At 38.3% G+C, this 57,671-nt stretch carries 48 protein-coding genes and 2 pseudogenes (2 of these 50 cut by a window edge); 38 read left to right on the top strand and 12 right to left on the bottom strand.

The window, feature by feature from the left end:
* Together ACFO6W_RS15575 and ACFO6W_RS15570 are read right to left on the bottom strand one after the other, a co-directional pair.
* Nucleotides 1–1,447, bottom strand: the 5' end (the start) of a protein-coding gene (locus ACFO6W_RS15575) for a polymorphic toxin type 23 domain-containing protein (RefSeq protein ID WP_379998046.1). It extends 4,709 nt beyond the left edge of the window; the window shows 1,447 of its 6,156 coding nt (coding positions 1–1,447); its start codon is at nt 1,445–1,447; its stop codon lies off the left edge, out of view.
* Nucleotides 1,448–1,470: 23 nt separating this feature from the next.
* Nucleotides 1,471–2,346, bottom strand: a complete 876-nt coding sequence (locus tag ACFO6W_RS15570) for a T9SS type A sorting domain-containing protein (protein WP_379998044.1) — start codon at nt 2,344–2,346, stop codon at nt 1,471–1,473.
* A 714-nt stretch (nt 2,347–3,060) separates the two neighbouring features.
* Between ACFO6W_RS15570 and ACFO6W_RS15565 the strand changes: the two genes are divergently transcribed.
* The 9 genes from ACFO6W_RS15565 to ACFO6W_RS15525 all read left to right on the top strand — a co-directional run bounded on the left by ACFO6W_RS15565 (nt 3,061) and on the right by ACFO6W_RS15525 (nt 15,130).
* Nucleotides 3,061–3,483: a hypothetical protein gene (locus ACFO6W_RS15565; protein WP_379998042.1), complete on the top strand. Its 423-nt coding sequence runs from the start codon at nt 3,061–3,063 to the stop codon at nt 3,481–3,483.
* Between the two features lie 230 nt (nt 3,484–3,713).
* Complete coding sequence (locus ACFO6W_RS15560) at nt 3,714–4,454, top strand: ABC transporter ATP-binding protein (RefSeq protein ID WP_379998039.1); 741 nt, start codon at nt 3,714–3,716, stop codon at nt 4,452–4,454.
* Nucleotides 4,455–4,486: 32 nt separating this feature from the next.
* Nucleotides 4,487–5,596 carry an ABC transporter permease gene (locus ACFO6W_RS15555; RefSeq protein ID WP_379998037.1) on the top strand — a complete coding sequence of 370 codons (1,110 nt, stop codon included), beginning with the start codon at nt 4,487–4,489 and terminating at the stop codon, nt 5,594–5,596.
* Nucleotides 5,597–6,172: 576 nt separating this feature from the next.
* Nucleotides 6,173–7,861, top strand: coding sequence for a potassium-transporting ATPase subunit KdpA (gene kdpA / locus ACFO6W_RS15550; RefSeq protein ID WP_379998035.1), 1,689 nt, complete (start codon nt 6,173–6,175; stop codon nt 7,859–7,861).
* Nucleotides 7,862–7,875: 14 nt separating this feature from the next.
* Complete coding sequence (gene kdpB / locus ACFO6W_RS15545) at nt 7,876–9,891, top strand: potassium-transporting ATPase subunit KdpB (RefSeq protein WP_379998033.1); 2,016 nt, start codon at nt 7,876–7,878, stop codon at nt 9,889–9,891.
* Between the two features lie 14 nt (nt 9,892–9,905).
* Nucleotides 9,906–10,463: a K(+)-transporting ATPase subunit C gene (locus ACFO6W_RS15540; RefSeq protein WP_379998031.1), complete on the top strand. Its 558-nt coding sequence runs from the start codon at nt 9,906–9,908 to the stop codon at nt 10,461–10,463.
* A 374-nt stretch (nt 10,464–10,837) separates the two neighbouring features.
* Nucleotides 10,838–11,962, top strand: a complete 1,125-nt coding sequence (locus tag ACFO6W_RS15535; protein WP_379998028.1) for a sensor protein KdpD — start codon at nt 10,838–10,840, stop codon at nt 11,960–11,962.
* Entirely contained in the window at nt 11,959–13,689 is a 1,731-nt protein-coding gene (locus tag ACFO6W_RS15530) for a sensor histidine kinase (protein WP_379998026.1), read from the top strand. The genes ACFO6W_RS15535 and ACFO6W_RS15530 overlap by 4 nt, the downstream gene beginning before the upstream one ends.
* Before the next feature lie 103 nt (nt 13,690–13,792).
* Nucleotides 13,793–15,130 (top strand): sigma-54-dependent transcriptional regulator, encoded by a 1,338-nt coding sequence (locus tag ACFO6W_RS15525; RefSeq protein WP_379998024.1) that lies wholly within the window; start codon nt 13,793–13,795, stop codon nt 15,128–15,130.
* A gap of 31 nt (nt 15,131–15,161) precedes the next feature.
* Here the strand turns inward: ACFO6W_RS15525 and ACFO6W_RS15520 are convergent, their stop codons facing one another.
* Complete coding sequence (locus tag ACFO6W_RS15520) at nt 15,162–15,899, bottom strand: response regulator transcription factor (protein ID WP_379998022.1); 738 nt, start codon at nt 15,897–15,899, stop codon at nt 15,162–15,164.
* 80 nt (nt 15,900–15,979) lie between these two features.
* Here ACFO6W_RS15520 and ACFO6W_RS15515 point away from each other — a divergent pair, with 80 nt between their 5' ends.
* The 7 genes from ACFO6W_RS15515 (at nt 15,980) to ACFO6W_RS15485 (ending at nt 21,025) form a co-directional block, all read left to right on the top strand.
* Entirely contained in the window at nt 15,980–18,310 is a 2,331-nt protein-coding gene (locus ACFO6W_RS15515; protein WP_379998020.1) for a TonB-dependent receptor, read from the top strand.
* A 66-nt stretch (nt 18,311–18,376) separates the two neighbouring features.
* Nucleotides 18,377–18,706: a MarR family winged helix-turn-helix transcriptional regulator gene (locus ACFO6W_RS15510; RefSeq protein ID WP_379998083.1), complete on the top strand. Its 330-nt coding sequence runs from the start codon at nt 18,377–18,379 to the stop codon at nt 18,704–18,706.
* A gap of 498 nt (nt 18,707–19,204) precedes the next feature.
* Entirely contained in the window at nt 19,205–19,408 is a 204-nt protein-coding gene (locus ACFO6W_RS15505) for a DUF6132 family protein (protein WP_379998018.1), read from the top strand.
* A 14-nt stretch (nt 19,409–19,422) separates the two neighbouring features.
* Nucleotides 19,423–19,725, top strand: a complete 303-nt coding sequence (locus ACFO6W_RS15500) for a rhodanese-like domain-containing protein (RefSeq protein ID WP_379998015.1) — start codon at nt 19,423–19,425, stop codon at nt 19,723–19,725.
* 241 nt (nt 19,726–19,966) lie between these two features.
* Entirely contained in the window at nt 19,967–20,425 is a 459-nt protein-coding gene (gene trxA / locus ACFO6W_RS15495; protein ID WP_379998013.1) for a thioredoxin, read from the top strand.
* 24 nt (nt 20,426–20,449) lie between these two features.
* Nucleotides 20,450–20,827, top strand: coding sequence for a MarR family transcriptional regulator (locus ACFO6W_RS15490; RefSeq protein WP_379998011.1), 378 nt, complete (start codon nt 20,450–20,452; stop codon nt 20,825–20,827).
* A 9-nt stretch (nt 20,828–20,836) separates the two neighbouring features.
* A complete protein-coding gene (locus ACFO6W_RS15485; RefSeq protein ID WP_379998009.1) occupies nt 20,837–21,025 on the top strand; it encodes a heavy-metal-associated domain-containing protein in 189 nt (62 codons plus the stop codon).
* A gap of 54 nt (nt 21,026–21,079) precedes the next feature.
* Here ACFO6W_RS15485 and ACFO6W_RS15480 read toward each other — a convergent pair whose 3' ends face one another.
* The 7 genes from ACFO6W_RS15480 to ACFO6W_RS15450 all read right to left on the bottom strand — a co-directional run bounded on the left by ACFO6W_RS15480 (nt 21,080) and on the right by ACFO6W_RS15450 (nt 28,827).
* The gene (locus tag ACFO6W_RS15480) at nt 21,080–21,697 is read right to left on the bottom strand and encodes a class I SAM-dependent methyltransferase (protein WP_379998007.1); all 618 of its coding nucleotides are present in this window, start codon (nt 21,695–21,697) and stop codon (nt 21,080–21,082) included.
* A gap of 16 nt (nt 21,698–21,713) precedes the next feature.
* On the bottom strand, nt 21,714–22,628 hold the full coding sequence (locus tag ACFO6W_RS15475; RefSeq protein ID WP_379998005.1) for a phospholipase A: 915 nt from the start codon (nt 22,626–22,628) through the stop codon (nt 21,714–21,716).
* Between the two features lie 67 nt (nt 22,629–22,695).
* Entirely contained in the window at nt 22,696–22,884 is a 189-nt protein-coding gene (locus tag ACFO6W_RS15470) for a YgaP family membrane protein (protein WP_379998003.1), read from the bottom strand.
* 2 nt (nt 22,885–22,886) lie between these two features.
* On the bottom strand, nt 22,887–23,198 hold the full coding sequence (locus ACFO6W_RS15465) for a hypothetical protein (protein WP_379998001.1): 312 nt from the start codon (nt 23,196–23,198) through the stop codon (nt 22,887–22,889).
* A 2-nt stretch (nt 23,199–23,200) separates the two neighbouring features.
* The gene (locus ACFO6W_RS15460; protein ID WP_379997999.1) at nt 23,201–26,407 is read right to left on the bottom strand and encodes an efflux RND transporter permease subunit; all 3,207 of its coding nucleotides are present in this window, start codon (nt 26,405–26,407) and stop codon (nt 23,201–23,203) included.
* A gap of 4 nt (nt 26,408–26,411) precedes the next feature.
* Nucleotides 26,412–27,494, bottom strand: coding sequence for an efflux RND transporter periplasmic adaptor subunit (locus tag ACFO6W_RS15455; RefSeq protein ID WP_379997997.1), 1,083 nt, complete (start codon nt 27,492–27,494; stop codon nt 26,412–26,414).
* Between the two features lie 22 nt (nt 27,495–27,516).
* The gene (locus tag ACFO6W_RS15450; protein WP_379997995.1) at nt 27,517–28,827 is read right to left on the bottom strand and encodes a TolC family protein; all 1,311 of its coding nucleotides are present in this window, start codon (nt 28,825–28,827) and stop codon (nt 27,517–27,519) included.
* A 192-nt stretch (nt 28,828–29,019) separates the two neighbouring features.
* On the opposite strand from ACFO6W_RS15450, the gene ACFO6W_RS15445 reads away from it, so the two are divergent.
* From ACFO6W_RS15445 to arsM, 14 genes are all read left to right on the top strand, one after another.
* Nucleotides 29,020–29,421, top strand: a complete 402-nt coding sequence (locus ACFO6W_RS15445; RefSeq protein WP_379997993.1) for a DUF134 domain-containing protein — start codon at nt 29,020–29,022, stop codon at nt 29,419–29,421.
* A complete protein-coding gene (locus tag ACFO6W_RS15440; protein ID WP_379997991.1) occupies nt 29,422–29,745 on the top strand; it encodes a NifB/NifX family molybdenum-iron cluster-binding protein in 324 nt (107 codons plus the stop codon).
* Nucleotides 29,742–30,110: a NifB/NifX family molybdenum-iron cluster-binding protein gene (locus tag ACFO6W_RS15435; RefSeq protein ID WP_379997989.1), complete on the top strand. Its 369-nt coding sequence runs from the start codon at nt 29,742–29,744 to the stop codon at nt 30,108–30,110. Before ACFO6W_RS15440 ends, ACFO6W_RS15435 begins: the two co-directional genes overlap by 4 nt.
* Nucleotides 30,111–30,413: 303 nt before the next feature.
* Complete coding sequence (locus tag ACFO6W_RS15430) at nt 30,414–31,079, top strand: response regulator transcription factor (RefSeq protein ID WP_379997987.1); 666 nt, start codon at nt 30,414–30,416, stop codon at nt 31,077–31,079.
* 2 nt (nt 31,080–31,081) lie between these two features.
* Nucleotides 31,082–32,461, top strand: coding sequence for a sensor histidine kinase (locus tag ACFO6W_RS15425; protein WP_379997985.1), 1,380 nt, complete (start codon nt 31,082–31,084; stop codon nt 32,459–32,461).
* Nucleotides 32,462–32,542: 81 nt separating this feature from the next.
* Nucleotides 32,543–35,686, top strand: coding sequence for an efflux RND transporter permease subunit (locus tag ACFO6W_RS15420; protein WP_379997983.1), 3,144 nt, complete (start codon nt 32,543–32,545; stop codon nt 35,684–35,686).
* On the top strand, nt 35,670–36,872 hold the full coding sequence (locus ACFO6W_RS15415) for a TolC family protein (RefSeq protein WP_379997981.1): 1,203 nt from the start codon (nt 35,670–35,672) through the stop codon (nt 36,870–36,872). The genes ACFO6W_RS15420 and ACFO6W_RS15415 overlap by 17 nt, the downstream gene beginning before the upstream one ends.
* Before the next feature lie 3 nt (nt 36,873–36,875).
* Nucleotides 36,876–38,012, top strand: coding sequence for an efflux RND transporter periplasmic adaptor subunit (locus tag ACFO6W_RS15410; RefSeq protein ID WP_379997979.1), 1,137 nt, complete (start codon nt 36,876–36,878; stop codon nt 38,010–38,012).
* 241 nt (nt 38,013–38,253) lie between these two features.
* Nucleotides 38,254–39,075, top strand: a complete 822-nt coding sequence (locus ACFO6W_RS15405) for an alpha/beta fold hydrolase (protein WP_379997977.1) — start codon at nt 38,254–38,256, stop codon at nt 39,073–39,075.
* 174 nt (nt 39,076–39,249) lie between these two features.
* On the top strand, nt 39,250–39,570 hold the full coding sequence (locus ACFO6W_RS15400; RefSeq protein WP_379997975.1) for an ArsR/SmtB family transcription factor: 321 nt from the start codon (nt 39,250–39,252) through the stop codon (nt 39,568–39,570).
* A gap of 1 nt (nt 39,571) precedes the next feature.
* Nucleotides 39,572–40,036: a GNAT family N-acetyltransferase gene (locus ACFO6W_RS15395; protein ID WP_379997973.1), complete on the top strand. Its 465-nt coding sequence runs from the start codon at nt 39,572–39,574 to the stop codon at nt 40,034–40,036.
* 73 nt (nt 40,037–40,109) lie between these two features.
* Nucleotides 40,110–40,535, top strand: a complete 426-nt coding sequence (locus tag ACFO6W_RS15390) for an arsenate reductase ArsC (protein WP_379997971.1) — start codon at nt 40,110–40,112, stop codon at nt 40,533–40,535.
* Nucleotides 40,528–41,562, top strand: coding sequence for an ACR3 family arsenite efflux transporter (gene arsB, locus ACFO6W_RS15385; protein WP_379997969.1), 1,035 nt, complete (start codon nt 40,528–40,530; stop codon nt 41,560–41,562). The genes ACFO6W_RS15390 and arsB overlap by 8 nt, the downstream gene beginning before the upstream one ends.
* A gap of 15 nt (nt 41,563–41,577) precedes the next feature.
* The gene (gene arsM, locus ACFO6W_RS15380) at nt 41,578–42,390 is read left to right on the top strand and encodes an arsenite methyltransferase (RefSeq protein WP_379997967.1); all 813 of its coding nucleotides are present in this window, start codon (nt 41,578–41,580) and stop codon (nt 42,388–42,390) included.
* A 58-nt stretch (nt 42,391–42,448) separates the two neighbouring features.
* Here arsM and map read toward each other — a convergent pair whose 3' ends face one another.
* Nucleotides 42,449–43,204 carry a type I methionyl aminopeptidase gene (map, locus tag ACFO6W_RS15375; protein WP_379997965.1) on the bottom strand — a complete coding sequence of 252 codons (756 nt, stop codon included), beginning with the start codon at nt 43,202–43,204 and terminating at the stop codon, nt 42,449–42,451.
* 87 nt (nt 43,205–43,291) lie between these two features.
* Here map and ACFO6W_RS15370 point away from each other — a divergent pair, with 87 nt between their 5' ends.
* The 4 genes and pseudogenes from ACFO6W_RS15370 (at nt 43,292) to ACFO6W_RS15355 (ending at nt 50,085) form a co-directional block, all read left to right on the top strand.
* The gene (locus ACFO6W_RS15370; RefSeq protein ID WP_379997963.1) at nt 43,292–44,152 is read left to right on the top strand and encodes a helix-turn-helix domain-containing protein; all 861 of its coding nucleotides are present in this window, start codon (nt 43,292–43,294) and stop codon (nt 44,150–44,152) included.
* Between the two features lie 698 nt (nt 44,153–44,850).
* Nucleotides 44,851–45,861 (top strand): LLM class flavin-dependent oxidoreductase, encoded by a 1,011-nt coding sequence (locus ACFO6W_RS15365; protein ID WP_379997961.1) that lies wholly within the window; start codon nt 44,851–44,853, stop codon nt 45,859–45,861.
* Between the two features lie 312 nt (nt 45,862–46,173).
* Nucleotides 46,174–47,169, top strand: a complete 996-nt coding sequence (locus ACFO6W_RS15360) for an acyl-ACP desaturase (RefSeq protein ID WP_379997959.1) — start codon at nt 46,174–46,176, stop codon at nt 47,167–47,169.
* A 738-nt stretch (nt 47,170–47,907) separates the two neighbouring features.
* Nucleotides 47,908–50,085: pseudogene (locus ACFO6W_RS15355) on the top strand (TonB-dependent receptor).
* Between the two features lie 89 nt (nt 50,086–50,174).
* On the opposite strand, the pseudogene ACFO6W_RS26505 reads toward ACFO6W_RS15355, so the two are convergent.
* A pseudogene (locus ACFO6W_RS26505) lies at nt 50,175–50,354 on the bottom strand (IS481 family transposase); the annotation flags it as partial.
* A gap of 191 nt (nt 50,355–50,545) precedes the next feature.
* On the opposite strand from ACFO6W_RS26505, the gene ACFO6W_RS15350 reads away from it, so the two are divergent.
* The 4 genes from ACFO6W_RS15350 to ACFO6W_RS15335 all read left to right on the top strand — a co-directional run.
* Nucleotides 50,546–53,584, top strand: coding sequence for a SusC/RagA family TonB-linked outer membrane protein (locus ACFO6W_RS15350; RefSeq protein ID WP_379997957.1), 3,039 nt, complete (start codon nt 50,546–50,548; stop codon nt 53,582–53,584).
* Nucleotides 53,585–53,607: 23 nt separating this feature from the next.
* On the top strand, nt 53,608–55,137 hold the full coding sequence (locus ACFO6W_RS15345) for a RagB/SusD family nutrient uptake outer membrane protein (RefSeq protein ID WP_379997955.1): 1,530 nt from the start codon (nt 53,608–53,610) through the stop codon (nt 55,135–55,137).
* Nucleotides 55,138–55,258: 121 nt separating this feature from the next.
* Nucleotides 55,259–57,658, top strand: coding sequence for a glycoside hydrolase family 2 TIM barrel-domain containing protein (locus tag ACFO6W_RS15340; RefSeq protein ID WP_379997952.1), 2,400 nt, complete (start codon nt 55,259–55,261; stop codon nt 57,656–57,658).
* Between the two features lie 6 nt (nt 57,659–57,664).
* Nucleotides 57,665–57,671, top strand: the start of a protein-coding gene (locus tag ACFO6W_RS15335; RefSeq protein ID WP_379997950.1) for a glycoside hydrolase family 2 TIM barrel-domain containing protein. Its footprint extends 2,420 nt past the window's final position; 7 of the gene's 2,427 nt are visible here — the first part of the coding sequence; the start codon lies at nt 57,665–57,667; its stop codon lies beyond the right edge, outside the window.

The raw sequence follows: 57,671 nt of genomic DNA, 5'->3' as shown, positions 1-57,671 counted from the left end.
CTGTTGCATTGAGTGGCATTTCAGTGCTATACTTCAGGGTAAAGACAAATCTGCCGGATATAGAACCATAATAAGTAAAAGAGAAATCTGCCCGTGTGCCATCATTCGTTAAATTTGGTATGAATAATTCATTTACGCCATTACCATCGAAGTCGACAGCAGAAAATCCGCCTTTTTGCTGACTCCAGTATCCCATATTAAAACTGCTGCCGATAGAGAAATTCTCACCGGTCATAAACTGTACATTTCCGGAGGAGTTGAGTGAAGCATAATATATATATGCGTGTGTATCATTAGTAAATGGAGTATTAACAGAAGCTATCCCTACTATATCCGTCAGCCCGTCCCCATTGAGATCTCCGGAAGTGAACCGTTGTTCTTCAAAATTAGCCGTGGGATAACTTGAAGCGGCATTTACTGTAGGTTGACTAACTGATCCGGAAAAAGAAGGCAGATATATCCAGTTTAATGTAATAGGTATTAAGGCTTCTCCCACCGCATTTTTTACAGTTACGCCTGTCAGGCGTGAGTATTTGGTTGCCGTGCCATCATTGGTGTTATTATACATTAAATCATAGTTGCGGTAAGTATTACTGCCGGTTTTGGTCGTGATTGTTTTCAACCGGTAGTTCATCTGTCCTTTTATATTGCCTTCAAGGAAAAAAGGAGTAACATCACTACGGGATTCGTAACTGAAAGTAATCGTATTGGATAAGCCTGTGGATGAATTTTTATTCGTCCCGTAAATAATCGTATTAGGGCGCATGAAGTTATCCGTATTGGAATAGGTGTATGACATTGTATTACCCAAAGGGTCTTCCGCATAATCCAAATACCATGAATATATCCGTGGCGAACTACCGGAGGTATAGCTTAGCCTACCGGATGTGGTATTGCCATAATAATATTTCATACCATCGGGTGCCTGTACTTCAAGCCATAGATTAGCTGTGGAGGTATTGTATGTACCATGAACGATCACTTTTGTAAAAGGGTCGGATTCCGGATAAAATACAGTTCCTTCCAATCCGGCCGTTCCGGATGAATAGTAAATCAACCGCTTCCCATCAAGGTAGAATGCATCATCGGTCATATAGGTAAGTGGTTTAGCCATACCGTCGTGATAAATATTTTTCGGCCCGCGGGTAATTACCGACAAACCGGATATATTACATCCCCATCCGGCGATACCATTACCTGACTGGCTGTTATAAACGATAGAGAGGTTTGGCTGCATACCGCCTACTCCCAGCGGAACTTCAATAGGGATTGAAAACGTAGCTCCACCAGTAGGCGATACGCCAAACGTTCCATTGATGCCACCTACAGCCTCGGATTTGTAACTTGATGTATCCGGCACATCGGGATAATTAAATTCATTTGCTTGCCCATACAGTATTGTTAGGCTTGACAAAGTTGACAGTATGACGAGTAATATCTTTTTCATAATAAATTACTATCAAATTTTGCTTAATTTTTAATTATTTTCCACGAGGAAATTTTCCCATCAAGGCTAATTTGCATGATGTATACGCCGTTGGCTTTAGAACTGATATCTATACTTTCCCGGTCAGAACTGATAGCATTCCTTGTTATAACCTGTCCATTTATATTATAGATAGTTATATTTCCTTTCTGTCTATTGGCGGCATCAGGGATTTCTATTGTCAACTGTCCTTTTGTCGGGTTGGGATATATCTTAACTTCGACAATGTCATCCTCCAAAACAGAAGGTTTTATATCCGCTATGCCGGATTTTAAGTTTGCTTGCTGTGTATTAAGGGTGATTGTCCTTGTTATCCTGTTTCCCGCAACATCATAACTATAATAATTTGAATTGGATGCCGGCATATTACCCTGAAGGGAAATAGTCAATTTCCCCGGTACATCCGGCACACAACAGCTACAGTCCAGATAAGTAGGATTTGCAAAAATAGTTGAAAATATATCCTGTCCCAGCATACTGGAATGTACAGGAGCAACACCGATATTGTAATTACCCGGAGGAAGCAACATTTCGTGGGAAGTCCGGACTACTTCTATATATTCTGTCGGTATTATTATAATACCTGCTATAGTGGTTGTGGATGGCCCTTCATAACTGACGTCTATCTTCAACCTCGTAGGGCGAGTCAAAGGTAAGTAATACAAAACAGCACAGCCAAAAGTAGATTTACTCCAAACCCTGGTCTCTTCAAACGTAAAAACCTCGGGGATCGGACTCTGAAAACTAAAAAAGCTGTTTATTGTTCCCTGCCCGGAGGTTATTACTAACCCTGTTTGGGCTGAAATGGAATTGATAATAAGCCAGAATATGACAAAAGATAATATCTTGATGGTTTTCATAATATTGGGGATTTAATTTATCCTATGTATGTATAGATAATGTTTATTTTTGTCGAAAAAAATGTAGAGATATCCTTTCTTTATTATTTATCTTTAGGTCTGATATATCCTACCGGGTTATGCGATTTTAGTTCGGCCCGTCGTTTTATTAACACATCTCCGGAGCGGTGAGTGTTAAGTTTCCCGCAGATAGATATTAGAAAGGATAATGTTCTTGTCTTCATTGGACTGGGCGCTAGTTTTTTTTACATTTAAATGTTAAAATTAATTGTTTTTATATAACCAATATATTATCCGGATATGTTTGACAACATAGAAAACGGAAGAAGAAAATATACAGCCATTGTATCTCTATACTTTTGTAAATTAATTGTTCCCATGGTTCAAAAAAGCTATACCCTTTTGGGCCTTATAACTCTTCACTGTAATATCTAATTCTTTTGGCTTTAAGAAAAGTTCTCCGGTTAAATCATTTAGTTATTAGAAATTTCCTCAATTAGCATAAGGTAATTATTTCCCCCAATGCCTTTCGAAGTTTATATATGATAATTTAAAAATGCAGCTAATTTTTTAGTGTCCCATCAATATAATTTTTCCACTTAAAATGCAGGGAAAAAACTTATTTATTTTAAAACCTAAATCTTTCGGGTAACATCGCTCATTAAACGTCGAATCCTTTTCTATCCTATTCTTTACCGTATAAAACGGTAAAAAATGGCCAGACAACTTATAGCCCGCGGGCAGGTAAATATACAAACCCTGAATGACGCCTACACAATCAACCAGTCGGTAAGCAGTTGCGTGTTCGCAGCGGCAAGCAAAGGTACGGTATTAAATGCGGTAAGCATCATGTCGACAATCAAAGTAATGAAGGGGGATACGGACTTCACAGCATTTACTATCGGCTCAATAAGCAAGCCTGTGGGATTCTCCGCAGTTACCGTAAACAATGCAGACAAGACTATAACCTATACGGTTGCGGCCTATACAGCCAACCTTCCTGATAACGGTACCATTACCATACCCCTTACCAATATGTCTGTTCAGGATTTACACCTGATTCCCTTTTCATCACTTTTCCTTCATTATGGAATTGTGGCACCAAAATCCGGATACAAAGGTATTAACATTTTTTAATATCAATACTCATAATTTTATTTTTACATTAAATAGCATATAAGTAATTTTTATTCCGTAAGTATGAATCACGATCTTCTCAGTCCCTGCTGCTTTTTAACCGTAATATCCCTATTGAAAAATTTTATAATTAAACACACATTGACAGATACCAAAACTTTGTAGTAATAAAATTCGTTATTACTTTTACCACCCAATAATAAAAATAGTTAGGGGAAAATAAATATATCATGTTTCAGATAGAAGTAAAAGACGTATATAAGTCATTCAAAGATGTACATGCCGTAAAAGGTATTTCTTTTGCAATACATCCCGGAGAATTTGTTGCTTTACTTGGGCCTAACGGAGCCGGAAAAACAACAATGGTTGAAATGATGGAAGGATTAAAAAAACCGGATTCGGGAGAAATTTTGCTGCAGGGTAAAAATTGGCAAAAAAATGAAAAAGAACTTCGGTCAATTATTGGTCTGTCATTACAAGAAACACGTTTTTCCGATAAGCTGACTGTCTTTGAAACCTTACGCCTGTTTGCCAGTTTTTTCCGGCTTGGCGAAGAACGAGCGAATGAGATTATCGAATTGACCGGACTGGATAGTAAACGAAAGTCGATGGTAGGAACACTTTCAGGAGGACAACGGCAACGGCTTGCTTTGGGTGTAGCATTATTAAATACTCCACAAATTCTTTTTCTGGATGAACCTACTACCGGACTCGATCCCAATTCACGGCTCGACCTTTGGAATATTCTGAAGGAATTAAAAGACAGCAGGGAAACCACTCTCATCCTGACAACCCATTATATGGAAGAAGCGGAATCGCTTTGCGACCATATCATAATTATTGATGAAGGGGAAATATTAAAGGAAGGGAAACTGGAAGAATTGCTAGACGAGAATTCCCGAAATCTCGACGAATTATTTATCAGTCTCACAGGGAAAGCTCTTCGTGAGAATGGAAATGTCATGCTGTAATAAATACTTGTACACTTTCAATTATTTCAATAATGGAACCAATCAAAAACAATCAATTATATCAACTCTTCAAGACCCAATTCCTGCTGACGATCCGTGAACCGGAAGTCCTTTTTTGGGGCATGATTTTCCCGGTGCTTATCTCTATTGGGTTGGGCCTGGCTTTTACACAGCAAACAGAATCAAAATTTAATGTTGTTCTTGTTGAGAAAAATAAGACAGAATTAGATTCACTTCTCAACATTTATGCTACAAATGCGCAGAGCAAAGGAGAAAATATCCAAAATTGGAAAGTCAGTAACAAAACACTGGGTAATACTGTATTTAAGTTTTTAGAAAGCGACTGGAATTCAGCTATCATATCACTAAAGAGAGGTGAAGCAGATGTGATTGTTACGGATTCGTTGGGTAAAGCCGTTTATCATTTCGATCCGCTCAATACTCAGTCTCAATTAGCATATATGAAACTTTCGGCATTGGTGAAATCACCCGATTCAAGTATGAATGCTGAGAATACGGATATAGAACCATTAACATTGATGGGTGTTCGTTATATCGACTTCCTGATTCCGGGACTGATTGCTTTCGGGTTGATGAGTTCTATCATGTGGGGCATTAGCTATACAGTTATAGAACGGAGATCTCAGAAATTATTAAGGCGCATGGTTGCGACCCCGATGAAAAAATCGAATTTTTTGTTTGCATTGATGTTTGTCCGTATTCTCATGAATGTAGTTGAATCTCTGATCCTGTTGTTTTTTTCCTGGTTAATATTCGATATCCATATTCAGGGTAATATCGGAGCGTTGATTGTTTTATTTCTGGCAGGAAATCTTGCTTTTACCGGAATCGCTATCCTGGTTGCATCCCGCACTACTAAAACGGAGGTCGGCACCGGATGGATCAATGCTGTACAAATGCCTATGATGTTGTTATCAGGTATTTTCTTTAGTTACCATAATTTCCCCGAATGGAGTATAGGAGCCATTAAGTTACTCCCTCTGACAGCACTTACCGATGGAATCCGGAGCATTTTTAATGAAGGAGCCGGATGGATGGAAGTGATTTATCCGACTTGTATATTATCTGCTCTCGGACTTATCTGTTTCGCTATAGGTATGAAACTATTTAAATGGAATTGAATCTACGATTCTCATCATTCATTTTTTTGTAGTCTATACTAAGCTGAATTACTATTTTGTAAAGGTTGAGTACAGATACCTACAATATGATATTTATTGTTAGTATTAAGATGGTGAAATAATTATAATAATAGTTCCAGAGTTAATCACTAGCCGCCAAATAAGATAACAATACTTCAGGCAGGAGCCTATCATAATGAGAATGTTTTTCTCATTATGATAGGCTCCTTTAATTTACTCACCGCACCATTTACATTACAACACATTTATATCCAGACACATTAGCCTGTCCATCTTTCTTTGGCATATAAATAGCATATAGAGAAGAAACGATTAAAAGGATTTTATAAGTATAACTAAAAAAGAAGAATATGCTTACAGTGATATTAATAATAGCAGGTATTGCCTGCTTCGGATTATTTTATAAAACAATAGATTTTTTTGAAAAAATATAAAATTTACGATTATGATTCCATTATTTATTATAGCAATAGGGGTGTTTTGTTACATCTGCTACGTTTTGGTACGTCCGGAAAAATTCTGATAAAATAACAGACAAGAAAAATATAAGAAAATATGAACACAGAAATTTTAGGCATAATTGTAATGTTTGTTCTATCTGTAACTCTGGCAATACCTTTAGGAAAGTACATCGCAAAAGTTTATGGAGGGGAAAAGACATTCTTTGATCCCGTCTTCAATCCGATAGACAGGCTATTATATAAATTGGGAGGAATTAACCCTCTGGCAGAGATGACCTGGAAGCAACATCTTGTAGCATTACTCACCATTAATTTTGTCTGGTTTTTACTGGGGATGCTGATCTTAATGACACAAGGCAGTCTCCCTTTGAATCCGGATAATAATCCGGATATGTCTCCTGATCTGGCATTCAATACAACTATATCCTTTGTGGTAAACTGCAACCTGCAACACTACTCAGGGGAAACAGGTATATCATATCTGGGGCAAATGTGGCTGATGTTCCTTCAATTTGTTAGCGCAGGTACGGGTATGGCAGCGGCAGCAGTTGTATTCAGGGCTTTCCGGGATAAAAGCACTACTCAGTTAGGTAATTTCTATGACTATTTCATAAAATCATGTACCCGCATTTTACTGCCTGTATCTTTTGTTATAGCCATCATACTCGTGTTCGAAGGTACTCCGATGACATTTGAAGGAAAAGACAGTATCACTACATTGCAAGGGAATACGGTAGAAGTATCCAGAGGACCTGCAGCTGCATTTATAGCCATCAAACATGTAGGAACAAACGGAGGCGGTTTCTTCGGGGCTAACTCAACTCATCCGTTCGAAAATCCTTCTTATCTGACCAACATGGCTGAAATGTTTGCGCAGTTTGTTATCCCGATAGCCATGATTTTTGCTTTTGGCTATTTTACAGGAAGAAAGAGGCTCGCGCGAATGATACTTGGTATAATGACGATCGGATTCTTATTACTCGTTATTCCGAATATAGCAATGGAAATAAATGGCAATCCCGCAATATCAGCGATGGGCGTTGATAATTCACCGGGAGCGATGGAAGGAAAAGAAACCCGCATAGGAGCTGCTGCTTCGGGATTCTGGAGTATTGTCACGACCGTTATTTCCACAGGCTCTGTCAACTCTATGCACGACAGTACGATGCCATTGTCAGGTATGAACCAGTTATTGGCTATGATGGTCAACTGCTTTTACGGTGGAGTTGGAGTTGGCATACTCAATTTCCTTATATTTATAATCCTCGCTGTATTCGTCAGTGGATTGATGGTTGGACGTACACCCGAATTCTTAGGGAAAAAGATAGAGGCCCGGGAAATGAAAATAGCCATGATTATTGCGCTGATACATCCGTTCCTTATTCTGGCAGGAACAGCGCTTGCGACAGCCTTTCCCGGCGAGGGGGCATCCACCCTTAATAATCCCGGATTCCACGGATTCAGTGAAATACTTTATGAATACACTTCATCTTCAGCAAACAATGGCAGTGGGTTCGAAGGATTAGGTGATAACACGCTGTGGTGGAATATAAGTACCGGAATCGTATTGATATTATCCCGCTTCCTTCCGATAATAGGCCCGGTAGCCATTGCCGGACTTTTGGCTGAAAAGAAGTTTATCCCCGAAGGTGACGGTACATTAAGAACCGATACGGCGACGTTTGGCACAATGGTATTTGCCGTTATCCTTATTATCGCATTGTTGTCCTTTTTACCGGCTCTAACCTTGGGGCCTGTTGCCGAATACTTCACCTTGTATTAAATATTATAAAGAATATGAATAAGAATCAATCTTTGTTTCAGAAAGAATTAGTGCAGGAAGCACTTAGAAAATCTTTTGTGAAACTGAATCCTAAAATAATGTTCCGCAATCCGATTATGTTCACTGTGGAGATCGGGACAATAATTATGTTTTTCGTTAGCCTATGGACTTTATCCGGAGAAACTTCGCAAGGTAGTTTCGCTTACAATTTCATTGTCTTTCTCGTTCTCCTGGCGACTGTATTATTCGCCAATTTTGCTGAAGCTATTGCTGAAGCACGGGGAAAGGCCCAGGCTGATAGTCTACGGAAAACGAGAGAAGAAACCCCGGCAAAACTTCAAGACGGGAGCATCGTATCTTCCGCTCTATTAAAGAAAGGAGATGTCTTTGTTTGTGAAGCCGGAGATATTATTCCTGCCGATGGGGAGATCATTGAAGGGCTTGCTACAATAGATGAAAGTGCCATCACCGGAGAATCCGCACCCGTTATCAGGGAAGCTGGAGGAGATAAAAGTTCGGTAACAGGAGGCACAAAGGTTTTGTCGGATAAAATAATAGTACAGGTCACAACCCAGCCCGGAGAAAGTTTTCTGGATAAAATGATCGCATTGGTAGAAGGTGCAAGCCGTCAGAAAACGCCGAATGAGATCGCTTTGACCATACTCCTTGCGGGATTTACACTTGTATTTATAATTGTCTGCGTTACGCTGAAGCCTTTTGCCGATTACGCGAATGTTTCGATTACAATTGCGGCCTTTATCTCACTATTTGTATGCCTGATACCTACGACCATCGGCGGGTTATTGTCTGCCATCGGTATTGCCGGTATGGACAGGGCATTACGGGCAAATGTAATTACTAAGAGCGGAAAGGCCGTAGAAACCGCGGGAGATATCGATGTCCTGCTTTTGGATAAGACAGGGACTATTACAATCGGCAACCGTAAAGCAACTCATTTTTACCCTGCCGATGGAGTAAATAATGATGAGTTTGTCAGAATTACCGTTCTAAGCTCATTAGCAGATCAGACACCCGAAGGCAAATCAATCGTCGAACTGGCTCAGGTGAATCCGTCTAATTACGATATGCCTGCATCCCGTTTCAAGTTTATAGAATTCACGGCAGAGACACGTTGCTCAGGTGTTGATGTCGGAGATATGCAGATACGCAAAGGAGCTGCCGATGCTATCCGGTCATTAGCCGAAAGAAACGGAAACCCATATCCGGAAGATGTAGCCAACATGGTGAAAATAATTTCAGAGAACGGAGGTACACCTTTGGTCGTATCGGTTAATAATAAGATTGTCGGTACGATTGAATTACAGGATATTATTAAACCCGGCATACAGGAACGCTTCGAACGCTTACGCAAAATGGGAATAAAAACAGTTATGGTAACCGGAGATAATCCGCTGACAGCAAAATATATTTCGGAAAAAGCCGGAGTCGATGATTTTATCGCGGAAGCCAAACCCGAGGATAAGATGAACTATATAAAAAAGGAGCAGAATGAAGGGCGGCTGGTTGCAATGATGGGTGACGGTACAAACGATGCACCTGCTCTCGCACAGGCCAATGTGGGTGTAGCCATGAACAGCGGGACTCAGGCAGCAAAGGAAGCCGGTAATATGGTGGATCTGGACAATGACCCTACTAAACTGATAGAGGTGGTAGAAATCGGTAAGCAGTTGCTAATGACAAGAGGTACACTTACTACATTCAGTATTGCGAATGATGTCGCTAAATATTTCGCCATTATTCCGGCATTGTTCATTACAGCCATCCCGGCTTTGCAAAGCCTCAATATCATGAGATTGAACAGTCCCGAAAGCGCTATACTTTCAGCTATTATCTTTAATGCAATAATCATCCCCATTCTGATTCCGTTGGCATTAAAAGGAGTCGCCTACAAACCGATAGGAGCATCGGCTCTGTTAAGACGAAATCTACTTATCTATGGTCTGGGAGGAATCCTTGTTCCATTTGCAGGAATCAAGTTGATAGACATAATCGTATCATTATTCATCTGATAAAAATAAAGAAAATGAAACAGCATATTATTCCGGCCATCAGGCTGACAGTCGCTACACTATTACTCTTTGCGGTTGTATATCCGGTTGCGGTTTGGGGGATCGCCCAACTTTCCCCAAATCAGGGCAAGGGAGAGATAATAGAACTCAATGGGAAAAAATATTACTCGAATATCGGGCAATCATTTACGGATGACAAATATTTCTGGTCACGGCCATCGGCTGTCGATTACAATGCAGCGGGTTCCGGGGGGAGCAATAAAGGTCCATCCAACGAAGAATACCTGGCACAGGTTCAGGCGCGCATAGATACCTTTCTGATACATAATCCGCAGGTAAATAAACCGGAAATCCCGGTTGATATGATAACAGCCAGCGGAAGCGGCCTTGATCCTGATTTTTCGGTACAGGCAGCAAAGGTGCAGGTGAAAAGAATAGCAAAGATCCGTCATATGGAAGAATCTAAATTGCTTGAGTTGATTGACCGGGAAACTGAAAAACCATTACTTGGTTTATTAGGCCCTGAAAAGATTAATGTATTAAAGCTAAACATAGCATTGGATAACTTATAATAATAAAGCCGATTTAAGAGTGTGTCTAAATTTTGCAATGAATAATGAATTAAATTATCTGTATATAAATGATTTAATGTGATATATGAAGAATAAAAATTACCGTCGAAAAATGAGTGAAACCTGTTACCTTTGTTACTTTTTAACAGTTACGAGTTACTTCGCCCTGCGGGCAGTTACAAGTTACGAGTAGACGAGATACAAGTTGTTAACTGAAAAACCTGTTACCTTTGTTACTTTTTAACAGTTACGAGTTGTTCACTGTTTACTGTTTACTGATATTTTTATACTTTTATTTTATATAAAAAACTACTTTTAAAGCAGATTGTTTCATACTAAGTATCTAAGAACTAATTTGAAGATCGTACTAAACGATGGATAAAGATAGAAAAAGCGCTGAATATTTTCTCAATTTGATAAAGCAATCGAAAAGAGGTAAATTTAAATTATATATCGGGATGATTGCCGGTGTGGGCAAAACTTACAGGATGCTGCAGGAGGCGCATATCCTTCTGGATGGAGGCGTAGATGTAAAAATCGGCTATATCGAAACCCACAACAGACGCGAAACTATGGTGTTATTGGATGGAATACCTGTAATTCCCAGAAGGAAAATCTTTTATAAAGGCAAAGAGCTGGAAGAACTGGATGTACAGGCTGTTATAAATTTACACCCCGAAGCCGTAATCATAGATGAACTGGCTCATACAAATATAGAAGGCAGCAAAAACGAAAAACGCTGGCAGGATGTACTTGAAATACTCGAAGCCGGCATCAATGTTATCAGTGCAGTAAACGTTCAGCACATAGAGGGACTGAATGAGGAGGTCAAAAAGATCACAGGTATAGAAGTTGCAGAGCGTATTCCCGACCGGATTGTAGCTATGGCGGATGAAGTTGTGAATATAGATTTGTCTGCCGATGATCTGGTGACCCGACTTAAAGATGGGAAAATATATCCGTCTGATAAGATACAGGCTGCATTAGCTAATTTCTTTAAGACCGAACACATACTTCGCTTACGGGAATTAGCTTTAAAAGAGGTCGCGAGCCATGTGTTGAAGAAAGCTGACAATGAAACTTTTTCATCTCAGCCCGGATTACATAAAAACTTTATGGCATGTATTGGCAGTAATGGAAAGAAAGCCAATAACATAATCCGTAAAACCGCTCGTCTGGCCAGTTATTACAGTGGTGAATGGTATGTGCTGTATGTGCAGACTCCGAAGGAAGGGGCAGATAAGATAGCCCTGGACAGCCAGCGGAAATTAATAAACAGCTTCAAGATGGCTGTTGAATTAGGAGGACAGGTAATACAATTAAAGCACAAAAATATACCGAAAACTATTTTGGAACAAGCCATTAAAAAAAATGTATCGACAGTCTGCATCGGAATGCCTTACATCAGCAGATGGCGTATGCTATTGTATGTCGCCACATATAAGAAAATATTAAGTGAATTAAAAAAAGAAGGTATAGACCTGATTATTCTGTCATGAAAATAAAGACCAAATTAACATCCGGAGTTGGACTGCTTTTCTGCCTGATTATATTATTGGCAGGTGTCAGTATCTGGTATATCAACGATCTGAGGAGAGATACCAGAAATATACTTATGGCGAATTATAATACGTTGGAATACTCCCGGAATATGCTGCTTGCCCTGGATGAGATGAGAACTGATCCGGGAGCAGTATCCGCATTTGAAGCAAATTTAAAAAAGCAACTGAAAAATGAAACCGAAATAGGAGAATCCGATAAAACATTGCAAATTTCAAATCTTTTCTCGGATTTGAAGCGTAATACAGAAAACGACAGCCTAAAGGTCATAATACGAAAGGATATTGCAGCCTTAATGAAACTCAACATGGACGCTATTGTTCAAAAGAGCGAGATAGCAAATAATACAGCGGAGAACGCCATCATCTCGATCATTATAACCGGAGTCCTGTGTTTTCTTATTGCTTTCACTTTGCTTGTCAAACTACCCGGAAACATAGCAAACCCTATCCTTCAGTTAACTGCAAGTATAAGAGAAATAGCCAATCAGAATTACCGGCAACGGCTAAACTATGAAAGTCATAATGAGTATGGAGATCTGGCTAAATCTTTCAATATAATGGCTGAGAAACTGGAAGAATATTCAAACAGCAGACTTGAGAAAATACTCAAGGAAAAGAAACGGGTTGAAACGCTTATCAATAATATGCACGATCCTGTTATCGGGCTTGATGAAAATAAAATTATTATTTTCATCAACGATGAAGCATTAAAAATAACAGGACTGTCCCGCAATGAGATTTTAAATAAACCGGTTCAGGATATCGCTGTCACTAATGATCTGATCCGTACACTTATTGTTGATCTGATTGATCCTTTAGCAAAAAAAGACGAGGCCCCGTTAAAGATCTTTTCTGATGATAAACAATCTTATTTTGAAAAAGAAATCATCCATATAGAGATCAATAAAACAGGAGAAAATATAACAGAACTGATCGGCTATGTTATCCTGCTAAAGAACATCACTATTTTCAAAGAACTTGATTCGGCTAAGACGAACTTTATCGCTACTATATCTCACGAGTTGAAGACCCCGATATCTTCAATAAAGATGAGCACACAGTTGCTTGAACACAATGAAACAGGAGTATTGAACGATGAACAAAAACAGTTAGTGGAAGGCATAAAAGAAGACAGTACACGACTTTTACAAATCACCGGAGAACTACTCAATATGTCTCAGGTAGAAACAGGAAATATTCAATTGAATATTCAATCCACAGACCCCGGGCTTATAGTCAGATACGCTATTGATACCATACAGTTACAGGCAGAGCACAAGAAGATAAAACTTCAGCTGGATATGGAACCCGGTATTCCATCGATTGTGGCTGACGCCGAAAAAACAGCTTGGGTCCTTATTAATTTTCTGACTAATGCCATCCGTTATTCAATGGAAGATAGTGAGATTATAGTTTCTTTGAAAAAAGAAACTAAAGGAGCTTTATTCTCCGTAAAGGATTTTGGTAAAGGAATCGATTCCAGATATAAGAAAAAAATATTTGAGCGTTATTTTCAAATACCGGGAAGTTTAAAATCGGGATCAGGTCTGGGACTGGCTATCAGTAAGGAATTTATCGAGACACAGGGAGGAACAATCGGGGTGGATAGCGCCCCGGGTATGGGAAGTACATTCTTCTTTATTATTCCATACGGTAAGCTCTAAGGTTTCAAACCTATTTATTAACTTGCCTGGCATAACAACAATAGAAGGGTTATCTCTTTGGAATATATTCTTAAAAGCATGCTGTTACTAAAAAACGACCAAAATGAGAAAGATATTATTGATTGATGATGAAGAAAAACTCCGTAAACTGATGGCCCGGATCATCGAACTTGAAAAGATAGAAGTATCTCAGGCAGAGAATGCAACAGCGGGGTTGAAGCTATTGGAGAAACAGTATTTTGATGTTATCATTTGTGATGTCAAGCTACCTGATGCTAATGGTGTCGATCTGATTCCTCAGATAAAAAGAATACAACCTTTGGCCGAGATTATTCTTCTGACGGCATATGGGAATATTCCGGATGGCGTTCAGGCAATAAAGAACGGGGCTTTCGACTACATAACAAAGGGAGATGACAACAACCGTATAATACCTTTGATATACAGGGCATTGGAGAAAGCAGAACTATTTAAACGGGTAAACCAGCTTGAACAAAAAATTGAACAAAAATATTCCTTTGACAATATTATAGGGAGATCTACCCCTATTCTTTCTGCAATAGAAATGGGACGTAAAGTAGCACAAACAGGTGCTACTGTATTATTAACAGGAGAAACCGGAACGGGGAAAGAAGTTTTTGCCCAATCGATACACTACGGAAGCCAGCGAAAGAATAAGCCCTTTGTCGCCATTAATTGCTCTGCCTTTAGTAAAGAGCTATTGGAAAGTGAGTTATTCGGGCACAAAGCAGGAGCTTTTACCGGAGCTTTAAAAGATAAAAAAGGTCTTTTTGAAGAAGCTCACCAGGGAACTATTTTTCTGGACGAGATCGGAGAAATGCCGGTTGATTTACAGGCTAAAATATTAAGGGTACTCGAAACGAAAGAGTTTATAAAAATAGGAGAAACCAAATCTCAAAAGGTAGATGTAAGGATCATTGCCGCTACCAATCGAGTTTTAGAGGACGAAATTGAGACGGAGCATTTTCGCCGGGATTTATTTTATCGATTATCTGTATTCCAGATACATTTACCGCCTCTGAGAGAACGCATTTCAGACATAAAATTGTTTGTAAGTGAATTTGTAAATCTGTTCGCAACCAAATCCAACAAAAGAATCAATATAATTTCTCAGGATTATTTAAAGTTATTGGAACAAAGTAGCTGGAAAGGAAATATAAGGGAATTAAGAAATGTTATTGAACGCAGTGTGATCCTAACCGATGATGATACCTTAAATATCGAGACATTACCTTTGGAGATACGATATCCGGGTACTAATTCACCTGAATTTATAACAACCCTGGCTTTATCAGATATCGAAAGGCTGCATATCAAAAAGATTTTAGATTACACGAAAGGAAATAAAGCCGAGGCTGCCCGAATACTCAAGATAGGAATAGCCACACTTTATCGTAAAATAGAGGAATATAAACTGTAAGAAACCAATGGAACAAAAAAGCTACACTTTCTTAGCTGATCAAACCCAATGCAGAAGCATATTTTACAGCCTCCATGGAATTATTTACATCTAACTTTTCTAATATCCTTTGCCTATGTGTATTAACAGTGTGGACACTGATAAATAGCTGTTCTGAAATTTCCTTACTAAGCAAGCCTTCTTTTATTAGCTGTAAAACAGCGATCTCTCTGGTGGTAAGATCTGATTTTTTTCGGGATAATAGGTTCTCAATAGAAAAAAACTTATTCTCTTTTACGTTTAAGATATGGCATCTCACTGTTTTAAATGAGCTTTGGTCAGGAGATAAATCCAAAACACTTAATGACAACCATGCATTACCCGACTTATCTTTTTCTAATAGGGTATATTGCTCTACCACCCTCACATACTGGCCTATAGCATTGCAAATACGAAACTCTGAGATCATTTTATAATCCTGCAGGTTTTCTTTATTCGCATGTAGGAACCGGAGTGCTGTAATACCGTTTTTAATCAAAGGATGCAAATCGTCAGGGTGCACGCGTTCATCTATACCCTCTTTACAATCACCGAATATCCCTCCGAAATTAAAGGATGTATATACATGCTTCCTCTTATACATATCAAAGACCGTTATCCCGCTGTTGGAAACCTTAGCTAGATGGGATAGCATTTGCTTATGATATTCCAGCAGAGAGTAATCAAGATCAGCTTCATCAAAACTCTGCAATGATAAAAGCCGTGCATGTTCCTTTTGTAAATCTTCCATATGACAATATAATGATAAATCAGTATTGATCTCGCAGAGGATAGTATCTTACTTTGTACAAAGCAAAATTAGGCAAAATCATGAATAAAACGTTATTATTTCTTTTATTAAATGTCATCTCATTAGGTATATTATGTGGTCAGTCATCTCAAAATATACGTGGTATAGTATATGACAAAGAATCGAATATCCCGATTGAATATGCAACAGTTGCAATACTGAACAGCAAGACACCTTTAGGAGTAAGCACTGATAGTTCAGGACAATTTAAAATACAAAACGTTCCGATAGGCAGATATGACTTACAAGTATCGTATGTTGGATATGAACCAATTGTCATAAAGGAGGTACTGGTTTCATCTGCCAAAGAATTATTCTTAGAAATACGAATAAAGGAAAATTCAAAATTACTGAATGAAGTTATTATTACTCCTCAAATAAATAAGGCTCAGCCATTAAACAATATGATATTGGGAAGTGCCCGTATGCTGAGTGTGGAAGAAGCGAGCCGGTATGCCGGAGGCTTTGACGATCCGGCAAGGTTAGCGACATCTTTTGCCGGTGTAACAAGCAGTGTTGGGAATAATGGTATTGTGGTAAGGGGGAATGCACCCAAATTTCTGCAATGGAGGATGGAAGATGTCGAAATCCCGAATCCTAACCACTTTGCAGAAGTAACTACTTTCGGCGGCGGAGGTTTATCGGCATTGAGCAGTTTTGTTTTAGGTAATTCTGATTTTATGACAGGTGCATTCCCTGCTGAATACTCGAATGCTTTATCTGGAGTGTTTGATATGAATCTACGCACAGGAAATAACCAAAAACGGGAGAATACTGTACAACTCGGTTTAGTCGGAATAGATGTTGCTTCCGAAGGCCCATTCAAGAAAGGGAGTAATTCTTCTTATATTTTCAATTACCGGTATTCAACACTAGGATTGCTCTCTTCTCTGTTACCCGAAGATGCAGAGAACACAAAGTATCAGGACTTGTCTTTTAAACTTAATTTCCCAACCCAAAAGGCCGGTATATTTTCCATCTGGGGAGTAGGCCTGATTGATTGTTCGGGGCAAAATGCAGAAACCGATCCTAACAAATGGGAATATATGCAGGATAAAGAAGATCAGGATGTAAAGCAGTATATGGGAGCTGTTGGTCTGAATCACAGATTAAGAGTATTGGGCAATGCAACACTTAAAACATCTTTGGCTACTACTGTTAGCGGACTTGATATGCATACTGAAAGAATGGATGCCAATGTAAAACCTATTCCTCAGAACTTAATCAAGTCTACCAATTGGAATTTTGTATTCGCTTCATCACTCAATAAGAAGTATAATGGAACACACACCAATAAAACAGGCTTGAGGGTTACAGGGCTTAAATATAATCTGCTATTAGAAGAAGCGACACATCAACAGCCAATGAATACCATAACCGATGAATCCGGTTTCAGTTCTTTACTATCTGCTTATACGAATTCATCTTTACAATTTTCGGATAAATGGACGCTTAATCTTGGTATCAATACGCAATTGTTTACACTCAATGATAATTATACGATAGAGCCCAGAGCAGCATTGTCATGGAAATTTAAACCAAATCAATCTTTAGCCCTTTCATACGGGCTACATAGCAGACTCGAAATGTTGAATTATTACTTTACTAAATCGAAAGAGGGTGAACTTATTAACAAAAATATGGATTTTACAAAAGCTCACCACATTGTATTATCCTATGACCTAAATATAGGAAACAACTATCATGTTAAGATTGAACCTTATTTCCAACAATTATACAATGTTCCTATTATAAGCGATAGTACATTTTCGTTTATAAACCTTCAAAATGATTGGTTCATAACCAATAAGCTTTCGAATAAGGGAAAAGGAGTCAATTATGGTATCGATATAACCTTTGAGCGGTATATGTCAGAAGGATATTACTATATGCTCACTGCATCTCTCTTTGATTCTCGTTACAAAGCAGGGGATAATAAATGGAGAAACACAAGGTATAACCGAAACTTTGTATTTAACGTATTAGCAGGAAAAGAGTGGATGGTAGGGCGCAGTAAACAAAATATGTTCAATGCTAATATTCGATTATCTTATCAAGGAGGAGACAGATACTCGCCTATTAATCTTGATGCATCACAGAAAGAGGAAGATGCTATTTATGATGAAAACAAAGCCTTCTCGAAGCAATTATCTCCGGCCTTTCTTTTACACTTTAATGTAAGCTACAAAATTAACAAGAAGAATTTATCCCATGAGTTTGCGATTAAAGTGCTGAATGCAACTAACTATAAGGACTATCAAGGTCATCGATACAATTTTAAGACGCATTTGGTAGATCCAGAAAGAGAAGCTGTGATGATCCCAAACATTAGTTATAAGATTGAATTTTAGTTTATTTATCTCATTGGGCATAGTTTGTGCTATTTAGCAATACAAACTTAATTGTTTGCCCTTTAACTGTCAGATCAGGTCGAAACTATTTCAAATAAGGGCAAAGGCCTGATAACCTTTATCTTATACTCGTTATCTGACAAAAAGAGTTCTTGTGCAAGCGATCTATCCAATCAGCTAGGCTTGTCAAACTCCCGAACATCCAAAATACTGCTAAGTCTTGAGGAAAAGAAATATATTACAAGAAGAATGGGGAAGGTTGATAAAAGAAATATGCTCTTCTCCTTAACAGCTAAGGGTAAAGAAAAGATGAAAAAAATACAGGCAAGAGAAAACATATATATAGAACTCATAAGCCGATTAATTAAGTTGATAAAACAATTCATTAAACAATAAGATTATATTAATTATCATAAAAAATAAATACAAGAATAAGCTTATCACAAACGGAATTTCAAGAGGTGCATCTGTCGCAGCTTGCTTAAGGATATTTGGTTACTCAGGTTATTAAGCAAGGAGGTCCAATTTATTACCTGATGCGAATTGAACATGCATACATCCTCCTCTACTCACCGGCTAAAGGCTCTGTTAAAATGGCTGGATTTGCGGCAGATAATATTCTTAGAGAAAAGATAAAAATTATTCAATGACACGATATTGAAAAAATAGACTTCTCAAAAACAATATCATCAGATGTAAAAACAATCGAAGAATGTTGTAAAGGTTATAAAACATGCAGAGTAGACATAACAGAGTCCTCTTTATAAATAGAAAAACTCAGCTATCATTCTGTATTTAATGTAAATTAATATTTCAGTCAAACAATTTCCTGAAGAATTATATTCTAATGGAAATTAAATAGTATCTTTGTAAGGAATATAAGAGTAAATGAATATGCAAATTATAAAAAACAATTGGACATATCTGTTAGGGGCCCTCATAGGAGCAATAGGCGGCTATATGTATTGGAGGTACATCGGATGTAGTACCGGAACTTGTCCCATAACTTCATCTCCGACAATCAGTACATTGTATGGATTACTGGCAGGAGGTTTATTCGGTGGGATTTTTAAAAAGAATAAAGTAAAGAAACAATAATAAAATAAATAATTATGGCAGGATTTCTTAGTCGGTTACTTGGATTAGAAGATAAAGCGGACTTTAAAACACTTATGGAGAATGGAGCTATACTTCTGGATGTCCGCACAAAAGAAGAATATAAACAGGGAGCAACAACAAATTCGATTAATATTCCTTTGGATAACTTGAGAAATAATTTATCGAAACTAAAAAAAGATAAACCAATTATCGCTGTATGTGCCAGTGGTATGCGTAGCCGCAGTGCAGTATTTTTTTTAAGGAGTAAAGGTTTTCAGGAAGTATATAATGGTGGAAGCTGGTTTAATTTTAGATAAATAAATGAATCGTATATTAAAAAACTGGGATCTTGCCCGGATAATTCGGTTGTTGTTGGGAATGCTGATAGCTATCTATTCAATATCCTCTAAGGATTATATATTTCTTGTCTTAGCCGGATTCCTGCTTTTTCAGGCAATTATAAATATTTCCTGTTGTGGATCTGCAGGATGCTATACGGACACCAAGTACAAAAAAAACATCTACGGTGATCAGATAAAAAAATATAAACCGGATTAAATGAAGTATATAATATTATTCATCCTGATGGCATCATCGCTTATATCTTGTAATAACAAGGCTGAAACAAAAGAAACGATTAAAAAAGAAAATAAAATGACAACAATATATTTAACAAAAGTTGAATTCTTATCAAAAGTTGTTAATTTTGAAACAAATCCTACCCAATGGAAATATTTGGGGGATAAACCGGCATTGATTGATTTCTATGCTGACTGGTGTGGGCCGTGTAAGGCTATAGCTCCGGTGCTGGAAGAATTGGCTGCAGAATATGGAGACCGTATATATATTTATAAAATAAATACGGAAACAGAGTCTGAACTTGCCGCCGCCTTCGGAATAAGAAGCATACCTTCTTTACTGTTTGTTCCGATGGACGGGCAACCACAGATGGCTGCAGGAGCATTGCCTAAACAGCAATTAAAGGAGGCTATTGATAATATTTTATTAAAAGAATGACAGTAAATATAAACTTATACTAAAATGACAGACAATATAAATAATTCGCAAGTAAGAACACTATGCCAGATCAGAGATGTGTACCGGGCAATTTATGAATTTGAATTAAATTTTCAGCAATTATATGATCTTGGCCTGAATGAAGGAATGCTACTATGTTCGCTAAATGCTCAGAAATATTCATCAAATGAATTAGCGGGTGTATTGGGGCTGAGCAATTCGAATACATCAAAGGTGATAAAGTCTGTAGAGAAGAAGGGGCTTATCCGACGTATTGTTGGTAAGGAGGATAAGCGCCAGATGTATTTTGCTTTGACTGATTTGGGAAAGAAAAAACTTGAATCGATAAAATGTGCTGAGTTCGATATTCCCGAAACGCTAAAACCCGTAGTCGAATTATAATAGTAGGCTATGAAAACAATTATAAATGCAAAAAATATACACTGCAATAGCTGTGTACGGTCCATAGGTAAAGAAATCGGTATTATTCCCGGAATATATGGTGTTAATGTGGATATTGCGAATAAAGTAATAGCAATCGATCACACAGAGGAAATCACAGAAAAAGAACTTCAGGAAAAATTTGAAAAAATATATTGATACGTAAACGAAACAGAGGCAAGGATAAATGATAAACCTTGCCTCTGTTTTTATTTATATTTTTTGCCCGATAAAGCGTATTACAGAGGCTTTCCCATTATGCCCTATCCCTTCTGCCAGTTTTATTTCTTTTTCTTCTAAAAGATCGATCTCCAAAGAATCAAAGATCGAGAGAATCTCTTGCTTCGAATACATCATATCCACAAGTGGAGGACCTCCTGCCGATGGGTTTTGTTGTTGATATTTTATATGATCTTTACTGAATCCTTCAATAATAATATGCCCTCCGGTTTTCAACAAAGGCAATAACGATCTGTGATATTTTGCTTTTAACTGTTCCGGTAGGTGAACATAGGTAAGAGCAATTACATTATAAGAATCAGCTACATAGTTTTGTGCAACATCCTCGAAATTTATTACTTTATACGAGATATCCGCATTGTTCTTATGTGCCAGTCGCAAGGCTTTTTCTTTAGCCTGCTGGCTTTGATCGAAAGCATCCACACTCCAGCCCCTCATAGCTGCATATACGCCGTTCCGTCCTTCCCCATCAGCAGGAAGAAGTACTTTTCCGACAGGAAGTGCATCTATAATTTCTTTGAAAAAAAGATTTGGCATTTCTCCATACCGGTATTCTTCAATATTGTACCGTTCATCCCATTTATTATTCATAATTATTCATTTTTAATTAATATGCACTGAAGAAATCCGGTTTAATAGTAAACCCTATTCTGATTTGATTTGTGTATTTTTTATAGTTCAGTAACCCTTCTCCATAACCGGCATAATAATCCAAAGTTAGGTATTGGTTTGAATTTTTGGACACCCTAAACGATAAAGATGTATGTAAATTAGGGTTTATAAACTTATCCCGTGGAATTATATTAAGGCTGAACCACCATAAATTATTCTTATTTATATAATTGACGGAAAAGATACCATATCCTCTGTAACGCAACAAATCTTTATTATTGCCGCCATCCACATACGGCAGATATATTTGTGCTTTAGCCGATAATCGCATATTGTAAAAGTATTTAGCTGACAGATTCACATAGTTCCAACTACGCGAATCCTCACCTGCCTTCCCATTCGATTCATGTTCCAGAGAAACCATTACCGCTCCTTTCAATTTGTTGTCTTTTATAACATACCTGCCTATGCCTATCCCCGGATTGTAATTTGTATCGCGGAAAGGACTTGATTCGTCATAAATATCCCAGAATGACTTCTGTGAATATGTAATATATAAAAACGAATTGAACGGAAGTACACTTCTGGTAACTCTGTGGCGAATGCTAAACTGAAAAAATGCATCTGCTGATTTTCTGGTTACCGATTTATTTAAAGGGATGCCAGTTACCATGTAATTATCCTTGTATACAGCAAAAGCTGCTTGTTTATCAAGAACAGCCCTTACAAGATCTTCCGAAACTTCAATCGGCTTATGCTTCAATACATTTATCGACTGCATCTCGTGCAGATAGTTGTTCCGAAGTGAAAGACTATCCACGTGCAAGATCGTATTCTCTTGTGAATAAGCAATCGGGACGTGTATAATAAAAGTAAAGAATATGGCTATTATGTAAATTCTTGTTTTCATATCTAAAAAAGAGAGCAAAAGACGATTTCAATATTCGGTTTTGCTCTCTCAAATCTAATTAATCAATTTACCGTTTAACGTTCAATTTATCGAGCAGGATTTCCAACGGACAAAATTTAGTGAAGGATGACTGGATAAGATTTAGACCTACAAAGGCAGGCAGCAACAACCATCCGGCAGAAACAAAATAAGCCAAAGAAATGCCTGCTAACACCATTGTTCCCGCTACTATACGTACAATATATTCACGTTTCATAATTAAATCAGTTTAGAAAAGTTTTCTACATCAAGAATAAATGCATGCACAGGAAAAGGGTTTTTTGTTTCAATATTGCAACTATCAATTTCTGAAATAGCCTTATCTGCAATTTCTTTCGTTATAAAGCTGAAAAGCATTATAGAATTGGTTTTAGCATTACTTCCATTCGCCGCAAACCAGCCCAGGTTTTCTTCTTTCTTTTTATACCCGGTTATGTTGGTTACACTAAACCGTTTTACTCCGGCTTTATGGAGCAGGTTTGCTACCCGCTCCTGATATTCTTTTATACTTAATACAACTAATAGTTTCATAATCATTTTACTTTCTTTTTCAACATTTTGTAATATAGTAAGGGTACAACAATCAGTGTAAGTACTGTAGAAGTTATCGTTCCACCCATCAAAGAGATTGCCAGACCCTGGAATATCGGGTCGAATAGGATAACTATCGCGCCTAATACTACTCCTCCCGCTGTCAATACAATAGGAGTTGTACGCACAGCTCCTGCTTCGATAACAGTCTGTTTCAATGGGATGCCATCTTTTAGTCTAATATCTATGAAGTCAATCAGTAATACCGAGTTTCGCACCATGATCCCGGCAAGGGCTATAAATCCGATCATAGACGGAGCGCTAAAGTAAGCACCCATCACCCAGTGACCGAAAATAATCCCAATCAGTGATAATGGTATGGCAGCCAGCTGTACTAACGGTGTGATAAAGTTTTGAAACCATGCCACAATCAGCACATAGATAATGATCAGTACAAATAGAAAAGCCAGCCCCAAATCACGGAATACTTCATAGGTAATTTGCCATTCGCCATCCCACTTTAAGGCAAAGTTGTCTTCATATTTTGGTTGCTCACTATATTCTTCCGATAAAATGTATCCTTCGGGAAGTTTTACCTGCGATAATTTTTCCGACACTTCCATAATAGGATATATAGGGCTTTCTAAACTTCCGGCGACTTCGGTCAACACATATACTACCCGTTTCTGATCTTTGCGATGAATACTTTTACCTTTTTCTGCTTGGGTAATATTAACTAAATCACCGATGGGAATACCCACTCCTTGTTGATTCACAACCTTCAGGCTTAAGATATCCTCAATACTTGACTTCTCTTTTTCGGACAATTGAAGTACAATACCGACCTGATTGACCGATGAGGGCTGATGCAATACACCAACAGACATACCCGAAAGAGCTGCTCTCATATTCTGAACCACTTGCGCATTCGGAATCCCCAATTTCATCGCTTTGTCTTTATCCACCTCAAACTTGTATTCGGTTTGAGCATCTTCTACCGACCAATCCACGTCGATAACATTATCTGTTACAGCCAGCATATCTTTTACCTGCTTGGCAACGGCAATCTGCTGTTGATAGTCGGGACCATATATTTCAGCAGCAATTGTAGACATCACCGGAGGACCCGGTGGTACTTCTACCACTTTTACATTGGCATTGTATTTTTTACCGATAACTTGCAAATCGGCACGTACCGATGTGGCTATATCATGGCTTTGTTCTTTACGTTCACCTTTATCTATAAGATTGACTTGTATATCTGCCACATTGTCTCCTGAACGCAAATCGTAGTGACGCACCAATCCGTTAAAGCTGATAGGAGCGGATATTCCCACATAAGTTTGATAATTAGTGACCTTATCATTCTGGCTTATATACACCGCCAATTCTTTAGCCACGGCTGCCGTACGTTCCAGGGTTGTGCCTTCGGGCATATCTATCACTACCTGAAACTCATTTTTATTATCGAAAGGCAGCATTTTTACCGGAACAGATTTTGTATAGAACATCACAAACGACCCGAGCAAAACGACAGCCAATCCTATCATAAAAGTCCAGCGACGCTTTCTGTTTTCAAGAAAAGGAGTTACTATTTTAGCATATAATTTATAGATTTTTGTCTCGTGTAAATCGGGCTCTTTTTCTTCATTCTCAAGCCCCTCTCCTTTTTTATCTTTATGCCTTAAGAATAAATAACCGAAATATGGAGTCAACGTCAAAGCCACCAGTAAAGAAAAGATCATGGCTATCGAAGCTCCGATAGGCATCGGGCTCATATATGGCCCCATCATTCCCGAGACGAACGCCATAGGCAATACGGCGGCAATAACGGTCAGGGTTGCCAGGATGGTAGGGTTTCCCACTTCATTGATAGCATACAGGGCAGCTTGCAATGGCGGCAGTTTTTTCATTTTGAAATGACGGTGCATGTTTTCGGCAATCACAATGGAGTCATCCACAACAATACCTGTTACAAATACCAAAGCAAATAAGGTAATCCGGTTGAGTGTATACCCTAAGAAGTAATAAGCAAACAGAGTCAGGGCGAATGTTACAGGTACGGAAAGGAATACCACCAGGCCTCCACGCCATCCCATAGCCAGCATTACAAACAAGGTTACTACTATAATAGCAATAGACAAGTGGAAAAGCAATTCTGACACTTTGTGCGACGCAGTCTCTCCGTAGTTGCGAGTAATCTCTACATTCAGATCGTTGGTGATCACATCTTTTTTCAAATGCTCCACTTTGTCAGTTACCACCTCTGCCAGCTTCATGGCATCGGCACCTTTTTTCTTAGCAATAGAAATAGTCACTGCCGAATAGTCGTCGGGCATACCGGCTTTTTTATCGCCCGAGGCGGCTCCATATCCAAACGAAACATATTGTTTAGGCACTTCGGGACCATCCTCCACGTCTGCTATTTGATATAGGTAGACCGGTTGATTGTCATTTGTTCCTACAATCAGATTTTTGACTTCATCTACATCTGCAAAAAAGTTACCGGTCTGAATAGAGTATACCAGATCGCCCGAAACAATATTTCCGCTATGCATCTGCGCATTATTGGCTTGCAAGGCTTGAGTTATGGCTCCAAAATCGAGCTTACTCTGAGCCATCTTATCTTTGTCGAGCATCACTTTCACCTGACGACTTTGACCTCCAACAACGTTTACCTGTGCTACATCCGGTATTTTCTTTATTTCGTTGCCAACCACTTCGGCTACCTGACGTATCTGATAATCGCCCATCTTATCACTCCAAAGCGTGAAAGCCAAAGCAGGCACATCGTCTATGGCTCGCGATTTAAGCAGTGGCATAGTTGCCCCTTGCGGCATACGATCCATATTCTTCATCATTTCGTTGTAAAGTTTTACTAACGAACGTTCTACATCTTCGCCCACATAAAATTGTACGGTGAGCATACCCATACCATTCATAGAAGTAGAATAGACATGCTCTACTCCTTTGATATTCGAAATAATCTTTTCGATAGGTTGTATTACTCCCGACTCCACTTCCTGAGGTGTCGCTCCGGGATAACCAATCATGACATCCACCATCGGAACTTCTATCTGAGGTTCCTCTTCGCGTGGAATAAAATATATGCTGAACAGCCCCAAGAGCATAAAGGCAAGCATGAGCAGGATACTCAATTTAGACTTGATAAACGCTCCGGCTATTTTTCCTGAAATTCCGTTTTCCATAATACTATTTATTTACAGACACCTTTACTCCGTTATATAATTTGCCTTCGGCTTTAGAAACAACTCTCTCGTTTTGGCTCAAGCCGGAAAGTACTTCTACCTGATTGCCAATTATCTTGCCTAAGCGCACCCAGCGTAAGTTAGCTTGATTTTGATCGTCGACAACGTATACCCCTGTAAGTTGGTCGCGATAAACAACCGATTCTCTGTCCAGTATGATTTTCGATAAAATGTCCTCTGCTTTTTTATTGGGTATCAATATGTTGACATACATACCTGACCGGATGTTGTCTTTGTCTTTTGCATCTATTGACAGTTTCATATAATATTGCCCTCCTGTACGGAACGCCGACGGGCTAAGTTCGGATATTTTCCCATCAAGCATTATCCTTAATGATCTCAATTCTATTTTGGCTACATCTCCTACTTTCACGTATTGAATATAATTTTCCGGAACGGAGGCCACAATCTGCAACTCTCCACTCTGCTCGATTGTTAAAATAGGCATACCCGGGTTAGCCATGCTACCCTCATCCATCATTTTTTGTGTAACAACTCCTGAGAACGGTGCACGGATATTGACATATGCCAACATCGCATTTACCTCATTCATCTGCTGACGAGCCATTTGCACTTTAGCATTCATCGAAGTATTCTGTAAAGCCACATTTTCGAGTTCCTTGTCCGACACGCTGTTTTGGTTGCGCAAAATTTTGAAACGCTCGTAATCCCGCTGTGCATTCTTCGCCGCTGCTTCAGCTTCGGCAATCATGGCCTGTACCTGTGCTTTTTTTGCCAGAATATCATCGCTGCTGATTGAAACGAGAAGCTGTCCGGCCCCTACTCTATCGCCGGGTTTAACATATATTTTGTTCACATAACCTATCATACGTGTACTGATAGTCGCCGTTTGCTTAGCAGTGACTTCGCCGCTAAGGTAAAAGCCTTTGTTAGTAGACTGAGCCGGAGAATAAACTTCTACTGTTAGTATAGTCTTATCTTTATCCTCTGATTTATAGGAAGAAGAGCAAGAATAAAAAGCAGATATCCCCATCATTCCTAAAAATGCATTTCTTAAAGTTTTCATATTTATTTACAGGTTTTATTTGTTATTTAGTTTTTGATAAAAAGTCGAGGTATGCCTCTGTTATATTATATGACATAATGGATTGTGAAAGCAAAAGTTTTTGCTGAGAAAGTTGTGCCTGTGCCATCAATAGGTCCGTGGTGCTGGCTAAACCTTCGCGATGACGATTAGCGAGAATACGCAAGGCTTCGCCGGCTTGCTCAACACTAACCTTTTGCTTATTTATCTCTGTCTGCGAGTCATTCAGGTCACGCTTGGTTTTATCCAGTTCCAGTTGTTCTTTTTTGACATGTAAATCTAATTCCTCTTGCATTTTATCACGTTGAAATTGAGCAGACTTCATCTTACTCCGATTCTGATTGCCGGAGAATATTGTCCAACTTAAGTTTATACCAATCAGATAAGAATCATTCCGGAATTTGAAGGCTTTAGAGTCATTTAGTCCATATGAACCGAAAGCATTAATACGGGGAAGAAAAGCCATTTGAGACGCCTTCACCATCATATTGGTTGCATCCACAGCCTTATTTAAAGCCATGATATCAGCACGAAACGTCGAAAGTTCCCGATGCTGATATAACCCTTGTTCCTGTGATAGCGAATCAACTATATAGACATCATCGTTATTTTCCAATCCCATCAAAAGACATAGTCCATCTGAGGCATTATATATATTGCTTTCAGCCTTTGTCAAGGCTGTTTCAATGATATTAACCTGGACCTGAGCATTCAATACATCCGACTTTTGAACCAACCCCTGATTGTAGAAATTGTTGACTGACTGATGTATTTGTTTCACATCTTCCAACGATTTTTGAAGAATGCCCCGGGCCTGATATGACATTTGTAATTGAGTGTATGCCTTTCGCACTTCAAACTCAATATATTCTTCGGTACGTGCGGCTTTGTATCTATAGACTTCCTCTTGAGCTTTTGCTCCTTTTCGGGCATAGATCATATCCATATTTAGTAATGGAATCTTAGCCTCTACCTGTGTACTATAATTTTGACTGGCTCCGGGATTATTCAACTTTGCCGGATCGAAGTCCATCGCTGTAACAGATTCCTGTTGCAAAAGAAAACCGAATGCATTTAGTGGATTGTTTGTGCTTAAAGCTGTATATCCTACCGTAATCTGAGGGAGAAATACTGCATCGGTTTCATGGTAATTTGCATTAGCTATTTTACTATCCAATTCGGACAGTTTCACATTACTGTTGTTTTTTACTGCAATTTCTACAGCCTCATCGGCCGAAATATACCTGGCGGGTTGCGCCTGGATTGAGAGGCTAAACCAAATCACACTTAATGTAATAATTGTCGTTCTTTTCATTTTTTATTATATTCTTAATTATCGCTACTATATTTTCCATTGGAAATATAAGACAAAGGAAAATAATATTTTCCAAAGAAACAAATTTCCACAGGAAAATATAACAGGAAAAATATTTCTTCCTTCATTATGAACATATGTTCATAATTATATTATCTTTGATTATTTTAAAACTGGGATCAGATATAATTTATGGCTCGAATAAAGAAAAAGAGGCTTGTCCAGATGGCTCCAGGTTTTGGAGGATTCAAACCATTCGGGGTACTCTGCAAAAAAGAAGACAAGATTCTTATCAATATTGAAGAATATGAAGCCTTGAAGTTATGTGATTATGAAGATTTGACTCAGGCCGAAGCTGCAAAATTAATGAATATATCACGACCTACATTTACCCGTATATACGAAAGTGTCCGATCTAAAATTGCACAGGCATTCATTGAAGGATTGCCGATCATTTATGAGGGAGGGGACAGCCTGATTGCAGAATGGTACACGTGCGATAAATGCGAAATTATATTTACACTAAAAGACGGAGGTGAAATGAACTGTCCTCTTTGCAGGAATAAAGAAATTACATTAAATAAATTCGAGTAGATGGTTATTGCGATTTCAACAAATACGAATGATTTAGATCAGCCAGTTTCTGAGAACTTCGGACGATGTCAATGGTTCTGCCTGTACGATACGGATACCCAGAATATGAGGTTTGTTGAAAATATAGCAGGTTCAGCAAAACAGAATGCAGGAATAAAAACTATAAATTTCTTACTTGAATTAAACATTGATACTGTCCTGTCTGGCCGTTTTGGTACAATAACCACTGTTTTATTAAGAGAAAAAAACATTCAGATAATTATACCCTTGAAAACAAAAACATTAAATGAAATTATAAATCAATTAAAAAATCAAAACTTATGAAAATAGCAATACCAACAAGAGCCAACGCTGTTGATAATCACTTCGGACATTGTGAGTCTTATTCTATATTTACAATTGGAGAGAATAAAAATATAGAAGATACCGAGACGTTAGCTTCTCCTCAAGGATGCGGTTGTAAAAGCAATATTGCTTCGGTTCTTCAAAATATGAATGTAACAGTAATGCTTGCCGGCAATATGGGTGCAGGAGCATCAAATGTCTTGGCAAAACATGGTATAAAAGTATATCGCGGATGCTCCGGAAACGCAACAGCATTAGTGAACGATTTTTTGAATGGCAGGGTAACCGATTCGGGTGAAGGGTGCAAGCATCATGAGGATGGTCATCAATGCGAACATCATTAATTAATGATAACAACTGTCTTAACCGATAATAACCCGTATATTAAACCCCGACTTCGGCAAGCTTCTATTCTTTATTTGATTCATTCTACAATCTTACAGCCTTCCTTTGAAAGAATCGACAGTTAACGACCACAGTAAGTTCTCTCTGAATTTTCATAGAATTATTATGTATCTATATATTAATATCATAAGTGAAATACCAGAAAAAAGACCGGAGAAATATTTCTCCGGTCTTTTGTATATCTTATCAAAAATATAAACAGATTAAATCATAAAACATATTTATTAATATATTTGCAAAATATGCAACATATCTTAATCATAGAGGATGAGCCGGGAATATATAACTTTCTGAAACAGGGGCTTGAAGAAGAAGGTTACAGAATAGCTATTGCCATCAATGGAAAACAGGGAATCGAACTTTTCCAATCGGAGAAACCTGATCTTATTCTTCTTGACTGGATGTTGCCCAAAATGACAGGAATCGAAGTCTGCAAGGCTATCCGGGAAAAAGATGCTGAGATACCTGTTTTATTTCTTACGGCTAAAGATACAGTACAGGAAACAATAGAGGGACTACAGTCGGGTGCAAATGATTATATCAAAAAGCCATTTAGTTTCGAGGAATTACTGGAAAGAATAAAGATTCATTTCCGAAACCATAAAAATATATCGGGCCTTACTTTGGGTAATATTTTCCTCAACCTGAAAACATACGAAGTAAAGGTAGATTCCTTAGATATTTCTCTTACCCAGCGCGAGTTTGAATTGCTTGAATTCCTGATTAGAAATAAAGGAAGCGTATGTAAAAGGGATGAGATTATAGAGAAAGTATGGGGTATTAACTTTGAGTATGACACAGGTGTAATTGATGTATTTATCAACGCCATCCGTAAAAAGCTCAATCTGGATAAAGATAACGGACATATTAAAACCATAAGGGGAGTAGGATATATAGCTAACGATTAACCATGAAGAATTTTTCATTCAGAAACAGGATTGCTCTCAATTACATAATAACGACCGCGTTATTGATTGGTTTCGTATTTGCCACTATATACATAGTCGTAGAATTCAGCGTATCGGGCCATCTGAATGAAGATCTGCAACGGGAAGTTGATCGTCATTCTAATGAGGTTGAAGTCAAAGATGGAAAAATCGCTTTGAAGAGACATAAAGAATGGATGGAAAGAGAACATAATACAGTTGGTGTTGATCCTGTGTTTATCGAATTCCTGGATATAGAAGGTAATCTTATAGATAAGTCTCCTAATTTGAAGGAAAGCCACTTACTCTACGACTCCAGCCAGCCCGACAATGTATTTTATAATGGAGAACTGGCTGAAAAAAGAATCAGGCAGGTCCAGGTCCCCATTATGGATGGAAACGGAAAGCATGTGGGACACCTCTTGGTTGCAGTGGCACGCGAAGGAGCTGAAATAGTATTGGAAACATTGCGGCATATATTGCTTATCACATATCCTGTTATACTTATCATTTTATTCCTCGTTGCCCGTTTTATTGCAGGTAGAAGTATCAAGCCAATCAATGAGATTATAAATACATCGAATAAAATAACACGGGACAACTTGACAGAGCGTATCCCGTTGCCTCACAACAAAGACGAATTATATATACTTTCCGATACGATAAACAAACTTCTCGACCGTATTGAAAAGACCATAGAAAGGGAAAAATCTTTTACATCGTATGCCTCGCACGAATTCCGCACTCCTTTGGCTATATTGAAAGGAACCCTTGAAGTCCTGATACGGAAACCACGCCAACAAGAAGAATACGAAGAAAAAATAAGATATTGTGTCAAAGAGATTGACCGCTTAAACCATTTAGTGGACGAACTGCTAATCCTAACACGTTATGAAAACCAAAAACAGTCTTTAAGACTGGAAGAAACCGACATTAAGCAAATTATTGACGAATCATTAAAATTTTTCTCCGGGAATATCTCACAGAAGAATATTCAGGTTATGACCAATATCCCTCCCGAAAATATCGGCATTAAAACAGATATATATTTATTTTCTACCATCATCAATAATATTCTCTCCAATGCTATTAAATATTCATATCAAAACGGAGAAATTGAGATTAAAGTCAATGAAAAGAATAAATATATTTTCTGCGAAATTAAAGATAATGGTATAGGTATTCCAGAAAAAGACCTGGAAAAGATTTTCGATAAATTTTATCGGTCTACAGACCATGCTGACATCAAGGGCTTTGGCCTGGGACTATCCATTGTAAGAAGATTCTGTTCTCTTCTCAATATCCGTATAGAGTTGTCCAGCAAAGAAGGTGCCGGGACTACAGTCAGGCTGAAAATCCCTTAATCTTAAGCAAATCTTAAGCAAACTATTTTAACATACTTCTACTTTTGTTTGTTATTAAAAATTAGGTAAAAAGAGAAGTAGATGTTAGAAAAGATCATACGGTTCAGTCTCAACCGAAAGCTTATTGTCTTACTGTTTACTCTAGCCATATTCATTTATGGCATTTATTCCGTATTCCATATACCAATCGGGGCTGTGCCCGATATTACGAACAATCAGGTACAGGTTATCACTACTTCCACCAATCTTTCTACAGAGGATATTGAGCAATTCATTACTTATCCCATTGAGATGGAGATGGCCAATTTGCCCGGGGTACAGGAAATACGTTCTGTCTCAAAATTCGGGCTGTCAGTTGTAACCATCGTTTTTGATGAGAGCATGGGTACTTACCTTCCCCGTCAGTTAATAGCCGAAAAAATAAAAACAGCATCGGAACTTATACCCGAAGGATTCGGCTCTCCTGAAATGGGACCTATATCGACAGGATTGGGGGAAATCTACCAATACGTTTTAGATGTAAAACCCGGATACAAAGACAGATATTCGGTTGCGGACCTGCGCACGATACAGGACTGGATAGTGAAACGACAGCTTTCGGGTATTCCCGGAGTGGTTGAAATCAATACATGGGGTGGCTATCTTAAACAGTACGAAGTAGCTATCAATCCATCGCGGTTGAAAGCAATGTCTATAACCACAGGCGATTTGGTAAGAGCTCTGGAGAAGAATAACAGCATTGCCGGAGGAGCATACATCGAAAAGGTAAACCAAAGCTATTTCATCCGGGGCGAAGGGAAAATCAGTTCCATTGAAGATATCGAAAGTATAGTAGTCAAGAATATGGACGGTATCCCTGTCTTAATAAAAGACATCGCTACAGTACGTTTTGGGAGCGCCAACCGTTTTGGTGCGATCACAGGCAATGGCCAAGGCGAGAAAGTGCTTGGGCAAATAATGATGCTCAAAGGGGCAGATTCAAAAGAAACCATCAATGCAGTAAAAAAGCGTGTAGAGGAAGTACAGAAAGTCCTTCCCGAAGGTGTATATATCAATGCATTCCTCGAACGTAGCGAGTTGGTAGCTAAAACGACCTTCACCGTTGCAGAAAACCTTATTCTGGGATGTCTGATAGTTATATTTGTGGTAGTAGTATTACTTGGTAATTTCCGCTCGGGAATTGTTGTCGCATCAGTTATACCGCTTTCACTCTTGTTTGCTATCTCCCTGATGAGGATATTCGGCATAGACGCCAACCTGATGAGCCTGGGAGCAATCGACTTCGGTATTATAATAGACGGTGCGGTCATCATAGTCGAATTTGTTTCGGCACAAATGACAGCGAATGCCTCCAAACTCAGTCATCTGCCTGTAGCCGACAGAAAGAAGGAAATAAACAGGATAACGCTAAGCAGTTCATCTACCATGATGAATTCAGCAATTTTCGGACAATTTATAATCTTAATAGTATTCATTCCGATACTCTCTCTTTCAGGTGTGGAAGGGAAAATGTTCCGTCCTATGGCTCTTACATTCAGCTTCGCGCTGATAGGTGCAATGTTGCTTTGCCTCACCTATGTCCCCGTAGTTTCATCCCTTATTATAAAACCACAGGTACAGAAAAGGAATGGAATAACAGTCCGTATAATGAGGTTACTGACCCGCTCTTATTTACCCGTTATCACATGGGGGCTAAAACATACAAAGAAAACATTGGCAGGAGCAGCCGGATTGCTTGTTTTGGCAATAGTTATATTTTCCCGAATGGGAGGAGAATTTATTCCGCAGTTGGATGAAGGTGACTTTGTTATCCAGCCTGTTCTGAAAACCGGAACATCTTTGGCTAAAACGATTGAAACGACCACGTTAATAGAAAAAACGATACTGGATAAATTCCCCGAAGTAGAACAAATTGTCAGCCGGATAGGTGCCGCCGAAGTACCTACCGACCCCATGTCGATGGAAGAAAGTGATATTATCGTGAAGGTAAAACCGAAAAGCGAATGGGTTTCGGCAAGATCGAAAGATGAATTAGCCGATAAGATAAAAGAGGAGCTGGAAGCTACTATCCCAAATATGGAAATCGAATTTACTCAGCCTATCGAAATGCGTTTCAATGAGCTTATTTCAGGTACGCGTTCCGATGTCGCCATCAAAATATTTGGAGAAGACTTGGGTGTATTGGCCGAAAAAGCCGAACAGATAAAGCAAGCGATAGCTCATGTAGATGGTGCCGCCGATATTATAGTGGAAAAGATAGACGGACTACCCCAAATGACTGTCGAATACAACCGCACACGAATAGCGCAGTACGGACTGAATATATCGGATATAAACGATATTGTAGCATTATCCTTTGCCGGAACGGCCGTAGGAAGTGTATTTGAAGGAGAACGCCGTTTCGATCTTATAATCCGCCTTGAAGAAAATCTTCGGAATGATATTGAAGACTTGCGAAATCTGTATGTCCCGCTTCCTAATGGTGGGCAGATTCCTCTTCGGGAACTGGCAAAAGTAGAATATGCCGAAGGACCGGCCAAAATCTCCCGCGACGATACCAAACGCCGGGTTGTAATAGGCGTGAATGTGCGCAACCGGGATATGGAAAGTGTGGTAAAAGATGTTTCTACTATTATTAATGAAAAAATCAATCTGCCTCCGGGATACTATGTGACTTATGGCGGACAATTTGAGAATTTGCAGAATGCCAAAGACCGTCTGATGATAGCCGTTCCCGTGGCTTTATGCCTCATATTTATACTTCTGTATTTTGCTTTTGGCTCAATGAGAGAGACGCTGCTTGTTTTCACAGCTATTCCGCTATCCGCTGTAGGAGGTATTTTGTTACTCTGGATGAGAGGAATGCCTTTCAGTATTTCGGCAGGTGTAGGATTTATTGCCTTGTTTGGTATAGCCGTACTGAACGGAATTGTATTGGTTGAACATCTGAAAGAATTAAAACACAGAGGAATGAAAAATGTGGACGAGCTAATTCTGAAAGGTACTACCGACAGGCTTCGCCCCGTTACACTGACTGCCGCCGCCGCTGCACTTGGTTTCCTTCCGATGGCTATTTCATCTTCGGCAGGTGCGGAGGTACAACGTCCTTTGGCAACAGTGGTTATCGGCGGGTTATTTACAGCCACACTTCTTACTATGGTGGTTTTACCCATTCTATTTAAAATGTTTGACAAAAATCTGACTCAGGATGAAGAAGATATTTAAATATATATGGCTAGGTTCGTTATTGGTATTTAGTCCGGTAGCCTATTCACAAAGCAATCCGGAACTGGACAGACTGATAGAGGCGGCACTTGCCAATAATAAAGAATTAAGTTCCTACCAATTGCAGACACAGGCTTCAAAAGCGAAAATCAATACAGCTTTCGATTTTGATAAAACGACTGTTTATTACGGATATGACGAAAATAATGTTGCCCCCAACGATAGGGCTTTAAGGGTATTTGGTATTGAGCAGACATTCTCATTCCCTACAGTTTATAGTGCTCAAAAGAAAGTATATAAATCGCAATGGGAACAAAATAAGGCATTGTACGAAATACAAAAAAACAAGCTTGCACTAGCCATTTCCCTTGTGTATGAGGAGATTGTTTATACTCAAAATAAAGAGAAACTATATACACAACTGGATAGCCTTTATTCTGCTTTTTCAAAGGCCGGAAGCCGTAAGTTTGAGCTAGGTGAATCTAATTATCTCGAAAAGATTACAGCGGAAGCCAAATCAAAACAAATATATGCGACACTGATTCAACTAAAAAGCCAGAGACAGGCTTTGTATGAACAACTGAAATCGTTGATACAAAGCGAAGAAAAATTTCATATAGGCAATGATAAGTTGAGCTTGCTCTATCTGGAAAATACCAGTATAGGCAAAGAATTGCAGAAGAATTATATGGCAACTGTCAGCAACACTTATAATTCTCAATTGAAGTTACAAAATCAGAATTGGCTTCCCGACCTGAGTGTTGAATTATTCACGGGAACCAATAAAGGTTTGGGATACAGACAAAACGGTTTTCAGATAGGAGTAGCTATCCCATTGTTCTTTAGCGGAAATATATCAAGAAAAAAAACTGCAAAGTTGGAACAGCAAAGCTGGGAGGCTATGCGCAGCAACCGCGAAATACAGATGGAAGGTTTCTATATGCAAAAACAAGCCGAACTGAACCAGCATAAGGAAATGATTAACTACTATACAGATAATGGACAGATGCTTTCGGAAGAAATCATAAAGACCGCCGATATGAGTTATAAAAACGGCGAAATAGACTTTTTCCAATACATCCAAAGTATGGAAAATGCGATCGGTATAGAGTCCGGTTATCTGGACAATGTCCTTGCTTATAATAAATCCTATTTAGAGTTACATTACTTCAATTTTAACGAATAAGCGATGAAAAGATATTCTTATTATATACTGTTTGCGTTGACAATTAGCTTTTTAGGTTCTTGTGGAGGAGAAAACAAACCTTCGGAGGGGGAAAACACCAAACAGGAAGACGTCTCTTTGGTAGAGATTACAAAAGAGCAGTTCAACTCTATGAAAATGGAGATAAATACTTTGCAGAAAAGGGAATTTGATAACACAATAAAAGCTTCAGGCAAAATAGATGTGCCCCCAAAAAACAGGGCAAAAGTAACTTCATTTGTCGGGGGATATGTCAAATCCATTTCTTTGCTTGTAGGTGATAAGATAGCCAAAGGACAGCCACTCCTTACACTCGAAAGTCCTGAATATATTGATTTACAGCAGTCGTATCTCGAAATAGCCGGGCAAATGGAATATCTGAAATCGGAATACGAAAGACAAAAAACCTTATTTGATGAAAAAATATCCTCACAAAAGAAATACCTCGAAGCCGAGAGCGGTTATAAACGGACCAAAGCAACTTATGAAAGCCTCCGTCAGAAGCTGAATATGCTTCGTATCAATCCGTCGCAGGTAGAGCAGGGAAAATTCTCGTCTTATATCACGGTTTATTCTCCTATTTCGGGTGATATTACAACTATCAGTGCCAATGTGGGTATGGCAATTTCATCTACCGATGTTATTATGGAAATTGTGGAAACACAGGCCATGCATCTGGAATTGGCTGTGTTCGAAAAAGATATATTCAATCTGAAAACAGGGCAAAAGATAAAGTTTACAGTTCCGCAAGTAGGCTCGGATGAGTTTGAAGCAAAGGTTTCACAAATTGGAAAATCAGTAGGAGGAAATGACCGTGTTATTAATGTTTACGCCTCTTTAGATACCGATACAAAGCAAAAACTATTGACAGGTATGTTTGTGGAGGCTCAGCTTGTAGCAGACTCACGTAATGCTTTGAGTGTTCCATTTGATGCTGTTACAACAGAAGAAGGCAATAACTTCCTTTTAGTTTTGGAATCGGAAAAAGAGGGTATTTATACTTTCCGCAAAACTTTAGTAAAAACAGGTGAAAGAAATGGAAATTGGATAGAAATTATTCCTGATGATAGGCTGAATTCTGAAATAAAGGTCTTGACTAAAGGAGTATATGATGTAATGTGATATTTTGAACTATAAAAACACGCATATTGGATAACAAGAAAAAGCCGGGTCAGGGCATAACTCCATTATTATCTCGTTACTTCAATCCAAACAGGAAAAAGAACAGGGGATTTAGCGGAATAACACGACAGTCAGTCCAAAATTATTCGTAAATTTGGTGGCAAAAACCGCTGTATTATTTGGTTTTATGAGAATCTACCATATCGTTGAGAATCAATAATACAACAATAAAATCACAGGCATGGAAGTTACTATCCAAATAGAAAGCAAGGCAGACCACAAAACCATTCGACATAATGGGAATACGATACACTATTTCGTGAGCGGAAACGAGCATGGAAAGACTGTTGTTTTTCTACACCCTGCGTTTGGCGACCACCGATGTTTTGACGGTCAAACAGATTATTTTTCAGCCAATTACCAGGTACTAACTGTTGATATGTTAGGACACGGATTGACAGGTGTAGGAAAATCAAAAGACAAAATTTCGGCGACTGCTGCACACGTTGCGAAAATATTGGAATCGGAAAACAGGGTAAGGGCACATATAGCCGGTGTCTCTCTGGGGGCTCTGCTTGCACAGGATTTTGCGCTGAAATATCCCAACAAGGTTTTGTCCCTTACGGCACTCGGTGGGTATAACATTAACAGGAAACAGCCGGAGGTAGCTAAATCCCAAGGGCTGGAAATGCTAAAATGGTTCATCATGATGATATTCTCAATGAATGCTTTTCGCAGATATACGGCGAATGTATCCGCTATAAATGAGGCGGAACAAATCCGTCTTTATGAAAGTGCAAAAAACTTTACACGAAAATCTTTTACCGTCATGTCGGGGCTGGGTAGGTTGATAGCCGATCGAAATATAGAGCGTAGGTATCCACTGCTCATTTTGTCGGGCGAAAAGGATAACGAATTGGCGCTCAAAATGGCAAAACAATGGCACGAGAATGATTCTGGCAGCGAATTTCACATTATTGCAAACGCAGGCCATTGTGCTAATATGGATAATGCGGAAGCGTTTAACGGGATATTGATGAACTTTATCACAACGAGAGAGTAAGATTTGTGGACAATATATTTTTCCAGTATAATTAGTTTCCCAACAAAAAGTCAATGTTATCTCTATTATATTCCAGCCGCATGGAGCCAGGCCTTTCTATATTAACAAAAACAGTTCGTGATTTTGCGAATTAAAATCATATTCGTATATTTGCGAACAATAAATATAGAGTCTATGTCAAAGAAAGAATTAACAGCCGATCAGGAACAATTAGCCCGTTTTGCTAAAGCATTGGGGCATCCGATACGCATTGCCATTCTGGAAATGCTTGCCAATCAGTCATGCTGCTATCATGGCGACATGTCAGAGATATTACCAATAGCTAAAAGTACACTGTCACAACATCTGAACGAGTTAAAAGATGCAGGATTGATTCAGGGAACAATTACATTACCCACCGTGAAATATTGTATCAATAACGAGAATTGGAATAAAGCTAAAGAACTGTTTGGTGGCTTGTTTACTCAATTACAGAAAACAGACGATATTTGCTGATATGATGGACATCAGGTTTGCGACCCAAAAAGATATCCCTGGCATTAAAGAACTGTATCGTTCAACTATCCTTTCAGTCAATATGAAAGACTATACACCCGAACAGGTCGGATGCTGGGCTGCAAGAGGAGAAGAAGCGAGTGTATGGGAGGAACATATTAATGAGCAATACTTTATACTTGCTGAAGAAAACAATACAATATTAGGGTTTGCTGCCTTAAAATTGTCAGGATATTTAAATTCCATGTTTGTCCATAAGGACTATCAGGGAATGGGCATTGCATCATTCTTACTTAAAAAGATTGAAGAGTATGCACGGTTGAAAGATATTTCAGAAATAATTGCTGATGTCAGTATTACAGCTCAACCTTTCTTCTCAAAAAAAGGCTATGTTATTCTGGAACAACAGACCGTTTGCATTGGTATTTCCATGACAAACTATAAAATATCAAGGGTTTTATCCTGATATTTTTTTTAGATATTTATTCGTTATTCGACGAAACAGGAACTGTTAGTATAAATACGAAATTATAAACAATATGAGAATTTTAATTCTGTGTACAGGAAATAGTTGCCGTAGCCAGATGGCACATGGATTTTTACAATCATTCGATCCTTCTTTATCTGTTTATTCCGCAGGGACAAAAGCAAGCGGAAAAGTAAACCCGAAAGCAATAGAAGTTATGTGGGATGCAGGAGTGGATATCTCGCACCATACATCCGATAGTATAGAGCTATATATGAATGATGAATGGGATTATGTGATTACTGTTTGCGGGGGTGCAAATGAAAGCTGTCCTGCATTCTCAGGAAAAGTAAAGAACCGTCTGCATATAGGCTTTGACGACCCTTCCGAAGCTACGGGAACAGCCGAATTTATTCAATCCGAGTATATCAGGGTAAGGGATGAAATCAAAACAGCATTTTATGAATTATACACCGATAAGATAAAAGGTCATGAGTAAAAAGAAAATGAGTTTTTTAGATAAGAACTTAACACTTTGGATTTTCCTTGCGATGGCTATCGGTGTAGGATTGGGGTATTTTATTCCGTCTTTCAGCAGCTACATTGATTCCATGTCGAGCGGTACAACAAACATTCCTCTGGCAATCGGGCTTATCCTGATGATGTACCCGCCATTGGCAAAAGTGGACTACAAACAACTGCCGAAAGTTTTCAAGAATGTCAGAATACTGACTGTCTCGTTAGTCCTGAATTGGATTATCGGACCTGCCCTAATGTTCTTACTTGCCATTCTCTTTTTACACGATTATCCCGAATACATGGTGGGGGTTATTCTGATAGGTCTTGCACGGTGTATTGCAATGGTACTTGTATGGAATGATCTTGCAGAAGGTAATACAGAATACGGTGCGGGACTTGTCGCCCTGAACAGTATATTTCAGGTATTCTTTTACAGTTTTTATGCGTGGATATTTGTAACAAAACTACCTCCCTTATTCGGATTCGAAGGTGCAATCGTAGATATATCCATAGGTACAATAGCCGAAACAGTCGCTATCTATTTAGGTATTCCTTTCCTGATGGGTATTTTAAGCCGTTTGATATTGGTTAAAATAAAAGGGGAACAATGGTATAAGGATAAGTTTATCCCTGCAATTTCACCAATTACTTTAATCGCTTTACTATTTACCATTGTATTAATGTTTAGTCTCAAAGGAGAACTGATCGTACAAATACCATTGGATGTAGTGCGAATCGCCATACCGCTACTAATCTATTTTGTTGTCATGTTCTTCCTCAGCTTCTTTGCTGGAAAATTAATGGGTGCGTCTTATGATAAAAATGCTTCGATAGCATTTACGGCCACCGGCAATAATTTTGAGCTGGCTATTGCAGTTGCAATAGGTGTCTTCGGATTGCATAGCGGACAGGCCTTTGCAGGCGTAGTCGGTCCGCTTGTCGAAGTGCCTGTACTTATACTGTTGGTAAATATTGCCTTTTGGCTCAAAAAGAAATATTATAAATAAAATAACACTTTTAATATGAACACGAACGAAGAAAAGAAAGCTTTAGTAAAGCAGAGATATAGCGAACTAGCATTGAATAGCGATGCTCTAAAGTCAGGTTGCTGTTGTGGAACGAGTCCTGCTACTCCTTCAAAAAAGGTCTTTACGATCATGAGCGAAGATTACAGCGGGCTTAAAGGATATGAAGCCGATGCTGATTTGGGTGTAGGCTGTGGATTGCCTACTGAGTATGCAGGTATTAAAGATGGTAATACCGTTTTAGACTTAGGCTCAGGTGCAGGAAACGACTGTTTTATAGCCAGGGCAGAAGTCGGAGAAAAAGGAAAAGTAATCGGTATTGACTTTTCTCCACAAATGATAGAAAAGGCACGAAAGAACGCAACAAAGCGAGGTTATATAAATGTTGAGTTTATCGAAGGAGATATTGAGAATATGCCTTTACCCGACAATTCTATTGATGTAGTAGTCAGTAATTGTGTATTAAATTTGCTACCCGAAAAAGATAAAATCTTTAAAGAAATATATCGGGTATTGAAAAAAGGAGGCCATTTCTGTGTTTCTGATGTTGTGCTGAATGGTGTATTTCCAAAAGAATTTACTGATAATGCTTCCATGTATGCGGGTTGTATAGCCAGTGCGATACAAAAGGACGATTATTTAGGTGAGATTGAAAAAGCTAACTTTTCTAATATTAAGATAGAACGGACAAAAACAGTTGTCATTCCCGATGAAGTCTTACTGGAGCATTTGGATGAATCGACAATTGAAAAATATAAAAGGGGTAATGTCGGAATCTATTCTATTACTGTGACAGGGGTAAAATCATAGAGTTGTTTAAGGGAGTCTCCATAAAGCAAAAGTTGCATTCTTTCAGTTTTCAGAAATATCAAATACCGTTCTTTGCAGTTAAAATAACAGGTTTGCCGGAGGTTACTAAAAGGGTATGCTCATGCTGAACACAAAAGCCTCCTTTATTACCTATAAGAGTCCAGCCGTCCTTCATTGTATTAACCGATGTGGAATCGGTTGTAATGAATGTTTCAATAGCAACAATACTATTCTTCTTAAATCTCCTGTACTCATACCTGTCGTAATAATTTAAAATACAGTCGGGTTCTTCATGTAGACCTCTTCCAACACCATGTCCTCCCAAGTTCTTAATAACCTTGTAACCTTTAGCTTTAGCTGTTCTCTCGATAATTCGCCCGACCTCTGATATCTTAACACCGCCTTTGATCGTGGAAATGGCATTGTGCAAAGCCTCGATAGAAGCATCTACTAATTTTTGATTCTCATTTATATCTTCTCCAAGCACAAATGAACCTCCGTTGTCTGCATAAAATCCGTTTAATTCAGCAGACACATCTATATTGACCAAATCTCCCTCATTAAGGACTCTTGAGGACGGGATACCATGTGCCATTTCATTATTAATACTTATGCAAGTCCACCCCGGAAACTTGTATGTTACAAAAGGAGCTGATTTTGCCCCGTAATGTTTAAGAATTTCTGCCCCGTAATTATCCAATTCTTTTGTAGTCATACCTGTTCTGGCGTATTCTCTCATTTCTTTCAATGTGATTGCAACGATGTCGCTAATCTCCTGGATACCTTTTAAATCTTCATCTGTCTGTACTATCATATTATTTTTTGAGGTAAAGTTATAACTAAGAAAAAGTCTGCCATAGTATAAATTAGACATATCGTAAACTCATTGTAGTTGAACATTATGCATATCTTTGTACCCAGTATGCCAATCAACTTTCTGAAAGAAATTATTCAGCAAAAAAAAGGTCTTCCCTATGGTGGATATTGGATGAGGAAATCCCCATCTGAGGAATGTATTGACTATATTGAAGGTTACTATTTGTTTTATGATATTCAGAATAAAGCTGACCATTGGATTTTTAATGATGGTTTTCCTGCAATTATTTTATTCCCTGATAAAAGCAATAAGGCTTGTATTAATACTGATGGTAAAGAAGATATCATAAAATCGGGTTGGGTTGATGCGGGCGTGATGAAGAAGGTCTATGCAAGATATCCCGAAGATCTGGACTACATCCTGATTATAAGATTTAAGCCTGAATATTTTCATAAACTGTTCAACTTACATCCATCCTTTTTCAAATACAATAATGTCAGAACATTAGCAGATATTAATTTTGATCCGGAATTCCTTGATAAAGTATTTTCCACAGATTCTATTGATGACAAGATTGATATAATCGAATCGTACATAAAGAGCCTGATTAAAGTAAATACCAGAACAGGTTTATTAAATTCGGCTGTTGAACTAATCAATCAAGCTAAGGGACAAATCTCCGTGGCTGATGTAATCAGAGAGATAGGAGTAAATTACAAATGGCTGGAGCGAAACTTTTTCAAGCATCTGGGGCTTACACCTAAAGAATACATACAATTACAACGATTCATCTCTGCATATATAAATTTGCATGCTGAACCTGATGATTTGTTGAATGTTGCTATCGCTAATGGCTACTATGATTATAACCATTTCCTTAAAGAATTTAAGGATTTTACGGGGAAAACCCCGGTAGAGTATATTTCCGGAAAAGAAGCATTATAAGAATATTATAGAGCAATCCTCATAATCAGACCTAACAAACTAAAAATTATAAAGTGTGCCCCTCATCAAAGTAATCTGCTACGATTGCTCGGAATATATCATCTGCAAAAATTCAAATTACCATAGCAGGGAGAAAATATAATATTGCTCCTCTTCTTCAGTTGGATGCCTGTTTTATGTCTTTTCCCGGCTATATGAATAAAAAGAAAAATCGTACAATATGTTGATATTGTACGATTTAACTAATTTTTTTGTCGCCTATTGCCTTTAACTTTGGCGGTATGGACGGAATCCATTGCTTTTTAGTCAGATAGCTATATATCAAATATTTGTGTTGCCAATTTTTATAAAGGTGAACACTTTAGTATATTTCAAAATATCACATTTTGTCTTAGTATTGGACACACTTGTCCGTACAATAGCTACTCGTTAAAAATATAATATATTTTAATTATATACTGAAGCTTAAAGAATTAATAAGTATTACCTCTTCAATTTATGTACCCGTATAGCCTACAATATCAATTGGTATTCTCATCTCTGATGCTATTTTCCCGTGCCTTTATTTAAAACTGTTTTACACTATGAACTGTTATATACAAACACAAAGACATCGGTTTATATTTGCAGAATATAATGAAATAAATCCCTGATATAATAACATAACAGGTTTTTACAAAGATTTAATAGCTAAAAAAATGGACAATCGTATTAATATTTCTGTGTTAGATTTAGGTATAGTAGTAGAAGGGCAGGATATTCCGGATGCGCTCACCGAAATTGTACACAATGCACAACATATTGAATCGCTGGGATATAAAAGAATCTGGATAGCTGAACATCATAATACGTCAAGTGCTTCTACTGCTGCCACAGCAGTATTAATAGGTCATATTGCTGAAAGAACAACTACATTAAGAGTTGGCTCCGGAGGCATCATGCTTCCCAACCATACACCTTTAGCCGTTGCTGAACAGTTTGGTACACTGGATATTTTATATCCCGACAGAATTGATCTGGGTTTAGGACGGGCACCGGGAACAGACCAATTGACAGCCGCTGCTTTGAGACGTAATAACTTATCTACGACATATCATTTTCCAGAAGATATTAAAGCTTTACAACAATATTTCAGTAAAGAGAACAGCAGTTCAAAAGTCCGGGCTTTTCCGGGTGAAGGGCGGAATGTCCCCATTTGGATATTGGGGTCTAGTACAGACAGCGCTTACCTAGCTGCCGAACTAGGACTACCCTATGTATTTGCTTCACACTTTGCTCCGGCACTTTTATTGACGGCAATAGATATTTATAAAAAGAATTTCAAGCCCTCTGTATATCATGACAGGCCTTACCTGATGGTTGGTGCGAATGTAATTGTAGCCGACACAAACGAAGAAGCTACCTTTCTGGGAACGAGCCTGCAGCAACTTATATTTGGTCTTGTTACGGGGAACCCTACTAAGCTACCACCACCTGTAAAAAAATTACCTGTGACTTTCTCCCGTCCCGATGTGAAACAGTCTTTATATAATATGTTGGCCTGCACATTTTGTGGCAATAAAGAAAAAGTAAGGGCTCAGGCAAGAGATTTTATGGAAAAAACCGGCGCTGATGAACTATTCATTACCAATTACATATATGATAAAGCAGCCCGTTTCAGATCATTTGAATTATTGGCGGAAGCTATGAAGCTAAAATCGTTGAAATAACGCAGGACATCAATCAAACAATAATAAATCAAGCGATTTAATATCTCTACTCAACAGAAGATTTTACCATAAATCTTTTATAAAAAAGCGGATGAAATAAAATTCATGGAAATTCATTTCATCCGCTTATGAGAGGTGTTTAACTATTAATAACTTGTAGAAAATGACAAAATAAAGCAATTTACTATTAGTGCTTGAAAATAATTTTACCTTTACAATACACCAGCCTTTTACTGTAAAAGATTACCCTTCTCGAAAGTATTTGAGAAAAAGAAAAGATCAGTCATATAAGGCATTAATTAATATAGTACAATGTCAATTACAAATATCCGTTTAGAAGTCATGCACTTCTTAGAAAAGAATGTAGATAATTTTATTACCCAGTTTCTGGTTCCTGTTGAAAAAATATGGCAACCTACTGATTATCTTCCTGATTCAGAGAAAGAAACTTTCTTTGAAGATGTAAAAGAATTACGCGAACTGGCGAAAGAACTCCCTTATGACTTCTGGGTCGTATTGGTAGGAGACACCATCACCGAAGAAGCTTTGCCTACTTATGAATCGTGGTTAATGGACGTAGAAGGTATAGAAAATGTAGACGGCGAAAAGCGCAACGGCTGGTCAAAGTGGATCAGGCACTGGACGGGTGAGGAAAACCGTCACGGCGATTTATTAAACAAATATCTTTATTTATCCGGCAGAGTGAATATGAGAGAGATTGAGCAAACCACACAACATCTCATCAATGACGGTTTTGATATTGGTACGGGAAGAGATCCGTACAAAAACTTTGTATACACCAGTTTTCAGGAATTGGCGACCTTCATTTCACACAATCGTGTAGCAGAAATGGCTCAAAAAATGAGTAATGAAAAATTGTCGAGAATGTGTAAACGTATCGCAAGTGACGAAATGAGGCATCACCATGCATACAGCGAATTTGTAAGGCGCATATTTGAGGTAGACCCGAGTGAAATGATGCTCGCTTTCCAGTATATGATGAATCAAAAGATAGTTATGCCCGCTCACTTCCTGAGAGAATCGAAAGAGAAAATAAGCACTGCCTTCGAACAGTTTTCAAATGCTGCACAGCGCATCGGGGTATATACCGCCAGTGATTATGTAGATATTATGCAAAAACTGATAGATAAATGGCAGATAGATAAAATTTCAGGATTAACAGATGAGGCAGAACGTGCCCGCGATTTTCTGATGAAGCTTCCTGTACGTATGTCTAAAATATCAGAACGATTAGTTATTCCTGTCGATTCTTATATTTTCAAATGGGTACAACCTGCTGTAAAATAATATCTTCGGCTCAATATGGTCCTCTCTATTAAATATAGATTAATCAATGATATAAGTGAAATTCGAAGTATTGTCATTACTCGTGGTAAGGCAGGTGAAAGATAAACTCTTATTGAGTCAGTTATTATTGAGAGCTGGTCTAAAAACGTCACAATTATTATCATCCATAATAAAGAATTTTCCATAAAAAAACTTGTTCTAAATTTTAAAAATAAGTTCTTTGAACATATATCAGAAGATTATTATGCCGTTAGAATTGGTGTAGATTAAAATAATCTATCTTTGTAATATGAAATATTTATCTTTTATATTAGCAATAAGTGTATTCCTATTATCGGTAATACCTTGCTGTTTTGAGGATAAATGTCTTTCTATACATACGGAAAGGCTGAACACAGAAGATGATACAAGCAAAGCTTGTGATGACTGTTCTGATAACAATTACAGTTGTTGCTCTCCATTTCTCCATTGTAATACCTGCACCGGCTTTCCTGAAGCCCGTTTCTATAAACCAATAACAATCGCATTAGGGTTAGTATCTGATTGTAACTCAGATTATGTATTTAAAGGAGACGTACCCGGTTTTATATCTTCAATCTGGCAACCGCCACAAGCATAAACGAACTTATTTTTTACAGGCCATACTAAATCTGACCTGCAATTTTTACGGTAATGCAATCTTTGTAATATCGTAGCTTTCATGCTATTTCTAATTGAAGATTTAAAACATTTATCATAATGAAAATGAAATTTATGCTGATGCTATTCTTAGCCTTCAGTTTTTCCAATATTTTCGCACAAAATACGCTTAAAGTCAAGTTGATTGATTGCGAAACGAAAGAACCTCTGATCGGTGCAAGTATTGTTCTTCAGAACACAACGAACGGCACATCTTCCGATACTGAAGGGTTGGTCGTACTCACAAATATTCCGGACGGGAAACAGAAATTCGAAATCACTTATGTGGGATATGAAAAGACCATACAAGAATTTATCTTTCCGCTTACTTCGGACGAACTTATTATTATCAAAATTGAACCTGACGAAGAAACATTACAGGAAGTAGTTGTCGCTTCTACAAGGGGAACCCGAACATTTAAAGATATCCCTACTCGTATTGAGTTTATAAACGGAGAAGAATTAGGAGAAAAAGGAGTCATGAAGCCCGGAGATATCCGCATGCTACTGAATGAAAGTACGGGTATTATGACACAGCAAACATCAGCCATATCGGGCAATTCATCCATCCGTATTCAAGGATTGGATGGTAGATATACCCAGATACTAAAAGATGGTTTTCCTGTATTTTCGGGTGCAGCAAGCGGTTTAGGCTTGTTACAGACACCACCTCTCGATTTAAAGCAGGTTGAAATAATCAAAGGTTCTTCTTCTACCTTATACGGTGGTGGGGCAATTGCGGGATTAGTAAACCTCATATCAAAAACACCTGAAGAGAAAAGAGATTTTTCAATACACCTGAATGGAACAACAGGCAAAGGACTCGATGTAAACAGCTTTTTCGGTCAGAAATTCAATAAGGTAGGTACTACCATATTTGCATCATATAATCGTAACCGGGCTTATGATCCGTCCGATGTAGGCTTTACGGCAATACCCAAGTTTGACAGATTTGTACTGAATCCTAAACTATTCTTATACCTGTCTGAAAATACAGATTTTAATTTCGGTATAAACTCTACGATAGAAAACCGTCTGGGTGGCGATATGAAATATGTAGATGGGAAAGGAGATGAAGAACATTCTTATTTTGAAAGGAATAAAACACAAAGACATTCAAGTCAACTTACATTTGAACATCGTTTTGATAAGCAAAACCGATTGAATGTAAAAAACAGCGTAACTTATTTCAGTCGTAAAATAGAGATCCCCGATTTCACGTTTGACGGCAAGCAACTATCTTCTTTTTCGGAGGTTTCTTATATACATACCAAAGAGAAAACAGAATGGGTAGCAGGTGCGAATATTTGGACAGATAAGTTTACTGAAAAGAAACTGACCGATTTTCCTTTGCGGGATTACAACATGACTACTTTAGGCTTGTTTGTACAAAATAATACAAAGATAACGGACTGGATAAACCTCGAAACCGGGTTGTGAACAGATTACATTACTGATTATGGATTTGCTGTATTACCCCGTATCTCGTCTCTTTTCAAGATCAATGAAAAGTTCTCATCCCGTATAAGTGGCGGATTCGGATATAAAGCACCTACCATCTTTTCAGAAGATAGCGAACGCATCCAGTTTCAAAATGTCTTGCCGATAGATGATGATAAGAACAAGTTGGAAAAAAGCTACGGGGCAAATGTGGATTTTACTTATAAAACGGGCTTATTTGGCGACCAGGTATTTTTAAGTATAAACCAGTTATTCTTTTATACTTATCTTAAAAATCCGCTTGAACTGCAAGCTGCGGAAAACAGCCGATGGCAGTTTAATAACATAGACGGTCATGTCGATAGTAAAGGTGCTGAAACCAATATGAAAATAACGTATAAGGATTTCGGTCTGTTTCTCGGATATACCTATACCGATGCGAATGTTAAGGAAGACGGCAGAAGCTATCAAAAAAAACTTACCCCGAAACATAAAATCAATTCTGTTTTAATGTACGAGGTGGAAGATAAATGGAAAATCGGATTGGAAGCCTATTATACAGGAAAGCAAAAACTGAATGATGGAAAAACAGGGCAGGATTATCTGATTTGCGGACTAATGATGCAACGTATTTGGGAAAAGTTTTCTGTATATGCTAATTTTGAGAACTTTACCGACAGACGGCAAACAAGATTCGATACTATTTATACGGGTTCGATGACTAAGCCCGAATTTCGGGATATTTACGCACCGTTAGACGGTTTTGTGTTGAATGCAGGTATTATCATTAAACTGTGAGATAGAAAATGTAAATTAAAATGATCTGTAAATTATTTGGATTGTAATAGCAAAGACTTAATCTGACAGTTGTAGTATTTCTATGATTGTCAGATTTCTTTTTTATAGTTCACTCCCACAGTTTCTTGACTTCCGAAAGTAAGAATATTTTGTTGTTGCATTATGTTTTCCAAGAGTTTTTCTTTAGCAATACTTTTAGTATCAAGAAAAGTTTGCATCGGAATTTTACCATAGCAGTATTTTCCTGAATGCGTTCTTTCGATATAATAAACCTCCATACTAATCATAAACTACGAAATTCTATCAAAATAAAATCCTTGAAAAAATTATAAAAAACATTTATAATATGCTATTGTTATAAATTGGCAGTTTTATGTTATTGTGCTAATATAAAAAGACACAACTTTGAACTACAAAACTCAACGGTTTAATTACCAAAACTTAAATAAATTGTAATACCATGAACTTAAAAAGAATGCTATGGAAGAAAAAGAGTTTATCTCTGATTCTTCTCTTGTTTGGGTGCCTTCCAATTATTGCTCAAACAATTAAAATAGAAGGAAAAGTGACTGACACAAGCGGAGAAGAACTTCCTGGAGTAAGTGTATCCTTAAAAGGGACGACTTCGGGTACAATAACTGATGCCGTGGGACTTTATAGTCTCAATGTACCCAAAACCGATCAGCCTATATTAGTATTTACTTATATAGGTTATAAAACCAGGGAAATTATTCTGACTGATGCCCAGACTAAATATGATGTGGTCATGGAAGAAACATCTAAATATCTGGATGAAGTAGTTGTTGTTGCTTATGGTGTGCAGAAGAAGGCTAATCTGACCGGAGCAGTATCGTCATTGCGTGTAGATGACATTAAAGACATCCCTGCTTCCAATACATCGAGCCTCTTGCAAGGACGTATGAGCGGAGTTACAGTGAGTAGCTTTTCTGCTCAACCGGGAAAAGACAGCGATGTGGAAATCCGCATCAGAGGTATCGGTACTTTTGGTAATAGTAACCCTCTTATATTGATTGACGGAGTAGAAGGCAACTTAAGCAGTGTAGCGCCTAACGATATTGAAAATATTTCGGTATTGAAGGATGCTGCTTCCGCTGCTATTTATGGAGTTCGCGCCGCTAATGGTGTTATTCTGGTTACAACTAAGCGTGGAGCAGGAACCAATAAGCTTTCATATAGCGGTTCTTTCGGCGTTCAGTCAGCTACAGTGTTGCCGAAGTTCCTCGATTCATGGCAATGGGCCACCCTCTTTAATGAACAGAATAATGCGCTTGGAGGTGATGCATCTAATCGTAATTATACTCCCGAAATGATTAATGCTCTGAAAACCGGTTCAGATAAACAACATTTTGCCAATACCAATTGGATGAAAGAAATTTTCAGAACCGCACCGATTCAAAATCACTATTTATCAGCGACAGGAGGTGGTCAGAATTCAAACTATATGGCATCTTTAGGTTATATGAAACAGGAAGGGGTTATGAGAGGTACAGATACCGAGCGCATAAATTTCCGACTGAATGCCGATAGTAAATACCTTAATATGATAACATTCGGGATGAATACTGCGGGAAGCTACCAGAAAACAGGAGAACCGCTGGGAGGTACATGGAGCGTCTTTAATCAGATAATAGATCAGACCAGGCCAACAATTCCTGTAAAATATGATAATGGTAAATGGGGACAATACGACGGTAACCCTAATTTCCCACTATATCAAAGTAATCCGGTAGAACTTACTACAATGTCTTCCCAACAAAATACTTATAAATTTGATGGAAAAGTTTATCTGGATGTTGAGCCTGTAAAGAATCTGCACTTCAAAACCAGTTTTGCTTATCAGTACAATCAAGCTAATTATTCGGCTTTTGAACCTACCCATAACCATTATAAATCGGATGGAAGCTATATTACAAGCGGTGTTGCCTCATTAGAAGAGCAAAAAGCGCAACAGCAACAATGGATAAATGAAAATATTGTTACCTACAATCTGGATTTAGAGAAAATTCATTCTTTAGGCTTTTTGGTGGGGCAGTCTTCTCAGTATAATGGTAACAAAACCTCGAATGCAAAAGGAGAAGGATTCCTGAGTAATGATATCCATGTAATGAATGCCGCAAAAACGACATCCGCCACAGGATGGGAAGAAGAAGCCACCCTGCGCTCATTCTTCGGACGTGTTAATTATTCTTATAACAATCGTTATCTGGCAGAGGCTAATCTCCGTCGCGACGAATCGTCAAGAATACCTAAAAAAAATCGGGTAGGTTATTTTCCTTCGGTATCCGCAGGCTGGAACATAGCAGAGGAAAGTTTTTTACAGAAACAAAATACAATAGATGCACTTAAATTAAGAATAAGTTGGGGTAAACTGGGTAATCAGGATATTGGTTTTTATCCTTTTGCACAAACTTATAACCTTGGATTAGATAACTATATATGGGGCAATAATAAGATTTCCGGAGCAGCATTGGCCAGTGCAGCAAATCCCGATATCAAATGGGAAACGACAACAACTACCGATATAGGTTTGGATGCTGTATTTGCAAAAAACAAACTAAGTCTTACTTTCGATTATTTTAATAAAGTTTCGTCAGACATATTACTACAACTACCGGTTAGTGCTTTGATTGGAGTTGATGAAGCACCTTATGTAAACGCTGCAGAAGTCAAAAACAAAGGTTGGGAAATAAGTCTGGGCTATAATGATAAGTGGAATGACTTTTCTTTTGGTGCAAATCTTAATTTCAGTCATGTGAAAAACGAGATTACCAGTGTTAGCGGACGTAAGGACTGGATTAATGACTGGACTATCAATTTGGCCGGAAACCCTATAGGATCATATTACGGATATGTAGCAGATGGGCTGTATACTACTCAGGAACAAATAGACAATGCTCCTGTGGGTATCGGAAGCCCTCGTATCGGAGATATTCGTTATCTGGATATAAGTGGTCCGGATGGAGTACCGGATGGAGAAATAACTGATAAGGATCGTACTATTATTGGAAATCCTTTTCCTAAAATCACATATAGTCTGAATCTTACAGCAGGATATAAGAACTTTGATTTTTCTGCATTCTTTCAAGGCATAGGCAATGTTGACCGTATTGTTATGGATTACCCTTCGATAGGAGGTGGAGCTACTAAAGAAATGTGGAACCGTTATAATGCAAGTGAAAATCCTGATGGAAAATATCCATCTTTAGGCAATTCGACGTATAATGCTCTTCCATCTTCTTTTTGGATAAAAAGTGCATCCTACTTGAGACTGAAAAATTTAGAGATAGGTTACTCGCTGCCTTCTTCAGTACTTAGCAAGGCTAAAGTACAAGGTTTAAGAGTATTTATATCTGCTCAGAATCTGGTCACTTTCAGCGGGATCAAAAATTATGATCCTGAAAAGTATGCTGCAGATAGCCGGAATTGGACTTATCCCAATGCTAAAACATTTTCAGTAGGATTAAACATAAACTTATAACTATAATATAATAATATACAGCCATGAAAAGAATTAAGATACAATTAGTAACACTAATTATAGGCTTGGGATTTATTTTGCCTTCTTGTTCGGATTTTCTGGACCGGGAGAATCCTTCATCCGCTTCGTCCGGTTCGTACTGGAATAATAAACAGGAAGCAGAAGCTATGTTAGCTGGATGTTACGGGGTGTTGCAGCAACAAGGCCTATACTTCAATTATTATAATGGAGCCGACCCCAGAGCATTGGATGGTTTTGGTACAACAGATGGCTCTAGTGGTTGGTGGTTTTGGTCTCCGGCAGATAATGCTTTGAGCTGGGGACAACTTTCCCCATCTCAGGAATTGGTAGAAGTTGTATGGGATGCATGCTATAAAGGTATTGCAAGATGTAATGAAGTTATTTTGTATGTACCACAGATGGGGACTGATAAAATAGAACAGGCAGATGCCGACAGGATCGTCGGTGAAGCAAAGTTTTTACGTGCTTTCTTTTATAATTACCTGACATCTCTGTATCGCGATATTCCGTTATCTACGGAACCTACTTCGACAGGATATATTCCTAAGAGTTCTAAAGCAGATGTTGTTCAGTTTATAACCGAAGACCTGAAAAAGGTTGTAGAATCGGACGCACTTCCTGACAAAATATCTGCAGACGAAAGAGGTAGAGCAGACAAAGGTGCTGCATGGGCTTTGCTTTGCAAAATCTATTTGTATAACCAGAAATGGACAGAAGCGGCATCTGCGGCGCAGAAAGTAATCGATTTGGGCTATAGCCTCGAAGATAATTATTTGAAGTTATTTAGTGAAGCTGGTAATGATAGTGAAGAAGTGCTGTTTGCAGTACGATTCAGTGCTACCATTGATGGTACAGAAAATAAGATGAGAGGATTCTTGTCTACTCGCAATAACGAAAACTACTATACTCCTATAACTGTTACAGGTGACTTGTTAAATGAATATTACGATAAAAACGGAAAGGCTTTGAGTAAAACTTCTTTTACTTCCGAAGAACTTCTCGACCCTGCAAACAGAGATCCTCGCTGGGGATACAACTTCATTGGAATAGAAGAAACATGGAAAAGCGATGACTGGATCAACTGGTATCAGGTACTGAGCGGACATATAAACAAATATCAGGATTATACCGTAACAGAGAAGTTCTATGACGATCAGGATTACTACGTTATTCGCTACGCTGATGTACTATTGATGCGTGCCGAAGCTCTGGCAAACAGTGGTGATAGCCAAAGCGAAATAGAAGGCTTGATCAATCAGGTACGCGATAGGGCAAGTGTAAAAATGCCACATGTAACGGCAACAGAAATTTCAGAAGCAGGAAGTATACTGAATGTAGTCAAACATGAACGCAGAGTGGAACTTGCCTTCGAAGGTCATCGTTATTTCGATTTGAAACGTTGGGGTGAATATAACAAGCTGTCCGAATATGGATATGTCGGTGAAACGAAATCTAAGGTTTGGCCTATACCACAAAAAGAATTAGACAACAATAAGGTTCTCACTCAGGCATTGGAATGGGGTGGTGAATAATTCATTCACGTAATTAATAAATAACATTGAGTTATCTGTTCCTTATACGGATAACTCAATGAATTTGAGACTGTATTCGCAGGACTTATCAGGGGTATTATATTCCGAAAAGGCAACAGATATGAAAAGAAACCATATTATATTATTTCTCTCAATTATCATAGGATTAATCAGTTGTAAAAAGACAAATAATGAGACTCGTAAACAACTATTCGATGATAACTGGTTGTTCCACTATGGAGATGTAACTAATGGAGAAAATCCAGCGTTAGACGATTCGCAATGGCGAATATTAGATTTACCTCACGATTGGACTATCGAGGATATTCCGGCCACAAACTCTCCATTCGATTCAACAGTCGTTAATGGCGTAGCCAGTGGGTTTACACGAGGAGGTATAGGCTGGTACAGAAAACATTTCCATATTGATAAATCGCAGGCTGAGAAAAAGTTTTATATACAGTTCGATGGTGTATATATGAACTCTGATGTCTGGATCAACGGCCAGCACTTGGGCAATCAATTTTATGGTTACTCCGCATTCGGCTATGATATTACAGATTTTCTTAAATTCGGAGAAGATAATCTTATTGCAGTACAGGTGAAAACAGAAACAGTAACCTCGCGTTGGTATTCAGGTTCAGGTATTTATCGCCATGTGTGGCTCACATCTACATCACCATTGCATGTCGACAACTATGGTACAGTTATTACTACACCCGAAATTTCGGAAAAGCAAGCCAAAGTAACCGTTTCATCTACACTAGTTAATTCTACATCTGAGAATGTAGAGGCTACCCTTAAGCTAAAAATAGTAGATTCTGACAAGAAAGTTATAGTACAAAACGAACAAAAATTCAACATATACAGGAATAAAAAAACAACTGTAAATCAGGATTTAATTGTAGAAATTCCTGCTTTATGGTCAACAGACTTTCCTGCACTTTACACACTTGTTACAGAAATAGAACACAATAATAAGATAACTGACAGGACAGAAGAAATATTCGGAATCCGTTCTATCCGGTTCGATTCCGAAAAAGGGTTCCTCCTTAATGGAAAAGAAATAAAGCTCAAAGGAGGATGTATCCACCATGATAATGGGCCATTAGGGGCAATGGCATTCGACCGTGCGGAAGAACGTAAGGTAGAACTACACAAAGCTGCGGGATTCAATGCGCTCCGCATGGCACACAATCCACCGTCGCCGGCTCTGCTCGATGCTTGTGACAGATTGGGAATACTAGTCATTGACGAAGCTTTCGATGTATGGAGATACGGTCACTTTGAAGAAGACTATTCTAAACACTTCTACGAATTGTGGAAAGCAGATCTGGAGAGCATGATTCTGCGCGACCGCAATCATCCTTCGGTCATTATGTGGAGCATCGGCAACGAGATTAAGCAAAACGATACGCAAGAAATAGCCGATCTGTCCCGAAAATTAGCTGAATATACCCGTTCTATCGACAGTACCCGCCCTGTAACGGCAGGAGTAAATTCTGTTTCATCTAAAAAAGATGCTTATCTGAAAACCCTTGACGTTGCCGGTTATAATTATTCTCCAAAAGAATATGTTACAGGCCATGAACGAAATCCCGGTCAATTGATTTACGCTTCTGAATCATATGCAAGTCAGGCCTACGATTACTGGAAAGACGTGGAAAAATATAAATGGGTAATAGGAGATTTTGTGTGGACATCATTCGATTATATCGGCGAAGCCAGTATCGGATGGTATGGATATTATCTCGAACAAAGTTTCTATCCGTTCTATATGGCGTACTGTGGAGATATTGATATTTGCGGCATCAGGCGTCCCCAATCATACTTCAGGGAAACTTTGTGGAGTCAGCAACCGATTATTCATATAAGTGTAACTCCGCCCGTACCATCATTTCCCCTCAATCCTAAAAAAGAAGACTGGAGTGTGTGGAACTGGCCGGATGAAATAGATTCCTGGAATTTCCAAGGCTATGAAGGCAAAGAGTTGAAAGTATGGGTATATACCCAGTGTGAAGAGTCTGAATTATTCCTTAACGGCAAATCGTTAGGACGGGAGAAGAATACAGAATTTACCAAAAACAAACTCGACTGGAATGTGCCGTATCAGAAAGGCATACTGGAAGCCAAGGGTTACGACAATGGAAAAGAGGTAACTGCATCTGTACTGAAAACAGCAGATAAGGTTGCGACAATAAGACTTACAGCAGACAAAACTGTTCTGTCTGCAAGCGGACAGGACTTAAGCTATGTCACAGTAGAACTGATAGATGCCACAGGTAATGCTAACCCGATAGCTGACGATTTGGTGACATTCAGTATCTCCGGAGAAGGCTCTTTGATTGCCGTTGCAAATTCCGATCCGATGAGTACCGAAAGTTTTCAGAAAAATTATCGTAAAGCATGGAGAGGCACTTGTCTGGCCATTCTCAAATCGGACAAAAAATCAGGGAAGATACTGCTGAAAGCAAATGTTGAAGGACTACCTCAAGCCGAAATATCAATTGATGTAAAATAGAGGATTATGAATA

It is taken from the genome of Dysgonomonas termitidis (assembly GCF_042654545.1).
In the GTDB taxonomy this organism is placed as follows: domain Bacteria; phylum Bacteroidota; class Bacteroidia; order Bacteroidales; family Dysgonomonadaceae; genus Dysgonomonas; species Dysgonomonas termitidis.
Note: the sequence above shows the minus strand (reverse complement) of the source record. Positions and strands in the feature narration are given on the sequence as shown.

Coding starts and splice junctions, on each gene's coding strand:
- ACFO6W_RS15525 (WP_379998024.1), top strand. CDS start 13,793: ATGAGAAAGATATTATTGATTGATGATGAAGAAAAACTCCGTAAACTG.
- ACFO6W_RS15570 (WP_379998044.1), bottom strand. CDS start 2,346: ATGAAAACCATCAAGATATTATCTTTTGTCATATTCTGGCTTATTATC.
- ACFO6W_RS15490 (WP_379998011.1), top strand. CDS start 20,450: ATGACAGACAATATAAATAATTCGCAAGTAAGAACACTATGCCAGATC.
- ACFO6W_RS15370 (WP_379997963.1), top strand. CDS start 43,292: ATGCATATCTTTGTACCCAGTATGCCAATCAACTTTCTGAAAGAAATT.
- arsM (WP_379997967.1), top strand. CDS start 41,578: ATGAACACGAACGAAGAAAAGAAAGCTTTAGTAAAGCAGAGATATAGC.
- map (WP_379997965.1), bottom strand. CDS start 43,204: ATGATAGTACAGACAGATGAAGATTTAAAAGGTATCCAGGAGATTAGC.
- ACFO6W_RS15360 (WP_379997959.1), top strand. CDS start 46,174: ATGTCAATTACAAATATCCGTTTAGAAGTCATGCACTTCTTAGAAAAG.
- ACFO6W_RS15480 (WP_379998007.1), bottom strand. CDS start 21,697: ATGAATAATAAATGGGATGAACGGTACAATATTGAAGAATACCGGTAT.
- arsB (WP_379997969.1), top strand. CDS start 40,528: ATGAGTAAAAAGAAAATGAGTTTTTTAGATAAGAACTTAACACTTTGG.
- ACFO6W_RS15410 (WP_379997979.1), top strand. CDS start 36,876: ATGAAAAGATATTCTTATTATATACTGTTTGCGTTGACAATTAGCTTT.
- ACFO6W_RS15460 (WP_379997999.1), bottom strand. CDS start 26,407: ATGGAAAACGGAATTTCAGGAAAAATAGCCGGAGCGTTTATCAAGTCT.
- ACFO6W_RS15560 (WP_379998039.1), top strand. CDS start 3,714: ATGTTTCAGATAGAAGTAAAAGACGTATATAAGTCATTCAAAGATGTA.
- ACFO6W_RS15515 (WP_379998020.1), top strand. CDS start 15,980: ATGAATAAAACGTTATTATTTCTTTTATTAAATGTCATCTCATTAGGT.
- ACFO6W_RS15435 (WP_379997989.1), top strand. CDS start 29,742: ATGAAAATAGCAATACCAACAAGAGCCAACGCTGTTGATAATCACTTC.
- ACFO6W_RS15405 (WP_379997977.1), top strand. CDS start 38,254: ATGGAAGTTACTATCCAAATAGAAAGCAAGGCAGACCACAAAACCATT.
- ACFO6W_RS15395 (WP_379997973.1), top strand. CDS start 39,572: ATGATGGACATCAGGTTTGCGACCCAAAAAGATATCCCTGGCATTAAA.
- ACFO6W_RS15485 (WP_379998009.1), top strand. CDS start 20,837: ATGAAAACAATTATAAATGCAAAAAATATACACTGCAATAGCTGTGTA.
- ACFO6W_RS15420 (WP_379997983.1), top strand. CDS start 32,543: ATGTTAGAAAAGATCATACGGTTCAGTCTCAACCGAAAGCTTATTGTC.
- ACFO6W_RS15340 (WP_379997952.1), top strand. CDS start 55,259: ATGAAAAGAAACCATATTATATTATTTCTCTCAATTATCATAGGATTA.
- ACFO6W_RS15350 (WP_379997957.1), top strand. CDS start 50,546: ATGAACTTAAAAAGAATGCTATGGAAGAAAAAGAGTTTATCTCTGATT.
- ACFO6W_RS15505 (WP_379998018.1), top strand. CDS start 19,205: ATGCAAATTATAAAAAACAATTGGACATATCTGTTAGGGGCCCTCATA.
- ACFO6W_RS15520 (WP_379998022.1), bottom strand. CDS start 15,899: ATGGAAGATTTACAAAAGGAACATGCACGGCTTTTATCATTGCAGAGT.
- ACFO6W_RS15475 (WP_379998005.1), bottom strand. CDS start 22,628: ATGAAAACAAGAATTTACATAATAGCCATATTCTTTACTTTTATTATA.
- ACFO6W_RS15415 (WP_379997981.1), top strand. CDS start 35,670: ATGAAGAAGATATTTAAATATATATGGCTAGGTTCGTTATTGGTATTT.
- ACFO6W_RS15440 (WP_379997991.1), top strand. CDS start 29,422: ATGGTTATTGCGATTTCAACAAATACGAATGATTTAGATCAGCCAGTT.
- ACFO6W_RS15425 (WP_379997985.1), top strand. CDS start 31,082: ATGAAGAATTTTTCATTCAGAAACAGGATTGCTCTCAATTACATAATA.
- ACFO6W_RS15430 (WP_379997987.1), top strand. CDS start 30,414: ATGCAACATATCTTAATCATAGAGGATGAGCCGGGAATATATAACTTT.
- trxA (WP_379998013.1), top strand. CDS start 19,967: ATGAAGTATATAATATTATTCATCCTGATGGCATCATCGCTTATATCT.
- ACFO6W_RS15535 (WP_379998028.1), top strand. CDS start 10,838: ATGGATAAAGATAGAAAAAGCGCTGAATATTTTCTCAATTTGATAAAG.
- ACFO6W_RS15450 (WP_379997995.1), bottom strand. CDS start 28,827: ATGAAAAGAACGACAATTATTACATTAAGTGTGATTTGGTTTAGCCTC.
- ACFO6W_RS15365 (WP_379997961.1), top strand. CDS start 44,851: ATGGACAATCGTATTAATATTTCTGTGTTAGATTTAGGTATAGTAGTA.
- ACFO6W_RS15345 (WP_379997955.1), top strand. CDS start 53,608: ATGAAAAGAATTAAGATACAATTAGTAACACTAATTATAGGCTTGGGA.
- ACFO6W_RS15390 (WP_379997971.1), top strand. CDS start 40,110: ATGAGAATTTTAATTCTGTGTACAGGAAATAGTTGCCGTAGCCAGATG.
- ACFO6W_RS15400 (WP_379997975.1), top strand. CDS start 39,250: ATGTCAAAGAAAGAATTAACAGCCGATCAGGAACAATTAGCCCGTTTT.
- ACFO6W_RS15565 (WP_379998042.1), top strand. CDS start 3,061: ATGGCCAGACAACTTATAGCCCGCGGGCAGGTAAATATACAAACCCTG.
- ACFO6W_RS15465 (WP_379998001.1), bottom strand. CDS start 23,198: ATGAAACTATTAGTTGTATTAAGTATAAAAGAATATCAGGAGCGGGTA.
- ACFO6W_RS15540 (WP_379998031.1), top strand. CDS start 9,906: ATGAAACAGCATATTATTCCGGCCATCAGGCTGACAGTCGCTACACTA.
- ACFO6W_RS15470 (WP_379998003.1), bottom strand. CDS start 22,884: ATGAAACGTGAATATATTGTACGTATAGTAGCGGGAACAATGGTGTTA.
- ACFO6W_RS15555 (WP_379998037.1), top strand. CDS start 4,487: ATGGAACCAATCAAAAACAATCAATTATATCAACTCTTCAAGACCCAA.
- ACFO6W_RS15500 (WP_379998015.1), top strand. CDS start 19,423: ATGGCAGGATTTCTTAGTCGGTTACTTGGATTAGAAGATAAAGCGGAC.
- kdpB (WP_379998033.1), top strand. CDS start 7,876: ATGAATAAGAATCAATCTTTGTTTCAGAAAGAATTAGTGCAGGAAGCA.
- ACFO6W_RS15445 (WP_379997993.1), top strand. CDS start 29,020: ATGGCTCGAATAAAGAAAAAGAGGCTTGTCCAGATGGCTCCAGGTTTT.
- ACFO6W_RS15530 (WP_379998026.1), top strand. CDS start 11,959: ATGAAAATAAAGACCAAATTAACATCCGGAGTTGGACTGCTTTTCTGC.
- kdpA (WP_379998035.1), top strand. CDS start 6,173: ATGAACACAGAAATTTTAGGCATAATTGTAATGTTTGTTCTATCTGTA.
- ACFO6W_RS15455 (WP_379997997.1), bottom strand. CDS start 27,494: ATGAAAACTTTAAGAAATGCATTTTTAGGAATGATGGGGATATCTGCT.